The organism is Candidatus Ryanbacteria bacterium CG10_big_fil_rev_8_21_14_0_10_43_42 (assembly GCA_002793915.1).
GTDB lineage: Bacteria > Patescibacteriota > Minisyncoccia > Ryanbacterales > 2-02-FULL-48-12 > 1-14-0-10-43-42.
In genome coordinates this window covers 148,605-206,275 of sequence record PFEF01000006.1, presented here as the reverse complement: position 1 = coordinate 206,275, position 57,671 = coordinate 148,605, and the positions used below count along the sequence as shown (strand labels likewise).

The following is a 57,671-nucleotide window of genomic DNA, read 5'->3' as shown; positions in this document are numbered from 1 at the left end:
TTCGTCGAATGTCCAGTGACCAACGAGGCCGGATGTAATATCTTGAGCAGAAGCAGTGCCTGCGGCAAGAAAGATAAGTATTGTAAATACACAGGAATAGAAAATTTTGAGTTTAGAATTTGGCATAGGTACAGTGTCTTTTTTATGGAGATGTGAGAATATGTGGTAGGTGGGGATAATGATTATCGTCCCATATTATACAGCCGTCGAACCTCGGTAGGAGTAAGGGCTCGGTTGTATATTCGGACATCGTCTATAATACCATCGAACCATTCACCTCCGCCGCTCAATTGTGATTCTCCGACATAAATACTACCCGCATTTGTTTGTGGAGACACAGCAGGTGCACATGTTCCCGTCACAGCTTGAGATAGACTGTTTACATATATTGTTTGTGTATTACCATCATCATCAAAAACACCTACCAAGTGATACCATGCGGAGGTAACAATATTAGTAGCAGATGTCGCACACTCGTTCCAATTGGCTGGTACATCGGTAAAACCCATGGCTATTTCATCACTAGTTGTTGTAATGTAATAATTTGCATTATTCTGGTCTGGTGTTTTCATAAGAATCATGTCATAACCCGTGTTTGATCCTTTCAGTATCCACACCGAAATAGAAAAAGACGAGGATATATCAAGAACATTTGTATCTCCAACCTCCACATAATCGTTACTCCCGTCAAAGTCTAGCGCGCCGCCGAGTTGGCCGTCTGTCCAATCAGTATCCGCATCCATATTGGTGAGCGTACCGTGGTTGAGGTTGCCGCTTCGATCATACGCGGTAAGTCCTCCCCCTTCGTCAAAGTTCCAATAGCCGACGAGGCCATCGGAGAGGGCGGGTGTTGCTATCTTCGGTCCTGTCATTTGGTACAGCCGCCGGATTTCTATGGGCGTAAGCGCCCGATTATAGATGCGAACTTCGTCTATGAGCCCGTCGTGATTATCGATTTCACTTCCGGCTCCATCATCAGAACTGCTACCTATACCTATACCCGCTGTGCCATTAAGTATTGGCCCTGTCTCTCCTGTCGCCGTACTTACCAAATTCCCATCCACGTAAAGCTCTAAAAGATTATTATTATCGGTATCATATGTTCCTACGATATGGTGCCATTTGCGTAATGTAAGATTAGATACCGCATACCGTATTTCTGCAGTATCCGGATCATTTCCATCATTACTGATATGCCATACAAGGTTTGTCCCATCCTCCACCCTTATTCGCCATTCTCTTTGAGAAGACCAGTTGCTTTTTCCGACAGTAAATTTATGATTACTACCACCACCAAAACTTTCCCAATTGACCCAATGTGATACGGTAATAGCTCTTAATCCTGAATATACTCCTGAATCCGGTGCCGTTATATAATCATTACTCCCGTCAAAGTCCAGCGCGCCGCCGAGTTGGCCGTCTGTCCAATCGGTATCCGCATCCATATTGGTGAGCGTACCGTGGTTGAGGTTGCCGCTTCGATCATACGCGGTAAGTCCTCCCCCTTCGTCCATGGACCAATAGCCGACGAGGCCTTGGTTGTGGATGGGGCGGATTATCACCGAAGCGGAAGCCTGAAAAGCAAATAACAACGTAAGAGCACTTACAGATAATGCAAAAAAGGTTAAGTTTAGATATGAATTATAAAGCATAAACTATGGGAATTCTTTATAGAACTATGTGTGTTTATTGTAGGCTTTTTGAGGAATTACGAACATAGGCGTAATTGGGGATAAGAATGCTTGATGTTTACCTTCTATGCCGTGTAGCATGGGGATATGGTTTCGCGTATTGGCGAGTTTCTTTCATTGGTGCAAAATCGGATCCCCTCATGGGATGTTCTGATTGTTTTTTTCTTGATTACGGCAGGTTTTTTTTACGGTATTCTTATCGGGCGACTACGTCTTTTGGCATCTCTTTTAGGACTTTATATTTCTATCCTTATTCATCCTTATATTATCGGTATGGCGTTTTTTCCCGTGTTTGAGGATGTACGTATAAGGTTTGGTGTTTCTGTTGGTGTTTTTATTACTTTTTTATTTTTGGTTTCGCTTCTGTTATTACGTTCCCTCTTTAAAGGACAGAGGCGTATCGGGGAAGAATGGTGGCATGCTCTTATTTTGGGGGTATTTGGTGTTGGACTTTTCGTTAGTTTCGTGGTACGTTTGGTACCATCCGAATACGGAATATATATCTCCCCCCTTACACATACGCTATTTAGAACTGATATGGCATTTCTTATATGGCTTTCCGTGCCACTCGTCGGAATGCTTATAACCCGCAAGCGGTTGGGAGATTAGGCAGTGCGATGTAATGCGTTTTACTGTCCATCCCTAGTCTGGTTGTACGGAGTTAAAAGTAAAAACATTTGTTTTTAATGGTTTTTTACAATAATATATAGTTTTGAACTACGTCCGCCTGTAGCTCAGTTGGTAGAGCAGCGGCCTTTTAAGCCGACGGTCGGAGGTTCGAGCCCTCCCGGGCGGACATAGTTCAAAACATGCAGTAAAAGTTATTCCACTAAAAAACTGATTATATTCTTGGATATAATCAGTTTTTTAATATTATAGTCCTTCTTCTTTCAGTTCTTCGAGGAGGTTTTTTGCTTTACGGGAAAGCTTTTTGGGTGTTTTTGCAATTACCTTAATAAGAAGATCTCCCCTACTACTTCTTGCTCGAGGAACGCCTTTTCCTCGAATGCGAAGGACGGTTCCGGAATCGGTTCCGGCCGGTATCTGGACTTGCACGGTGCCGTCTAGTGTTTCGATTGTTTCCGTTGTTCCCAGTGCTACATCGGTAAATGGGACATCAAGGGATAAGGTTATGTCGTTTCCTGTTCGGGAGAATTTCTTATGAGGAGCTATGTGAATTTTTACATACAAATCTCCCGCAATACCTTTTTGTACGGCCTCCCCTTTGCCTACGAGTTTTATCATCTCTCCGTTATCAATACCGGAAGGAATAGAAATTGTTACCTCTTCCGACCCCTGTTTTATGCCTTCTCCTCGGCATTCTTTGCATATTTTTTCCGGCACTTGCCCCGATCCATGACATGCTGTACAAGCACGTTTTGTTGTAAACGTGCCGAATACGGATCGGCGTGTTTCGTGAACTTGCCCGGAGCCATTACAGCTGGAGCATGTCTTAAGAGGTGTTCCCGGTTCATTTCCTCCACCGGAACATACGGAACATGCGGATATTTTTTGAAGCAAGACGGAACGTTCGGTACCAAATACCGCTTCCTTAAAGGAAAGTTCAATGTCTATTGATATATCTCGTCCGCGTGGAGTTCGTGTTTTTCCTGTGTTAAAGCCAAAAATATCTCCGAAAATATCTCCCAAATCGACACCTTCAAATCCATTTGCGTAAGCGTTTCCGCCGTCCCAGCCGCCTCCACCTGAAGGGTTAAAACCAGCATTTCCAAAGCGGTCATATTGGGCGCGTTTTTGCTCGTCTCCCAGTACCTGGTATGCTTCGTTAATTTCCTTAAAACGAACATCATCGCCGCCGCTTTTATCGGGGTGATGTTGGTGGGCAAGTTTTCGGTATGCCTTTTTTATATCTTCCGCAGAAGCGTTACGGGCGATACCAAGGACATCATAATAATCTTTCATGGTTGAATATAATATAGAGCGTGTAAGCAATATAATTGCAGGACAGAATGATTATACAACACATCGTGCGACACATCAAGCAGAGGAATTACCTGTTTTATCGGCAACAAAGTTATATTATCAGCTCCAACGAACGATCTCTTTTGTCGCCTGAACATCCTCATGTGCAATAATGGCGTGCGACTTAAAGAACGTTACGATAAGGAGGGCGATGAAGGACACTAACCAACCAAAAGGAAGAGCGATGGTTCTAAGGAAAAGAAAAAATCCTATGGCAAATGCAAGAGGAAGAAATTGACGGTATGGCTCAAACAATGCAGTGCTTTTTTCCGTGATGATAATATAAAGAGTGTCTCCTAATGTTTCCTGTCCCGATAATGGAGGTGAATTTTCCGGAAGACCCACACGACTTATAAGTTGTCTGCGCGCTTCAATGAGAAGAGATTGGGATTCATCGTCGGTAAGTGCCGAGATATTAATACCTGACGATTTAAGATTTTCCATAATATATTCGTCCACCATAAGGTTTTGATTGAATCCGGGGAGAATATTTTCACCAATATAAGGCTGTGTTGTGCGTAAAAGACGCGTAAATGTTTTTTTCGGAATGATATCTTTGAACGTAATTTCCGAGGGGGCATTTTTTGTCTCGATAAAATATGCCGTTGCGAGAATAAACGCAAAGAGTGTAAGGAATAGCGGAAGTCCCTGGTGAAGGAGAATAGGCACCTTGAATGTAAGGCGATTGCGCCGTTCTTGCTGTACGCGCGTAAGAGCATGCATGGACCCCAGAAAAAATATAAACGCTGATCCTCCGGTAAGCGCGGTTGTGCCGAAGAAAAAGAAAAATGGAACAGTGCTGAATAGGATGGTCCCCATAAATACGCGCCAGTAATCATTGAATAGAAAAAGAATGCTTATACTTACAAAATAGAGTATAAGAAACCCCAGCGCGTAAAGTGTCGGCGTGCCGTCGAGAGACCCGAAATCGATACCTTGTTTGTAGAAGAACCAGAACGGTACCGAGAACATAACAGCGAGTATGCCGGTACCGAGTGATTTTGTATGCGGTGAGGACATTTATTCTTTCTTTTCTTCGTTTGATACATCTTTATAATCGGCATCTTGTACGGGTTCTTCCGGTGAGGGTTTCGTTGTCTGTGATTGTTCCGTATTTGTTTGTTGTGACGAGAGATGTTCTCCTATTTTTTGCATTGCCGCAGATAATGCTTTTGCGGCAGTTTCTATTGCGGGTTTATCATTTCCATCTTTTGCTTTTTTAAGATCGGCGATGCGGGACTCGACGTCTGTTTTGATATCCGCCGGTACTTTTTCTCCTCCGTCGGCAAGCGCTTTTTCTGCGGTATGGATAAGTGTGTCCGCCGTATTTTTTTCTTCGATTAATTCTTTGATTTTTTTATCTTCTTCGGCGTGTGTTTCGGCATCACGTTTCATGCGTTCGATTTCTTCGGTTGAAAGACCCGATGATGCCTCAATGCGGATAGATTGTTCTTTGCCGCTCGTTTTATCTTTTGCTTTTACGTTTAGAATACCATTTGCATCAATATCAAATGATACTTCTATTTGCGGCATGCCGCGTGATGCCGGCGGAATGCCATCAAGCATAAAATGACCGAGTGTTTTATTGTCCTTCGCAAGTTCACGCTCTCCCTGAAGTACGTGTACTTCAACGGATGTCTGATTGTCCGCCGCAGTTGAAAATACCTGACTATGCGATGTCGGGACTGTCGTATTTTTTTCGATAAGGCGCGTAAATACGCCGCCTAATGTTTCAATCCCGAATGAAAGCGGTGTTACGTCAAGAAGAAGAACGTCCTTTACATCTCCCTGCATAATACCTCCCTGGATGGCAGCTCCCAAAGCAACTACTTCATCGGGATTGATGGATTTATTCGGTTCTTTCCCGAATAGTTCTTTTACCGCTTTTATAATGGCAGGCATACGTGTCTGTCCACCGACAAGAATGACCTCATCAATGTCAGAGAGGGCAAACTTGGAATCAGTAACAACCTGTTTTGTGGTTTCAATAGATTTTTTTATGAGATCTTCCACAAGGGACTCCAGTTTTGCGCGTGAGAGCTTTATAAGCAAGTGTTGGGGACCTTCGGCGCCGGACGTGATGAACGGAATATTAACCTCTGTTTCCATGGTTGTGGAAAGTTCATGCTTTGCCTTTTCAGCCGCTTCCTTTAGGCGTTGGAGTGCAAGATGATCGTTCCCTATATCGATGCCGGATACCTTTTTAAACTCGTTTACGAGCCAGTCCATAATGCGCTGATCGAAATCGTCTCCGCCCAAGTGCGTGTCTCCGCCGGTGGAACGTACTTCTATGGTATCGTTTGAAACTTCCAGTACCGATACGTCGAATGTACCGCCGCCAAAATCATATACAGCAATTTGTTCGTCCTTCTTTTTCTCAAACCCATATGCTAAAGCGGCCGCCGTCGGTTCGTTTATGATACGCTTTACGTCCAGGCCGGCAATTTCTCCGGCATGCTTGGTGGCTTGACGCTGGGCGTCATCAAAATATGCGGGTACGGTGATAATTGCCTCGGTTATTTTTTCTCCCAGTTGCTCTTCAGCATCCTGTTTTAATTTTTGCAGGACCATGGCGGAAATCTCTTCCGGACGGTATTGTTTTTCGCCCATGGTAATTTCAATGCCATTATTTTTTGATTCTTGTATGGCATACGGGAGAAGTTTTTTATCACGTACTATTTCTTCATCCGAATACGTACGTCCAATGAGACGCTTTGCAGAAAAAATGGTATTTTTAGGATTCGTAACCGCCTGACGTTTTGCTAAAAGGCCTACTAAGCGCTCGTTTGTTTTGGAAACAGCAACCATAGAGGGCATGGTGCGATTTCCTTCTTTATTTTCTATAATTTTGGGTTGACCGGCTTCTACAACCGCCATAGCGGAATTTGTGGTGCCGAGGTCGATGCCGAGTATTTTTGCCATGGTAATATAATGTTATGTTATAAGTGTATCATGATATGTCGTGTATAACGAAATGAAATATGTGTATTTAAGAAGATTTTTTATAAATACCCACCTTTACCTTACTTGCCTGAATAACTTTATCCCGAAGCATGTATCCTTTTGAAAGCTCTTCCGTGATAATGTTATCCTTTTGTTCGTCATTCACCGGAACGGATTCTATCGCTTCATGACGAGAGACGTCCAGGGGCAGTCCTTCAGCTTCAATGGGCGTCACACCGTGCGTCGTAAGAAGATGCATGAGTCCCGTATGAATGTGGCGAAATCCCTGTACATAAGGATTTTGAATATCTTGTCCGGCAAATGCGCGGTCAAATATATCAACAATAGGAAGCAGTTCGCGGATAATGCCTTCTTCGGCGAAAAGGATATATTCGGTCCTTTTGCGATCATCATCTTTTTTTGCATTTGCGGCATCCGCCTGACATCGTTTCCATCCGGCAAGATATTCATCAGCCATTTTTTTATAATTCTCACAATCCTTTGAGGAGGATCGTTTTTTGGGAACCTCTTCCCCGGGAGTATTTTTTTTCATAAAAAATTATTATAGTGCTCGTAAAATAGCAACGGTGGCTTCATAATTCATACGCGTGGGTCCGATGGTGAGAATGGTGCCATTGTTAACCGATCGGGAGACAATACTTGCAAATTGAGCTTCCGGTAATGGATTTTCTTCTTCGATAAAGACCAAGGGATATGCGGTACGATTGGATGTATATGTTTGGTATGCGGTACGATTGTATAAAAAGGAATCCATGAGGTAGCCTAATTTACGGGTTAAATATGGATCATTAAATTCGGGAGCTTCCAATACTCCCCCCATACCGAAATAAAGGATGGTGGGAGGATCTCCATATGTTGCGATGGTTAGGAGTTGCGTCGCTTCTGAAATTGTCTGAAGAAGAGTGTGCCACTGACGTATGTTCCTAAGACGCCGTTTAAGTGATTCCGGCACAAAATGTTTTTGAATACAATTATCCACAAAAAAGCGATACGCCTTTCCGGTTGGTATGCGCCCCGCTGATGTGTGTGGTTGGCGCAGATACTCTTTTTGTTCGAGAGTATTCATGATTATGCGGATGGTAGCGGAACTTACATGGCTTTGAATATGAGAGGATGCTATGGGAGACGCCTCCGCTATATACGCACGCACAATCGCTTCCAATACAGATTGTTCCTTATCGGTGAGCGTGTCCATAGTGCCAGTATAAAAAAATTAGCACTCTCTTGTCAAGATTGCTAATTTTTATACATAAAAAGGTTTATTTTCCCGATTTAATACCCACTTTTGTTCCTATGTGATTTATCGTTTACTCCATTGTGGGGCACGGCGAGCACTGCGAAGGCCGAATTTCTTTCGTTCTTTCATACGGGAATCACGTGTAAGAAATCCAAGGTCACGCAAGGGTTTTTTTAAATCTTCATGCAGTAATACCAATGCCCGTGCCAAGCCATGACGTATGGCTTCCGCTTGGGCGTAAAGTCCGCCACCGGAGACGTGCACGGAAACCTTCTTCTGCTGATGTAAGTCTGTTTTTTTCAATGCTTCCTCTACAATATGATGCAGAGATGCTCCGGGAAAATAATCATGATAATCTTTATCATTTACCGTAATACCGGTTCCCCTTTCGTAGATACGCACCCGGGCAACAGATGTTTTCCGTCTTCCTATGCCTTCCGTGTATGGTTCCGTGGAAGATTGTTTTTTAGTTGCTGTTGCCATTGTGGATAGTTAAATTACTAATCATGTGTTTTCGCAGTTTATTTTTGGGAAGCATGCCCATAATAGCTTTTTTGATAACCCATCCCGGATCACGATCAAATGCTTTTTTGTAAGGGGTATAATTAAGACCACTTGGATAGCCGGAGTATCGTTTATATGTTTTTACCTCTTCTTTATTGCCGCTTAATGTTATTTTTTTAGCATTTACTATTACAACGCAATCTTCCGGTTTTTCGTGGGGGCGAAATGAAGGACTCGCTTTTCCGCGTAAAAAGTGAGCGGCCTCTGTCGCCACACGCCCAAGCACCTTGCCCGATGCATCAATTGTATGTACTTTTTTTGTTACCGTATTCATAGTAAACGTACCTATTTTACAAATTCAATAAAGGCTATTTTACTGGCATCATGCTTGCGAAGCCCCGCTTTTGTGATGCGCGTGTAGCCGCCGGGGCGTTCCTTATATTCCGGTACCAGTTCCGTTAGAGTCTTTACGACCTCTTTTGGCAGATATCGTGCTACATATCTTCGTGAAGCTACGGTATCTTTTCGAGCAATAGAAATTAGCCGTTCTACAAAGGGACGTACATTCTTCGCCTTGGAAAGCGTTGTTTTTATTTTTTTATGCGTTATTAAATTAGCCGCCAGACTCTTTAAGAGTGCGCGTCGCTGATTTCGGTTGCGTTTCAGTTTTTTCCCTTGTACGGTGTATGACATATTATTTAAGCGTTAGTCCCATACTTCCAATTGCGCGTCTTATTTCCTGGATGGCCTTATCTCCAATGCCGGGAATTTCGGATAATGTTTCGGTATCTTTTCGAAGAAGGCCGCCGATGGTGCGAATGCCGTTTTCATGCAGTGCATTGATGGTACGTGACGGTAAGTGTAAGTCTTCTATCTTTACTTTATTTACGTCAACGCCATCATCATCGGAGTCGGTATCTTCTATAGTGCTTAACTCCCCTGCTATCAGAGAAAGTTCCGCCGGTGTGCTTTCTTCCACGGGTGTGTCGCTAATGGCTCCCGCAAGTGCCGTAAATTGCTCAAGAGCGATTGCTATAGCGCGCATGAGGGCTTCTCGGGGCGTAATAGTACCGTCAGTTTCAATGTGGAGACGAAGACGATTATAATCGGTGCGATCTCCTACACGCATGTCTTCGACTTCGTGCGTTGCCTTTTGAATGGGGCTAAATAATGCATCCAATGTCATCATGCCAACATCAACCTTATCTTTATGAAGTGAGGCGCGCGTGGCGTATCCTAATCCTTTTTCCACGGTAAATTCCATCGTAATGGACGTATTTTTATCAGTTACCGTCATAATATGCGCATCGGGGTTAATAATTTCAATAGTTGAAGGTGTTTTTATATCTTTGCCGGTGAGTGTTTTAACCCCTTTTATAGATACTTCAACCGTTTGAGATTCGTCACCCTGCATGATAAACCGGAGTTTTTTAAGGTTAAGAAGAATGGTTATAACATCTTCTTGCACGCCATCAATAGTTGAAAATTCGTGTTGCACGCCATCAATTTTTACTTGAGTAATAGCGGCGCCGGGCAAGGAGGAAAGAAGAATACGGCGGATAACATTACCCACCGTGATGCCGTAGCCCGGATAAAAGCCGTCTATCTCAAAAATCCCGGCATTCCCCTCTTCCGAGATTGTTTTTGGCTTTGATGGCAAAATAATATCGTGTTTCATAAATGTCTATGCATTATACCCCAATAATGAATTTTTTTTGGAATAAACCATATTAACGAGCATAGTACTCAATAATAAGTTTCGTGTTGTGCGAAGAAGGTTCTGCATCAGGCATTTTTGTTACCGTTGCTTGAAGTTTTTCCGCATCCATCGTTATCCATAACGGCGGTTTGCTGTCCTTGATGGATTGTTCGATTATTTCTTTAAACGCGCTTTCTTTAATGCGGGAAGAGAGCGATATGACATCACCCGGTTTTATAATGGTGGATGAAATACTGGCTTTTTTATCATTTATCCGAATATGACCATGACTGATAAGCTGACGGGCAATACTGCGTGATACGGTAAACCCCGACATAAACACTACGGTATCAAGACGCCGCGTAAGTGTTTCCATAAGTTTTTCACCCGCATCAGCTCCTTTTATCGTCATGGCATGCCGAACATAGTTGCCGAACTGGGTTTCGTCTATGTGATGCATATGACGAACTTTTTGTTTTTCACGCAATTGTGTGCCGTATTCTGAAATATTTCTCCGGCGACGCGTTGTCTTACCGCCTTGTATGCCGGGGGCGTAGGGCTTTCGTACGATAGCACATTTGGAAGTAAAACAACGCTCCCCTTTTAGGAAGAGTTTTTCTCCGGCACGGCGACATGTTTTACATTTTGGATCTTTCATAGTTTTAATATTTCAAATCTTTTTACTATGCTATGGGTGGCGAACTTTTCGTGCTCGAGGACCATTAAAGGGGACGGGAGTCATGTCTTTTATAAATGTAATGGCAAGTCCTCCCGATGCGATTGATCGAATGGCAGACTCACGTCCGGCACCAACACCGCGTACAAAAATATTAACATTTTCAAGACCAATTGCTTTTGCGCGTTCCGTTAGTAGTGTTGCAACTTTAGAAGCGGCATAGGGAGTGCTTTTCTTGGCACCCGAAAATCCAAGTGATCCGGCACTTCCCCAAAAAATAACAGCGCCGTGTTCATCAGTGAATGTGATGATGGTGTTATTGTATGTGGAATTAATATATACGTGCCCTGCGGAAATGCGTCGCTTAATTTTTTTCTTCAAAGCGGCGATCGTCAAATGTTCTGACGAAGTTGTATCTCCTTTTTTAATTATGCGTTTCTTACCCATGCCAGAACATTAAAAAATTATAATTATGCCATTCATACTATTTCTTATCTACCGACCGCCGTCCGCTCCCCATTGTTTTGCGCGTATTTCCACGACGCGTGCGGGAATTCGTTTTGGTGCGCTGTCCATGGGAGGGTAGTCCGCGTAAGTGGCGCGTGCCTCGATAAGAATTAATATCACGGAGACGTTTTATATTTCCCGCAATTTCACGCCGCAAATCCCCCTCCACTTTATGGCTTTTCTCTATTATCTCGCGGATGCGGGATAATTCCTGTGGAGAAAGGTCGGAAGTTCTTTTTGCGGGATCAACTTTTGCAGATGAAAGAATACCGTTTGCGGATTGCCGACCGATGCCATACACATAGGTAAGAGCAATATCAATTTTCTTATTGTCCGGTATATCAATGCCTGAAATACGTGCCATTCTAAATTTTTACTGAATATTAATAAAGATTATTCCGGATATACAGCCTGTGGCATATAACACACCCTGTTTGTGTTATATGTTGCAAGTTGCATACCTGTTATTAATCTATCCCTGACGCTGTTTATGCTTCGGAACGGTGCACGTAACATAGAGCCGTCCCTTGCGACGGATTATTTTACATTTATTACAGATCTTTTTCACCGAAGCTCGAACTTTCATGTAACACATTAAGGAGTGATAATATGACTATGGCGTGTATTTATAGTCTATGCACAATGCGTCCTTTAGACATATCATAGGGGCTCATTTCTATACGCACGCGATCGCCGAGTAAAACGCGAATATAATGAAGTCTCATTTTACCCCCCAGATGGGCAAGAATCTCCCCACCATCGTCTAACGTAACGCGAAACGTTGTATTTGGCAAGGTTTCTGTAACAGAACCCTCTTTTATGATCTTATCGGAATTATGTGCCATAAAAATATAAAACCCGCATTTCTGCGGTATGGAGAATGTCTTCAAAAACAGGGATGTCTTTTTTAAGAGTATTTCCCTAAGGAAATTCCCTAAAAAGTGGTTTTTTAGCAAACTCCAGAGCCATCTTGTACCCCTTTTAGCTAAATACAGGGTTTTTAAGAAGCATACTTTGTAGAAGAATCATACCGTACAGGATATGCAAAGTCAAGGATTTATGGGAGAAAACAGGTGTTATAGCTGTGTATCCGTAATTTCCTTTGTTAGAACAATATTTTTCCTGTCCGGCGGTATTAATCGAACCCACTTTGGCGAAAAGCGAACTTCGGCATGATCGATAGCGGCGTAGGTTGCAAAAATATCATGCAATACATCAGGCGAAGGCGCGCCAAGAACATCAGTTACAAGAGCATCCTCCGAAAAATTCCAAAGAAATTGAACGGGGCCTGTAACTTCCAATACCAATGTTCCGGCATCAAGACTTCGTCTCACTACCGATAAGGAAATATCGTCGGTGTTGGCGAGATGAACACGATCGGACGGTAGACCTAATGCATTTGCTAAATAGGCACCAAGATCTTCCGTTCGAAAAATAAGGGCTCGTCCTTCCATGACAACTGATCCGGTAAACTGTTCCGCCGGGTCTCCGGCTTCGGGAGAGAATGTGTTTTCTTCGGTAAGGATTTCATATGCGTCATCAAGCAGTATAAACTCTTCAGGAACAGCCTCTTTTAGGTTGTTATACGCCTCTTCTCGCGCCATATTTTTTAAAAGCTCCTCGGCGGCATCCCGATCTTTTTCCGTAATAATATTGGTTTCCCCGATGAATCCGCCGGTAAGAGATGTTTTGGTGCGAGCATAAAATCCTTCAAAGCGAGGAGATCCTTTAAATCCCGGTATGGTGAAATCGGCGGAATCTTTGTTATATTCTTCCCCGCTTGTATCGGCGTATACCGTTACATCGATGGAATTAGGAACAATTTTTCCATCTTTAATACCGGCTCCGGGAACTGTTATGGGTTTTTGAATACGATAAATTTTTCCATCGGGAGCTTCGAAGCGCGTATTTGCCACAAGAACCTGTTCTTGCGAACTAAATGCATTATAAATCGTTATGGTGCCGTGAGCTTTTGTTTCAACGGTATCATGTCCGGTAGCGGGAAATGATTCTTGTTTTGGATGAGATATGGTTATTACTTCACCGGAGATGCTTCCTTCCCGGCCATCAGTTGCGATAATGATTTCTTTTTGCACGACATGCGTTTCTGATTTAAGTCCCAGTGTTATGTGCATTTTGGCAAATGTTTGGCCAAATGCGTAGATGCCACCACCGGTAAGAGCAGTAAGGATAAAAACAATGCCAAGTACGCGTTTCCATGAGGAAGGTGTCTGTCGGAATACAGTTTGGTCGGAAGGAGGCGGTGCGGGAACATCGAATGATTTTTTACGTTTCTGAAACCACATATCAAGAGATTCCTTTTTTGTAGAAGATAAAAAGGGATTTTTTTCGGAAGGCGTTTCCGCAGAGACTTTTTTAGCAGATGATTTTTTAGCAGAGGGTTTTTTTACGGCCCTTTTTTTTATTTGTTCCGGCATGGCGGTAAGGCGTACGTCCGGCTTGCGAGGTGGTAAAATATCGGCCACAATAAAACGCCCCGAAGAGGGATCGCGCGGAATGGCGGAAGGTGTTCCTTCCGGATATGTGCCTTCCCCGGGATGGTTTTTAAATACATCACCCATAAACATATCTGTTAATCATATCTCTATGTTATAAAATATTTCGTGAACAAAGCAACGCAAGACAAGTTACGCCAAAATCACGCGGACCGGTAAGTGTGCTCATTGCACTGAACTCATTTTGAAAAAGTTTTGGATCGGCAATGGTAATATGAGGTGTTTCAGATGTATGCGTTTTATGTAACAGTTCAGACGAAAAAGATTGTCTATACGCTTTTAAAAATGCGCCACCGCCGGAAAGAACGATATTTGAAGGAATATCATTTTCCTTTGCATACGTTGTCAGGGCCGCGGAAAGTGCCACGCACCATTCGCGTACATGATGATTAGTTATAGCGGCTATGTTTTCGCTTTTTTTGGAATCAAGAACTTCTTTAGAAAATTGCCGTAAAAGAGACTCCCCTTCTTTGAATGAAACATTAAAATATTCGCTTACTTTCCGTGCTAATGAAGCATTTCCAAGAGGAATTGTAATAATTTTTTCAAGAACGTCATCGTAAATGATTGATATTTCAGATATTTCACCCCCGATATCCACATGCACCAATCCTTCCTTGAAAGGAATAGCGGATCCTATGGCATAAAAACATGCGGTAGGAAGAGATGTTATATGTAATTTTTTCTCCGAAACAAGAGGCGCAAAAAGATCATATAGTTCATTAATATATTTTTTTGCCGTCGTTTCGTATCGTACAAATAATGTAAGGGTTTTTCCCGTGGCACCGACTATTTCGGGTATTCGATAGCCATTGATTATTGTTTTTAAAAGGGTACTTCCGAACAAATGTAATTTAAGGTTTTCTTTTGGGGATATGTATTCCTCTGTGAAGGATTTCTCCCCTTTTTTAATAAGAGTGAGAATCTCTTCTTTTGTAATAGGAGCCGACGCCTTGGGTCGCGTTGATGTGAGTGTTATAAGACGGGAAATATAAAAGGGAGCGGAAAGACCAACGTACGCAAAGTCAGGATTTTTTTTCAAAGATGCCCGAATTGTTTTAAGAAGGTCCCGTAATTGCGTTGTGATCTGGCGCTCCAATGTTTCTGCTCGCGGTTTTCGGGGCATATCAAGGGACGCACGATATACATTTTTTATGCAGGGCTTTGATGTCGGAAGACAATTCGGCGCAGTAAACACGACCGCGGTAATGGACGATGTTCCAATATCAACGGCAAGTCCCATAATTTCTTTTTTCCCTAAAGAAAACATGTTTTTAGTATATCATGTCGCCTTTGCCTCTCCAATATTTATAGTATGTATCGTGTGAATTTTATTCTAACACAGCGCGAATTCTGCGTATTCCGGCGGATGATGCTTCTTCCTTTTTAATTTTGAACACACCAATAATGTCTCCGGTGTTTTTTACATGAGGGCCGCCGCATAACTCTTTGGAGTATACGGTGTCGTCGCTACATATGATGCTGTATACCGTTACATCGTCAGGATATTTTTCCCAAAAACTTCCTTCGACACCGGTTTGCCGAGCTTCTTCTTTCGGAACTATTTTTGTTGTCATGGGACATTTTTTTTGTATGGCGGAATTAACGTAGTCTTCCACCTTATCAAGAATATCGCGTTCTACCTTTTTCGGATATGTAAAATCAAATCGTGCGCGTTCTTCATTGATATTTGATCCTGCCTGATGAACGTCCGGCCCTAAGTAGGCGCGGAGTGCCGCAAGCATAAGATGAGTTGCCGTATGAAGCATGGTTGTTTTCTCATTCATATTGGCAAGTCCTCCCTTAAATTTACCGGTTGAACTTGTACGGGAGATATGCTGATGATGTTTCATTTCTTCATAAAATCCTTTTTTATCAACCGTAATTTCTTTTTCCTTTGCTATTTCCTCAATAAGTTCCAGGGGAAATCCATACGTGGAAAACAAGGTGAATGCGTCCGATCCCGATATGGTATGCTTTTTATATTTTTCAAATTCCTTCAGGCCTCTTTCCAATGTCTGCCTAAATTTTGTTTCTTCTTCCCGCACTCCCTTTTCTATGTCGTGTTCTTTCATCTTCAAGGCAGGATATGCATCATTATATTTTTGTAGAATTACCGGAATAAGGGAAGAAAGAGTATATGGAGGTATGCCCAGTATGTCGGCACGGCGAATACTGCGCCGCAAAAGCCGTCTTAAGATGTATCCTCTGTCGGTATTTGAGGGCGCAACTCCGTCTCCCATGATAAAAACGCTTGCTCGCATGTGGTCTGCGATAATACGTTCATGTGTCGTATCGGAATGAAGAGCATGGTTTTTTATGTGCGTAATGACGGGTAGAAACAGATCAGTATCGTACACATGGTGTTTTTTCTGTACCACAGCAACAACGCGCTCAAATCCGGATCCGGTATCAACATTTTTATTTTTTAATTTGCCAACGATAGCGCCATCCTTTTTTTCATACTCCATAAATACGTCATTCCATATCTCCACTAATTCTTGCTTTGCATCAGCGGCAATAAATTCTTTTTTGGAAAGACCCCCGGTAAGATTTCCTGTAAGATCATAGAACATTTCACTATCCGGACCACACGGGCCTTGTTCTCCCGGACTCCACCAATTTGATTTTGCGTCCATATAAAATATTCTTTTTTTGGGGTCAAGATTTTCTCGTTCAAAAATATTTTCCCATATAGCATATGCTTCTGTGTCTGCGGGTGCTGTCTCGTTTCCCTCAAAAACGGTTACATAGAGACGTTTTGGATCAAGTGCCAGGCCGTCATCTTTGGATGTCAGAAATTCATAACTCCATTCAATCGCTTCTTTTTTAAAATAATCCCCTAGCGACCAATTACCGAGCATCTCAAAAAATGTAAGATGGGTATTATCACCCACTTCTTCAATATCAACGGTACGGATACATTTTTGCGTATTGGCAATTCTTCTACTGCCGGTAGGATGCGGTAATCCCATAAGGTATGGCACGAGTGGTTGCATACCGGCGGTATTAAAAAGAACGGAAGGATCATTTTCCGGCACTAAAGGCGCCGACGGCACAATAGTGTGTCCTCGTTTCTCAAAAAAGTCCAAGAACCGTTTTCGAATTTCATCGGAAGTCATAAAAACAGTATACGGTATAATGTTTTAAGTATAAAGTGTTTACAGGCCGGCAATAATACCGCCACCAATCATCTCTCCTCCGTTTGCGTAGAATACGATTGATTGACCGGGAGTTACGGCTTTTTGCGGTTTTTTAAATGTTACATAATAGCTTTCAATTTTCTGCCCCGTATTATCTTTATGTAATACTTGTAGAGTTGCGTCCTGCAAGGGTTGCCGGTAGCGAATACGCGCAAGACATGAAAGCGGAAGTTTGGGATGCTTTTCCGTTATCCAGTTTATATTGGATACGGTAAGTTCTTTTTTTGCAAGCAATGAATTATGGTTTTCAACGACGGTTATGGTGTTGCGTTTCATATCTTTTGTCGAAACATATAATGGTTTTTTATCCATGCCTCCTTCTTCGACTGAAATATTAAAACCATGTCTTTGACCGATGGTATAAAACGCAGTACCGTCATGCGTGCCAATAATATTTCCGGTTTCATTTAACACATCTCCTTGTTTTTGCGGTATACGCATGCGTAAAAATTCCGCGAAATCAAATTGTCCTACAAAACATACGCCTTGGGAATCTTTTTTGTCCCATGAAGGCAATTTTGCTTTTTTCGCCAGTGCGCGTACGGTGTTTTTCGTGTATTCCCCAATAGGAAAAAGACTATGCATAAGTTCTTTTTGCGTAAGAGTCCAGAGGAAATATGTTTGATCTTTATTTTTATCCTCCGCTTCAAAAAGACTATAGATGGAATTTTGTAATTCTTTATCCTCTGTTCTCCGTTTTTTAATGTAATGTCCGGTTGCTATGAAATCCGCCCCTTCTTTAAGGGCGCGATTAAGAAACATTTTAAATTTTATCTCTTTATTGCACATAATATCAGGGTTTGGCGTGCGTCCTTTTTTATATTCGAGAAGCATATAATGCGCCACCTTTTTTTCATACGCATCGCTAAAATCCCATACGGTAAAGGGTATGCCTAAAAAAGCCGCTACGCGGGATGCCATAATGCGATCATCGGCGGATGTACAGACTATATCGGGTGGTATCCATTCTTTCATGAATACTCCGTAGACATCGTATCCTTGCTTTTTAAGCAGTAAAGCCGCTACGGAAGAATCAACGCCGCCGCTCATGGCTACATATACTTTTTTTGATTTTTTACCATAATGCATCGTCGACAGTCTATCACGTGAGAAATATATTTCCAAGGAGGGATACTTGAGAATCAGGGAATATATAAAGCTTTTTTTTGTTTATGTTCCTCAAAAGTTCGACTGTAATGTATGGTAAGATTGTTGTCCGAAAGGTAGTAAAAATAAGGTGTTTCTTCAGGGTGTAGAGCGGCTTTAATGGAGGCGATGCCCGGATTTGCTATGGGACCTGCCGGAAGACCTTTTATTACATAGGTATTATAGGGAGATTTAAGGGCAAGATCGTCTTTTGTAAGAAGACTGCTCCCTCTTCCGGTAACGTACATGAGGGATGCATCAAGCTGAAGCGGAATATTTGCCTGTAAGCGGTTGTTAATGATTCCCGCAATAATGCGTTTGTCTTCATAGGTAATGGCTTCTTTTTCAAGAAGAGATGCGAACGTAAGAACCTCATGAAGCGTGCGTCCTTGTGCTTCTATCTCTTCAAATAAACCTTCTTCGCGGAGACGTGTTTCAAAATTTTGAAGCATTTTAAATGTTATTTCCGGTGGTGTGGCATCATCAAAAAAATCGTACGTATCGGGAAATAAATATCCTTCAAGAGTTGCTTGCAGGGGTTTTGTGTTCAAAAAGGAAAACTGCTTTACAAGATCGGAAACATGCGAAAGAGAAGTATAGGTATCCGCCAGCATGTTATCTTCCGGTGGTCTGCCTGCCGTGCGCCAAAATTCTTCCCGGGAAAACAAACCGGCTTCCTCCAAGCTAAGAGCAATACCGCGCAGTGTGGAGCTTTCCGGGACACGTACGGTTAAAATACGCCGAAACGGAGGACTTACCAGCACACGGGAAACCGACAATGAAGACCGTGGTTTTTCGAAAAGATACACGCCCGCCTGAATACGGCTCAAATCCCCCCGGAAGAAAAGATGCAAGAGGAATACGTTTTCGAAACGCACGATATGCTTTTCTGTCAGTATGCGCGAAACCTGACGGGCGGTAGAACCACCGGGGATGGTAATTTCTTGCGGATAGGGGGCGGAGGGAGGAGAAATACCATACACGAATAAGACAAGCACTGCCATAAGAAGAGCGGCGATTGTGTTTAAAAATATATTTCCCGTAGGTAATGTGCGAATGGTTTTTTCTGTTACGAGAGGAACGAATGCAAATCCGGGATATTCCTCCTTTTTAAATGATCCGTCTTTCTTTTTTGTAAATACCCAAAGAGAATGATCAATGGGCATGACGATTTTTCCTCCAACGGCGAGTTGTTTTTCCCAGTTATGCGGAACGGAAGGAGCGGCGGCGGCGGCGATGATTTTATCAAATCCGCCGTATCGTTTTGCCTCCAGAGGAAGTCCGTCTTTTGCATCTCTGCAGTGCAGATGTACGGTCTGTTTTCCCCAATGAGAAGAATAATTTTCCAGATTTTTTTTGCCGAATATGCAAAGATTTTTTATGCGTTCAATAGCGTGTACCTTCCCCTCCTTTCCCACACAATGAGCAAGAAGCGCTGTTTGCCATCCGGAACCGTACCCCACATCCATGATAATTTCACCGGGTCTTGGGTCTAAAAGTTCAAGCATGAGAGTTACGGTATAGGGTTGTGAGATGGTTTGATCATTTCCTATGGGAAAAGCTTCATCTATACCGGCAAGAGGACGCAAATCATTCGGCATAAAATCCCGCCGTTTTATGGTACGGAATGCATCGATAATACGAGGTGTTTTTAAAACACCTTTTTCTATAAGATCATCGGCAAGTTGCATGGGATAATATACATACTACATTATAACCATATTGTTTTCCATATGGTTATTGTCGTATATTTCCATTATATATGTAAAATAAAAATCACCGCGCATAATAATTACGCGGCGATGTATGGTATTTTTAATAACGATTTATGAAGCTTCTCCGCGTACGTACGAAGAAACAATATGGGTTTATAGCGTGAAATTCTTACCCACGGTGTTTCAATTGTCGTCCCTCCGTACTTTTTCTTATATTCACCGCCACCACCCATATTATAAATTCGCATGCCGTGCGTCTTCCAGTACATCATAGCGTACCAATGCATGGATTCATTTGGCCGTAGATAATTATATGCGGGAATACTGGCGCCACCCCAAAAGTATGCAATGGAATTCCATGCCGGAAATATACCGGTTGCAATACATACCCTATCCCTATTATATATCCTAAGCAATAGAAGTAATTCGAAACTACCTAGAGTATCAATCAAGGCTTTAACACGCTTTTCATCGTATGTGGGGGTGCTGTGCTGTTTTTTGAAAACAGCTATAAGGTTATCGTGATAATCCCGGACAAAACTCGTGTCCATAGGTGCTTCTTCTATGGTTATGCCGTTTTTTTTAGCCGCTTTCAAGTTGCGCCGGCGATTCTGATTCATTTTTCCAAGAAGAATATCCGGCGATTGAGTAAGGTCGATCTCAAACGTCCCAAATATCCTGTGAGATAAAGGATACTTTTTGGAAATAGCGTAAAATTGCGAGAGGTTTATGTCCTTGTCCATAATCTCTATATGCATACACCCAAGTTTATGGAATGCATAATCCGTAACAGCAAATAGAGCTTTTTCCGGCGATATGGCATTTGATAGGCAAAATCCCATATAACCGGTTGTCCAGCCCGGAAAAGGACTTCCAAGAATACGTATGCCAAATTTTTTTACCATACACCCTATAAAGTATCCGGCAATGCACCCGTCCTGCATAAGAGCGATTATAACGGGATCTGCTCCTTGAGTATTTTTTATGAATTTCAGCCACACCGGTGTTTGAAATAATGTTAAATACTCTCTGAATGCCTCGTTAACCTCACTCACCCGTTCACATGTGATCATTAGACATCTCCCCATAATCTCGTTAACTTGTCCCGCGGGTACGAAGTATTTTATCGAGCAACCATACCCATTCCATTTTTCTTTGTTCTTTTGGTGTTATTATGGAAACAGGCTGTTGTGCCAGAAGATGGTCGAGTAGTTCATGTACCGGCACAAACCACCCGTTCATTTTTGAAAGACGCGTCATGCGTTTCTTAAACTGCGCATGTAATTTTCCGTTTTCCATAAAACCGCCCGCAAAATGCGTATACATGATACATACACCGCGTTCTTCCGCTAAACGATCTTGATTGGCTTCACTTATCATTTTGTTAAATGAGTTAACATTTGCGCCCTCTGATGACGGAAACCAATACGGTATACTTGTCCTTAGAGGATCTTTATAGGGAATTTTTCGGCATACACTTGCGAGATTAATACTGGAAAACACAAAGCTTCGCACATACGTTATTTTTTCATAGCAATAATCACCCCAAAAGTAAGGACTCATATTCATGTGACCCTGAAATTTGCGATGATTTTTGTTTAATGTGAGAAGTCGGTAAATAATCTTACGCATGCCTGCAATGCGGGCATCTCCCCAATACAGAGAATCCCGACACCCGCTGTGATTAGCCATACTATACGGATAGTGACCAAACAGGGAATGAAATTCTTCAAGTCCACGAATTACCTTTTCACGAAGAGATGATACGCACGCAACGTTGTGAAGAGCAATTTCAAATCCCTCATTTTGAAGTTGAAGGGCGTGATTAAGATACGCGGTATTTTGACAACTGCTTCCCCACCGAGTCTGTATTTCAGCATCATCAGCACTAAGAGGCCAGATACCTTTAGTGGTTCGCATGCCTATGTCAGTGAGAAATGTATATACATCTTTATGTTCCAGTGTTTGATTGTCGGGATCATCAAAAATCGTAAAAACGAAATCTTTATTTTCCGGCAATTGCATAAGAACACCTCCCTTTTTAAAGGTTGTATCGAATGCACCGTAAGCTAAATTAAAAGAAAAGTCAATATAAGAATTGCACGTCTTTGTGCGGGGGTACTTGGATTCGAACCAAGATCGCTGGTTTTGGAGACCAGAATTCTGCCATTGAACTATACCCCCATTACATTAAGCTACGTTACTATATAAAGTATATAGGAATTTTTGTAATTTTAAAGGGAGCAGGTATGCTCCCTTTAAAATTATTTCTTAATTTCTTTGTGAGGTGTGCGTGCGCGATCCCATTTGCAAAATTTCGAAAGATCAAGTTTTCGCTCTACCTTTTTCTTATTTTTGCGAGTCCAGTAGTTGATTCGTTTGCACGTTGTGCATTGAAGTTTGATAAGATTTGGCTGTGGCATAGTGATGTGTTAGTTTGTGGACGATTTATAACACAGATATAATACTTTTACAATATCTCTCTGGAGCCGTCGATCGGGATTGAACCGATGACCTTCGCCTTACCATGGCGACGCTCTACCAACTGAGCTACGACGGCGTATTGTGTGGGCCGGGCAGGATTCGAACCTGCGTAGGCATATAGCCGCTAGATTTACAGTCTAGTGCGATTGACCGCTCCGCCACCGACCCAATTTATTATGAGATACTTCGTAGGCAATACCGCTAGAGTAAGACATGCCGGGAGCATGTCGAACGGCTAGGCATTGACCGCTCCGCCACCGACCCATGATAACTTATATATTGCCGTATACAACATAGCTAATTGTAATATAGGGCTATGTTGATTTTTAACGTGAGTATATTGTACACAAAAATCCCGCCGGTGTATAGGGCGGGATTTTTGTGTTCGGTAAAAATAACGACTTTGCTACGCTGAAGCGGAAAGGGATTTCTTAGTTGTCACACGGGATCGTTTTTTTGGCTTTACCGTTGATTCAAGTATGAGCTTATTGTCTTTTACGTCCACATGGATAGTTGATCCCTTTTCCACTTTTCGCGCCACAATAAGTTCGGCGAGCGGATTTAGTATCTGACTCTCAATCAGTCGCTTTAAGGGACGCGCTCCGTAATTTGGATCATATCCCTCTCGAGCCAAGAATTTGCGCGCTTCCGTACTTACCTTTAATGCAATCTGCTTGTCTTCCAATCGTTTTACGACACGGATTAACTGAATTTTTACAATTTCACTTAGAACATCCTGGGATAAACTGTCAAAGATGATAATTTCATCCAGACGATTAAGAAATTCCGGACGAAAATTACGTTCCAGAGATTCTCGGATTTTTCCTTTTAGGTCATCTTCCCTGCGTTCGTTGGTATCTTCTCCGTCAGCGGAGAATCCCAAGCGCTCCATTTCCCGTACAAACTCTGATCCGATGTTTGATGTCATAATGATAACGGTATTTTTGAAATTTACATGACGCCCCTTGGCATCGGTAAGACGGCCGTTGTCCAAAATTTGAAGCATGATGTTAAATACTTCCGGATGCGCCTTTTCAATTTCATCGAATAAAACGACGGAATAAGGCCTATGACGAATGAGTTCCGTAAGCTGTCCACCCTCTTCATGACCCACATAACCGGGGGGAGAGCCGATAAATTTGGAAACCGTATGGCGTTCCATGTATTCCGACATATCCACTCGAATAAGTGCGCGTTCATCGTTAAACATAAATCCGGCAAGAGTGCGTGCGAGCTCTGTTTTCCCCACTCCGGTAGGACCTAAGAACATAAAAGATCCCACCGGACGATCTTCTTCTGCAATACCCGCTCGGGAACGGCGGATGGCCTGAGCTACTTTTATAATGGCATCATCTTGTCCCACTACACGATTTTTAAGAACACTTTCCATTTTAAGAAGCTTTTGCGCTTCCTCTTCGAGCATGCGTGTTACCGGAATGCCGGTCCAGCGAGAAATAACTTCGGCGATGTCTTCTTCGTCAACACGCTCTTTAAGAATTTTACGGGAGGATTGTAATTTACGAAGTTTTATTTCTTCTTGTTTGATATTTTTCTCAAGAGCCGGTATGCGGCCGTAGCGGATTTCAGCAACATGTGCTAAATTTCCTTCCCGTTCCGCCATATCCGATTCCTGTCGAAGATTGTCCAGATTTTTTTTCATACCGCGGATATTCGAAATAGCATCTTTTTCATTTTTCCATGCAAGCTCAAGACCTTCGGTTTTTTCCCGTACATCCTCAATCTGTTTTTGAATTTTACGGACTTTTTGCCGATTATTCCCCTCTGTTTCGCGATGTAATGCTTCTTTTTCGATTTCAAGCCGCATAATTTCTCTACGAGAACGATCAAGATCCTTCGGCATCGAATCGATTTCAAGCCGCAATGAAGAAGCTGCCTCATCCACCAGGTCGATAGCTTTATCGGGTAGAAAACGGTCGCTAAGATAACGCGCTGAAAGCTGTACGGCGGCAATAAGGGAGTCGTCCGAAATACGTACACCGTGATGAAGTTCGTATTTTTCTTTAAGACCACGCATAATAGCAACGGCATCTTCTACGGAAGGTTCTTCTACATACACCGGTTGAAAGCGGCGTGCTAAAGCGGCATCTTTTTCAATATATTTTTGATACTCCTTAATGGTAGTAGCACCAACGGCATGCAGTTCCCCTCGTGCAAGGGCCGGTTTTAGCATATTAGATGCATCAATGGCGCCTTCAGCGGCACCGGCACCGACAATAGTGTGAAGCTCATCGATAAACAAAAGGATATTTCCCGCCGCCCGATCAATTTCTTTCAGGACCGCCTTAAGACGTTCTTCGAATTCACCGCGATATTTTGTTCCGGCAACAAGAGCCCCTAAATCAAGCGATATAAGTTCCTTATCCTTTAGACTTTCCGGAACATCTCCCGCAACAATACGTTCAGCAAGTCCTTCTACGATGGCTGTTTTTCCGACACCGGGCTCACCGATAAGTACCGGGTTGTTCTTTGTGCGGCGCGACAAAATCTGCATAACGCGCCGAATCTCTTCTTCTCGCCCAATTACCGGATCAAGTTTTTCTTCGCGTGCAAGGCGCGTTAAGTTGCGGGCATATTTTTCAAGCGCCTGGTATTTCGCTTCCGGTTCCATGTCCGTTATTGTTTGTGATCCGCGTATTTCGGTAAGAATATGCATAACGGCATCCTTTTCGATGCGAAACTTGGCAAGAACATCGTGAGCACGTGATGGAACTTCGATAAGAGCCAAAAACAAATGCTCTGTTGATATAAATTCATCCTTCAGGCTGGCCGCCAGTTTGTGTGATTCTTCCAATATGCGTGCCAAATCCTGTGTCAGATAGATTTGAGGCGTTGGCGCGAGTACTTCAGCACGCATATTACCGTTTAATTTATCAAACACGGAATCAAGAAGAAGTTGAACGTCAATTTCCATACGATCCAGCATAGACATAACAATACCCTCTTCCTGAAGAAGAAGAGCTGTTAGAAGATGGAGCGCATCAATTTGGTTATGTCCACGTTCAATAGCGAGTTCGTGAGCCCGCTTTAATGCTTCCTGTGCTTTTACGGTGAAATTATGAAATGGAGTCATGGTGTATGATTATGTTATCAATATGGTTAGTCGGGTAATTCATCAAGCGTTACGGAAAATTGAAGATTTTGAGTTCCCCTTAATACTGAAAGCGTTATAGTTTCTCCTACGGTGCTTTCCTGGATGCGTTCAGCTAAATGGTGAGCTTGAGTAAGCGCAATACCGTTAATTTCCGTAATAATATCTCCCTCCCGAAGACCGGCATCCGCCGCGGGAGATCCGGAAACAATAGCTGGTTCAGATGTATTTCCCGATATAATGAGTGCGCCCTCCGTTGCCGGTAAGTTTTGTTCTTCCGCAAGAGCATCCGTTACAATACGATAACGGATACCGAGAAATGCATAGGTAATACGACCATATTTTTCTACTTGTGCAATATCACGCGTGATGAGATTTGATGGCACGGCGAAACTTATATTTTCGGCCCCTGTAATAATAGCAGTGTTAATACCGATTACTTCTCCGCGGAGATTGAGGAGGGGGCCGCCGGAATTTCCCGGATTTATGGCCGCATCCGTCTGAATAACACGCTGAAGATCGGAAGGACCGTTAATGCCGCCATTAGCGGTTACGGTTCGTCCGGTGCCGGAAATAACACCTACTGATACGGTATTTTGGAATTGCCCCAACGCATTACCAATCGCAATAATGCTTTGCCCAATTTTTATATCGGAAGAATTTCCCAAAGAAATAAACGGAAGATTTTGAGCGTCTATGTTAAGAATGGCGATATCATGGATTGGGTCACGTGCCATGACGGTAGCATGATAAGATGCTCCGTTGTTGAGAATTACCGTATAAGCTGCTTCCGTATCGGCGACAACGTGCCGGTTGGTAATAATGGTGCCATCGGAAGATGTAATAAACCCTGATCCACGACCTATTTCTTGTTCTTTTATTTCCGGATTAAAATTTGAAAATAAATCGCTAAACGGATCTATTAAAACATGCTCAAAGCTTGGAAGATCACGTGTAGCTATAATGCTTACGACGGCGGGAGACGCTTCCTCCACCACAGCTACTACACGATCCTCTTCGGAAACTACGACTATGGTATCTTTTTCGGAAGAAGCGTCGGTATGTTGGGTGGGTGTTGTAACTCGATCCACAACACGTTGAAGAATTGTTTGCGAAGAGGGTTTCGAAGGCATAGCCTCAAGAAGAGACACTGTAACTGTTACCGTGCTTAAAGATGTTACAAAGCTTACCAAAAGGACAAGCCAGATAAGTTGTGCTTTAGTTAAATCTTCCATATAAGCCTAATGTGACATGCGGTAATACGCGCATTGATATGTTTTATTTTACTGATGTTTATTAATTATGTCAATACTATTTTTCTTTTTATAGTCCTATCGGTTTATATGCCGTATTTCTCCAAAAGGCCGTTTACATGTTCCCAGTTAATATTTTTGAAGAATGATTCAATATATGTTTTTCGAGCCGTACCGTAGTCGATAAAGTAAGCATGCTCGTAAATATCCATAATCAGAAGAGCTACCATATTCCAGACCCCCCCATGATTATGAGCATCGCAGAGAACGGTACGAAGTTTTTTTTCATCAAGATCATATCCGAGAACTGCCCAACCGCGTCCGGCTATGCCAGTTGCTTTAAATTCTTTTTCCCATGCATCATATGATCCAAAATCTCTTTCAATAAGCGTTTTTATGGGTCCCGATATATTTGACCCATTTGGTATCATATTATCGAAATACCCCTCATGTAATTTAACGCCATTTACGGCAAAAGTTTCTTCTCGTTTCAGTTCCCCAAACTCACTATATACGCCATTCGCCGCTGATGTATCGGCTGTTTTTATTTTCTCTTCAATTTCAGTCGTTTTCTTTACATAACCGGCATATAAAACATTATGATGTTCCGCGAGTTGTTTTTCGGATATGCCGTCTAATTCTTTGTAAGCAAGCGGTTTTACTTCTCTCATAGTACTATAAGTTAATGTATAAGCGGTAAATAGTTATAGAGGCTGTAATTTAAGGATATATTTGTTCTCCATTTTCATCGTATACAAATATGGCACGCGTAGGGCATGATTTTGCCGCCAAAATAATGGTTTCGGTATCGGCACCCTTGGCGTTCTTTACTACCGCCTTATTCTCTTCGTCAAGTTCAAATACGTCCGGCGCCACTGCCACACAACTCGCGGCTCCGATGCAAAGCGCGCGATCAACAAACAATTTACCTATTTTTTTTTCGGGATTCATTTAATATTATTGCTGAATTATTTTTTATTTGACAAGCGTATCGGACGGCATTTTCTCAAGCAAAACAAGAATACGAGAAAGAGCGCGTAGCACGCAGTCTATATCTTTTTTTGTGGTATATTTTCCAAAAGAAAAGCGAATACTTTCCCGTGCCTCTTTTTCTGATCTTCCTAACCCAATCATAACATGAGACGGATGGTCTGTGGTAGTAGCACATGCTGACTGAGAAGATACGGCAATTCCTTCATTATCAAGATATATAGCCAATATTTCCCCGTTTCTATTCGGAAACATTACATGCACTATGTGCGGCAATTTCCCCCCTTTTTCTATAGAAGACAGCGTTATGCGTGCCTCGGGGATTTTTTGTGTAATTGTTTTTATAAAATAATCTTGAAGTATGGAAAGACGGCGTACCTCTTTTTCCTTATTTTTTTCAATCTCCGTAAGAGCATGAGCAATACCGACAATGCCGGCTACGTTTTCAGTTCCGCTTCGCAAGGTGTTTTCTTGTCCGCCACCCTTCCAGAACGGATTAAATGACACTTCCCTGCTTTTATATAAAACACCAACACCCTTCGGTCCGTATATCTTTGATCCGTTAAGAGTAAAAAGATCGGTATGCAAGCGCAGTATATTTATATCGAGATATCCTGCGGCCTGACAAGCGTCGGTATGAAGCCATACGGGGAGTGTTTCATTGTTATTAAGCCGGCGCATACGTTCGTTTTTTACTATTTTTGCGATGTCTTTTATGGGTTGAACACTGCCAATTTCGTTATTAGCATACATTATGGATATAAAAACAGTTTCGGGACGTATACTTTTTTTAATATCTTCCATATGTATCGTTCCTTCTTTGCTTACGGAAACATAAGAAACAGGATAGTTTTTTTGTTCAAACATACGAATATTCTCCAAAGCGGCGGGGTGTTCTATAGTACTTGTTATGATATGTTTTTTGGGGAACAGCGTAAGAATACCGTGTATAGCAAGAGCGACCGATTCCGTACCTGATCCGGTGAATATGATCTCATCATCATGCACATGCAATATGCGGGCAACATCTGCCCGCGCTTTCATGATGGCCTTTTTTGCAATGCGTCCTTCCTCATGAATAGAAGATGGATTTCCATATGCATTTTTTAAGAATGGCAACATTGATCTTAAGGTCGAGGGATTAAGCGGTGTTGCGGCGGCATAATCAAGATAGATTCTCCTTTTTTTCATAATACTTCATTGTTTATATTCGTATGGACGCCGAAAAAATACCGCAACTTCGGCAAGGATAATTATTATTATACGTATAGTAGATGTGTTTCCCTTCCTGTTTTTTCTCGACTATGCTGTTTTTAAACAAGACATCCAAATGATGTGACACCGTTGGTTGTGTTATTCCGAGCATGCGAGTGAGTTCCGTTACATTACGCGCCCCATGTTCTTGTAATTCCTTAAGAATACGAAGGCGTGTTCGTTCCGCAAGAGTTTTAAAACACGATACGCATGATTTTTTAACAGAGTTCATATCCGTATCATATAGATTAGTATCTATATGATACGGATATGAGAAAATAAGTCAATGTTCCCATTTTACTGCATCCTCCCCCAATTCCCATTCATCAGACTAAAGTCGTCAAGCATCTTATCATGTGTGGATAGTGAAAAAATTATAAATTCGGTATACTTAAGGAACATATGAATATTATATTTCGATTATTATATATTACTCTGGGATTAAGTATTTTGGGATCCTTTCCGATAAGACTTCTGGCGCAACCTGCGAGCGAGCTTGTTGAGGCACAGCGAAACGCTCTCAAAACAGAACTTAATGCATTAGAAAGTCAGATTAACGGGTTTAATATCCTTATTGACGGAAAACGAAGTGAAGCGGCTTCTTTGGAAAGAGATATAGCCATTATTGATGCTCAAGTCAAAAAAGCACAACTTGAGGTACGTAGGCGTGATTTGGCTATCGGGGAAATCTCTTCAACCATAGAGGAAAAAAATCGTTCCATAGAAGAAATGGGACGTAAAATAAATGCGGAACGAGATTCCCTTAAGGAGGCCATGCGTACGTTGTATGAGTATGATGATACATCGGTGGTGGAAATGCTGTTAGGATATGATGAACTTTCCGATTTTTTTGTGGAACTTGATACTATTGATTCTTTACAGTTTGCTATTCAAACATCCTTTCACGAACTGCGAACGAATATTATTACGGAAGAACAGGTAAAAGAAGATTTGCTGGGAGAAAAACAAGAGCAAACGGAACTTCGTGCGTTACAGGAAATTGAAAAGCGCATACAACAGCAAAAAGAGCAAGAAAAACAAAATATCCTTACTGTAACGCGGGGTGAGCAGTCAAATTATCAGAAACTCGCTGATGAAAAGAAACGTCGTGCCGCGGATATTCGCAGTCAGCTATTTTTACTGCAAGGGTCTCCCGCTATTCCCTTTGAGCAGGCACTTGCTCATGCAGAAGCGGCATCTGTCGGTACTGGTGTGCGAGCCGCATTTATCCTGGGAATTATTGCACAAGAATCAGAACTGGGAAGAAATATTGGGCAGTGTAATTTAGTCGATGATCCACCGAAATACAAATGGCAAAACGTCATGAAACCCGGACGAGACGACGGACCGTTTTTACAGGTTATAAACGAACTGGGACTTGATCCTAATCAAATGCCTGTTTCCTGTCCTATGCGTGATTCAAGCGGAAATCGTGTTGGTTGGGGAGGCGCTATGGGACCGGCTCAATTTATTCCATCTACTTGGGTATTATACAAAGATGCCGTATCTCGTATTACCGGAAACACACCCGCAAATCCTTGGAATCCCAAGGATGCCTTTACGGCATCCGCTCTTCTTCTTCGCGATAATGGCGCGGTTTCAAATGAATTTAAAGCGGCTGCCCGTTATTTTGCGGGAGGTAATTGGGATTCTTATTTAGGGCGATCGTATGCCAATCAAGTACTTGCCAAAGTAGAAACATATCAAGATCAAATAGATATTCTAAATAGTCTTACTCGCTAGCACAAAAAAACTTCCCTTAAGGGGAGTTTTTTTGTGCATTTATTGTATTATTATTTATTCTCCGTATCTTCTTCAGAAGACTCTTCCGGTTTTTTACCGGTAACTTCGATATCTTCAACGGATGTACCGGCCGGCATTTCATCAAGCGCCGCAAGATCTTCGTCAGAACGCGGTGCTTCTACCAGAGCAACAACTTGTTCGCCGTCGGTAAGGATTTCAACACCTGAAGGCATCGGTATATCTTTAATAAGTATCTGATCTTCGAATGTGCGGAGTGATTTGAGAGGAATTTCTATTTCGTGAGGTAAGTCTTTAGGTAAAGCACGTACCTCCACTTCCTGAATTACACGCACTAGGACACCTCCCAATGTTTTTAAGGCATCTGACTCACCCGTAAAAGAGAGTGCCACCATGGCGTCAATAGGTTTATTCATTTGAACGGCATAGAAGTCTATATGAATGGGGTTGTCGTGTATAGGGTGAAGTGCCACATCTTGGATAAGTACGTTATAAGATTTGTCGCCCTCTATCACAAGGGTAATAACGGAAGATTCACCCTCCCGGCGCCATGTCTTTTCAAATACATGACTTTCTACGGAAAGAGGCTGTGGTTTGGTACCATATCCATATAAAACAGCAGGAACAAACCCTGCCGCGCGTACACGACATGATTTTTTTCCTAATTCTTTTCGAGATGTTGCTATGAGTTCAGCCATGAGGAATATTGTAGCACAATGCGCAATGCGCGGCAAGTATCCTATTTTCCCGTAAACAGGGTAATTTTTTCTTTTACTATATTCTTTATCGCCTCTATGCCGGGAGGAAATAATTTATAAGGTGTTGTTTCTTCTTCATTTTCCGCAAAGGCTTTCCTAAGTGTTGTTATATATGCCACACGAAGCTCTGTGGAAACATGCACATTATTCATACCGAGCGCAATGGCTTCTTTAATATGTCCAAGCGGTATACCGGATCCGCCATGCAGAACAAGCGCTACGTCTTCCGGCAACGCATCTTTAATGGCTTTAATGCGTTCAAAATCAAGTTGCGGTTCATTAGCGGCAATGCCATGCAGATTTCCTATAGCGGCGGCAAAGCGATCGATACCTGTTTCTTTTACGAAAACAGCGGCTTCTTCCGGTTGTGTCAAACTTCCTTCCGGAATAGAAACTGTTTCGTCATATATTTTTGAAGAATCCGTTGGTAAATATCCCAATTCACCCTCTACAGATATAGCCGGATTTTTCGATTTGGCGTAATCAACAACTTCCTTTACACCGGCAAGATTTTTTTCATATGGTTCTTTTGAAAGATCTATATGTATGGAAGTATACCCGGCATCAATCGCTTCTTTTGCGGCCGCCACACTTTTATGATGGTCCGCATTCAGATATATTATAATACCGTACTCGTCTCGCATACTTTCCGTGAGTGCCAACGCCTGCCGACGCCCGATAAATGCGGCCTCCCCTTCTGATGTTCCAATCATGACAGCAGATGCATTTACCGCCTTCGCTCCTTCCATAATGCCGCGGAACATATCTAAATTTGAAATGTTAAAGTGGCCAATAGCGTGTTGTTCCGTTCGCGTATGACGTAAAATTTCCTGTAGTGTAAGCATGGTAAAAATAAAGAATAAAAACGTTATCAAATACTATAATTGTTTCGGTACATAATCACGAGGAGCATTTGCAAGAAACTCTTCCAAACGCTCCTTTGAAAGAAGTCCTTCCTGGGCACCGACATATTGCACCACCGACATGGAATTAATAGGTGCGCGCCGAAGCGCTTCATCGGTACTCATCCCCGTAGCAAGAAATGCCGCCAAAGTGGACGAAAATGCGTCCCCGGCTCCCGTGCGGTCTACCGGAGGCTTGGGATCCGGGTAGAGCGGCATACTCCACATCTCCGCTCCGTCATATGTATAAGCACCATTTTTTCCATCAGTGATAACAACAAGCCGCGGGCCCACTTTATGCATCATCTCCAACAGTTTTTTTATATCACGCTCTTCCGTTTCCAAAATGCGTTCCGCCTCCTCCTTATTGCAGACAAAAAAATCAGAACGCTTGTATATTTCCGACAAACGATCCTTTCCAAATTTCATTTGATAGGTACCGGGCTGGAATGCGAGTTTTACATTGGGATGTATGTTTAAATACTCCACTAAAGCATCATGAAAAGGAAGGGCATTTTCGCTCATGGAGGAAAAATATACCCATTTCGGTTCACCAAAACCAGGAAGCACGTAGTCGTATTTTTCATGCTTTACCAAAATAGTACGTTCATCGCCATACCACAAAACATAATGATAGTTTGTTTTTTCTCCTTCATGCGATGCCACAAATTGCGTATCAACCTTATTCTTTTTCAAAGTATCAAGACATTCTCTTCCCCAATCATCAGCTCCCACATCAGAAATAAAAGCGGTTTTAAGTCCTAAACGAGCCGCCGAAACAGCGGCATTAGCGGCATTTCCCACGGCTGGTACAATCGTTACGTCATGATACGGTATTTTATCCTTAAATTTCATGCAGAGAAGATTGCGCTCCTCATCAACGGAAGCTCCCGCATCTTCCAATTTAATAAATGCATCTGTCACAACGTCTCCTATGGCTATAAAATCAAATTGCTCCATGAATAAAATATAAGCTGTTATTCTAGAATTTCCGCGGCAAATCCTTCAAGGATAGTGGTGATTCTTGCGGAAATATTTTTACCGGCAGATATACCGCGCAGTTCAAAATAGTATGTTTCTCCCGCCGGAATTTTTGCCGGTGTACCTTCGCCGTTTGTTATCGTAATACGAACAGTCTTTCGTTCATCGTCAAGGGACGCCGTATATTTTCCGGCAGGATTTGTAGTAAATGCGCTTGTCGTAAATTCACTGTCGGCAAAGGCATATAACTCGAGACGTTTTAGGGAAATATCCTGTTTTTCTATAACAAAGGTAAACGTATCAATTACTTCCGGGCGGTCCGGCCCGGCAGTAACACTGAATTTATACAAAACAACAAGTCCCTCTTGAAGATTATGACTGACAAGAGGTATATAGTCTGTACGCACATTCACCGCAGGTTCTTCAATATCAGCAGGTGGAGCTACATATACTTCCACTTCGGGTTTTTGAGCTTTCAGAAAATCTAAATCTTTTTGCAATTGAAAAATTTTCTTGAGTATGATGGAAATTTCTTCCTGGATACCGATAAGCACCGACGCCGATGATGCTGAATTATTTGATAAAATCGGAACAACGGATGCCAGTGCTACGATTAAAAAAGCAATGAGAAAGAAAGTACGCATATGATTGTGTGACAACTCTTTATTATTTGCGTTTAAGGACTTTTTTAACGGCTTTTATGATATCATGCGTTCCCATACCAAAATGCTCTAATAGTTCATCCGGTTCTCCCGATTCTCCAAATCGATCACGAACACCGATAAACTCCATAGGAACCGGATAATGCGCCGCTAAACATTCCGCTACAGCTCCTCCCATTCCTCCCGCTATTTGATGTTCTTCTATGGTAACCACTGCGCCGGCATTTTTTGCGGCTTCTATTATAGTATCATTATCAAGAGGTTTGACTGTATGATTATTAACTACCGTAACACCGATTCCTTTCTGCTCCAACTCTTGTGCCACTAAAAGAGCATTATGGAGAAGGGGGCCGGCGGCAATAAGGGCTACATCCGGTTTTTCTTTTGCCGACTGCCATATATAATATGCTTTCCCGATTTCGAATGCCGTTTCCGGCATAGTCATTATCGGTGTTTTTTCACGAGCAAGACGAAGGTACACACCACCCGAAAGCCCGGCCACCGCCATAGTAGCTTTTCGTGCCTCATGGGCATCAGCAGGTACAATAACAGACATATTGGGAATAACACGAGTAATGGCGATATCTTCAATGGCCTGGTGCGTAGCGCCGTCAGGGCCTACCGATATGCCGGCATGAGAACCCACTAAAATGGCATGAACATCATTGTAGCAAATAGTAGTACGAATTTGCTCCCAATTACGTCCGGGAGAAAACATGGCATATGAAGAAAAATAAGGAATTTTTCCCATTTTTGCGAGTCCGGATGCTACCGTTGCCAAATTTTGTTCCGCAACACCTATTTGAATAAAACGCTCCGGATACTTTTTGGCAAATGCATCCATTTTAGTAGATCCAGTAAGATCGGCACATAAACCAACCACGTGAGGGTTTTCATCTGCTATCTGAATAAGTCCTTCACCAAATCCGGCACGGAGCGGTATGCGTTCAACTTTTTTGGGATCAAGTATATTGGGAGCTAATTGTACGGCTGTATTAAGGGGCATAAGAAATAATATTATTCGTGTTCACTTTTTATTTTACCTCCCAGCGTACGAAGTTCTTCTAAAAATCGTTTTCCCTGATCTTCCTTTGGGATAATATCATCCGGTCCTTTTCCGGGAGGATTACCGTGCCAGCGATAATCAAATTCAATTTCCGGAATACCGCGTCCGGGAATAGTATGCGCGATAATCATAACGGGACGCTCATAAATGGCACGCGCTTCTTCTACACTGCCCACAATAGCGGGAAAATTATGTCCATCAATATCAAGAACATGCCAATTAAATGCTTCATATTTTTCCCTAAGCGGTTCCATGGGCATTATGTCTTCCGTCATACCATCTATCTGAATGTTATTTCTGTCAGTAATAGCTGTAAGGTTATCCAGGTGAAGTTTTCCGGCAAGCATAAGAGCTTCCCATACATTCCCTTCCTGCTGTTCACCGTCACCAAGCAGACAGTATACTTGATTTTGCTTATTATCCATCTTAAGCGCCAAGGCGATACCAATGGCCTGTGAAAGTCCCGACCCTAACGGTCCGGATGTGGTTTCAATACCCGGCAATGTTCCCCGATGAGGATGTCCCTGCAAGCGCGTGCCGATTTTCCGAAGTGTCATCAGCTCCTCTTTTGGAAAATAACCGGCATGTGCCAACGTGGCATAATACACGGGACAAATATGACCGTTGGAAAGCACGAGAATATCGCGATCCTCCTTATCGGGATTTTTAGGATCATGGCGTAGAATATGAAAATATAATGCCGTAAAAATATCGGCCATACCTAAAGGCCCTGCCGTATGACCGCTTTCCGCACATATTAGCATTTCAATTACAGACTGACGAATCATGTTCGCCGTTATTTCAAGGTCTCGAATTTTATCATCGGATATATGCATGGGAAAATATTAAGAAACGGTAACACTATCGAATAAAAGGCTGGAAGGTATCCGAAAATCCGATAGGTATCGGAACTACGGCTGTAATTTCATTGCCAGTAAGCTCTACATTAAGTAGAAGTCCTTCTGATGTCTCTTCCGAAAAATTTTGATCGAATATAAAGTTTCCCAAACTGTATGCGATAACGCCATTTCGATATTCTTCAATGGACTGAACCGTATGAGGATGATGCCCTATAATAATACGTGCTCCCGCATCAATGGCTGTTCGAGCAAGTAACTGCTGTCTTTTTGTTGGTCGTGCTTCGTATTCATTTCCAAAATGGAACGATACCACTAGTATATCAACCTTTTTACTTGCTTGTCGAACGGTATCTTCCACATATGTCGCCGAAGCAATGGCAATACCAGAAAGAGCGTCATCCGCAGAAAGCCAATCGGGACCTACATCAGTAAACGCCAGAAAACCAATGCGTCTCCCCTTCACCATGCGTATCGTTGGTTCAAGCAGTTCAGTACTGTTCCATGCGGCTCCCGTATATGCAATTTGAGCCCTATGCAGACGACGCATAGTGTCTTCCAGTGCCTCTCTTCCAAAATCACCTATGTGATTATTTGCAAGAGATACAACATCAATACCCGCACCTAAAAGAGCATTCATGCTTGCCGGATTCATACGAAATGAATACAGATTTTTTCTATCCTGTCCCGCGTCAGATACCGGACCTTCCAAATTTACAAATGCAAGATCGGCACGTTGTGTTTCCTGAACCACCTGTTCAAAAGGATACATCCAGTTATATCTTTGATCTTCTATAATATTTTCAATGCCTCTGTCCAACATAACATCACCGCCGAAGAGAAGAGAAAGGGATTCGTTATTATGTGTGTCATCTACGGGCGTATATAAAACAAATTGATTATCCTGCGTATCATTTTCGTATGAATAAGAAAAATTGTTTTTAACCCATAAACGAAGTCGTTCAACGTCAGACCGAATATCGTCCGATCCCAGAAGAACAACCGCTACCGGACGTTCTTCAAATTCGCCAAAAGGAATTAAAAATGTGGCTATGATTGTTCGTTTTGCCTCGGGAATATATCCCGTTTTACCCCCAAGAAATGAATCCTTTGAAGCAAACGGATGAATATTGCGCCATGCACCGTGGTTTCTTTCTTGGGTCATAATAAGAAGAGATCGTTTATCTTCCCACAAATGCTTTGTCAGGCGAAACAGATCAATAACCGTTGATGTGTTTTCGGGACTTAGTCCGGACGGCTCTTCAAACGATGTATGAGTAAGACCCAGACTCTTTGCTTTTTCGTTCATAAGACTTACAAACCAATGTTCCCCCATAGTGCGCGCAATGGCGTAGGAAGCATCGTTAGACGATGCCAGTAAAAGAGGCCACAACAACTCTCCTGCCTCGAATATATCTCCTTCACTAAGTCCTCCGGCGGCACCATAAATTTCAACATCTTCATTGGTTATGGTTACCGTTTTAAATTGGTTTATTGCCTCAAGCGAAACAAGTGCCGTCATTAGTTTGGATAAAGAAGCAATAGCGCGAACCTCATCCGGATTTTTTTCAAAAAATACAAAATCATTTTCAAGATCGGCAACAAAAGCCGAGCGCGCGGAAAGAAACGGCGGCGGCATAAATGAATCCGTTCCGGTATAGGAAAAAACGGTATTTGTGTTCTCATTATGATCAGGCGCTATGCCAGTGCCGGTACCGCTTATAACAAGCACCGGAACGCCTATGTCCATCTCTTTGAACAACGCTTCAGCATCTTCTTTCGAGAGACGGATACATCCGCCGGAAAACCCTTCCGGCACCGGAGAACCATTCGCGTACTCCGGCCAACCGTGAATGAAAAAATTGCCGAAAAACTGCATACTGTGCGGCATCCAAACATTTCCTATTGTAGAGTAGTGATTTTCCTCCTTTGTTTTAATAGTATATGCGCCGGTGGGTGTTTCCCATAATGAGCCCGGACGTCCTTTTGAACGAATGGGATATTCGTGTATGGCGGTTCCGTCTTCAAAAACACGTATCATCATTTCGGAAAGATCGGCAACAACGGCCCGCCCCGCAGACGGCGGCACAAGGAGAGTTGGATCAAGCGTGCGTGTTGCGTATGTATTTTGTGACCGATCATCCATAAAAGATATATCGGCTATTTTGATGATATCTTCTTTCGAAGAAGCTACGCCGGTATCGTCATGCGCTTCGGCATCAAAAAGCACTGAAGCCGGTTTTACAACATATTGAATACCTATTACGGGAAGTGCCGCAATGCCAGCGCCTAATATAAGAACGCCCATGCTCCATAGTATGTATGTCCGTATATACATGTTTATATATTTTGCAGATCTTTGATATTTTTTTCTATATCCCCCCCGTTAAAAATTGCTGAAGCCGCTACAATATGCGTAGCTCCCGCCTGTATGGCACGTCCGGCGGTTTCTTTATTCATACCACCATCCACTTCAATGAGGCATGTTGAACACATTCGACGTAATCCTTCAATTTTTTTGATAATCTTCTTTTGGAACACTTGTCCGGCATGCCCCGGAACAACAGCAAGTGTTTGTATTATGTCTGCCTCTTTTACATACGGCAATAATTGCTCCCATGACGTATCCGGATGAACGGCAATACCCGCTTCTATATCGGCGGCATGACATACACGCACAATACTTCGGGGGTCTTTTGCAGTTTCCACATGAAAAATAACGCGACGAACGTTGGGCAAAAGCCATGAGGATATCTTTTTTTCAATGTCAGTAACCATAAGGTGTACTTCGATAAAAAGAGGCGTTTTAAGCATAAGAAGATCTTTTGCATTGTGCCACAATATATTTTTCGTAAATGTGCCGTCGGCAACATCAATATGTACCCACCGTACATAGGGCTCTACCCGTTTTATCTTCTCTGTTACATCACGAAAATTCTCGGCATTAATTGCCGGTATGATCTCTATCATATGCTTAGTATAAGGAATGTCATACAAAAAGAAAAAGGAAATAAAAAAGAAGCAGTGTTATTGCTTCTTAGTTTCGCCAGCTTTCGCCGTCCAAAGGATCATCTTCCTCCCTTTCTTGTCCACGCGGCATACCACGACGAACACGTTCTTCATAAATCATTGCTCCGTGCTCCTCACACCATAAGTTGCCGATACCACAGGGCTTATTGCACGAAGAAGCGTCCGAGGCCCAAAAACATCCTTCTGTTTTTTCTTTAGGCATATTAGGCATAACTCCTCCTATATATTTTTTAGAAAGCATCATTCTAGCTAGATTTTACCGGAAGTTACCTGTCTCTTTTTGAGAGAGAGATATGAAAATACCGGTAAAAATGGTGGTGTAAAAAACTCCCAAAAAGGTGAGTATTACAGTAACCATCCTTCCAAAATCGAAAAATCCGGCTATGTTGTACGCGAGAACGCCTCCAAGACATCCGAACAAAAACAAAAGAATTATTGGAAGTCTAACACCCATAAGCACACTCCTTTTGTTGATTTCTGGGTTTATTTTATAATATATTATCAATTTTGTCAATACGACGCTTATGGCGTTCGTCTCCGCTAAAAGGTGTTTCGAGCCATAATTCCACCGCGCGCACGGCTTCATCGTCATGCACAAAAAGTGCGCCAAGAGATAATATATTCGCATCATTATGTTCACGAGAAAGCGTGATAATGCGTTCGTTTTTTCCGTACCACACAGCGGCACGCACATGAGGAAACCGATTTGCCATCATGGCTTCTCCCTGACCGGAAGCTCCCAAGATAATGCCTCTTGCATGGATGGGATCTTCGGAAACTTTTTTAGCAACCGGCGCTATATAGTCCGGATAATCATCCCCCGGCGTAAGACGATTTGCGCCCATGTCAGCGGTAGCATATCCTTCGGAGACCAAAAACTGCCGTATACGTTCTTTAAGCGGAAAACCGGCATGATCAGCGCCCAAATAAATTTTTATGTCCGAGTGCTGATTCATATTACAGAAGATTTTTTAGCTGGTGAACATGCTTAAGAAGCATGGCGGCATATCCCCATTCATTATCATACCAGCTCATTATTTTTACCAAATTACCATCTACAACACGAGTAAGCGTCGTATCTACAAGAGAACCATAGGGCTCTCCGATAATATCACTCGATACAACAGGGTCCTCTAATACGCGAAGAATCCCCTGCCATTGCGGCATGCCAGCAGAGGCACGAAAAATATCATTAATTTCTTCGGCTGACGTATCACGCTTTGCTAAAAAAGTAAAATCGATAATGGATCCGCTTATTATCGGAACGCGCACGGCTATACCATCAAACTTTTCCTTAAAAAATGGGATTGCCCGTTCTACCGCTTTAGCCGCTCCTGTAGATGACGGTACAATATTTTGCGCCGCCGCGCGGCCACGGCGATAATCTTTTGCTTCCGGTCCATCTACCAATGATTGTGTAGATGTATAGCCGTGTATAGTGGAAAGAAGCGCTTTCTCAATACCCGGCTCTTTCATCATAATCGCTACCACCGGCGTAGTTGCGTTTGTTGTACACGATGCGTTTGAGGTAATACGCCCCTCAACAAGAGTATCAATGCCGACATTGGGGGTAGCGGTAGGAGTTTCCTCATCCTTTGCCGGCGCTGAAATAACCACACGTCCCGCTCCGGCGGTGATATGTCCCATCGCCTTCTCCGTTGTGGTAAAAAATCCCGTCGATTCCACAACCACATCAATATCCAAATCTTTCCAGGGAAGATGTGCCGGATCCTTTTCCTGAAAAAAAGCAACGTCTTTCCCATCCACAACCAATTTCCCCTTCTCTGCTTTTACTGATTTATGGTATCCGCGATAGGTGGTGTCATAACGCAAAAGATACGCAAGGTTTTCCTCATCTCCCAGGTCGTTAATGGCAACAATATCAATATCTTCCGTACCAAACGCTTGCCGAAAAAATACACGCCCGATACGACCAAATCCATTTATTGCAATTCTCATATTATGTATTGTTTAAAATGTACTGATAAGCTGAAAGTGCCGCCTTTACGCCGTCTCCGGCTGAAATATTGTTTTGTTTATACATCTCATCCGTCACATCTCCCGCCGCATAGATGCCCGGCAGGGACGTTCCCGCCGTTTTGTGGTCGATAACAATTTCACCATGCTCGTTCAATTCTACCAAATCTTTCACGAAACCAGAATTAGGGACGGATCCTACCTCTACAAATACTCCACCTACCGAAAGTGTTTTTTCTTCGCCGCTTTTTGTATCGTGATACACGAGACCCGTTACAAACTGCTCTCCCGTCACTTTTTTTGTCTCTGCGTTTAAGAGCAACATCACATTGTCTTTCTGAGCTATTTTTTCCTGCGTTGAAGGGTCTCCCTTTACCGAATCGGAATATTCAAGCAGGTAAATCGTTTTAGCGTACGGAAGAAGATCGACAACCGCCTCCAATCCTGCGTTTCCGCCACCCACTACCGCTACGTCTTGGCCGCTAAAAATGGGGGCGTCACACGTAGAGCAATATACCACGCCTTTGCCGTCAAATTCTTTTTCGCCGGGAATACCTAGTTTTTTTCTTGCAGCCCCTGATGCGACAACAATTGTTTTTGCTTGATAAGATCCATCTTTATCGGTTGTAACGGTAAAGACACCGCCTTCTTTTACAATGCCCGTAGCAAGTTCCGGCATGGTAATAGTTACATCGTCCGGAAAATTACGCACATGATCCTCCAAATTCTTTGCTAGCTGGATGCCGGAAATCGTTTTTGTGCCAATCCAGTTATAAATTTCGGCAGAAACAATGGATTGTCCACCGAAAGATTCTGTTATAAGGAGTGTTTTTAGTTTTTTTCGAGCCGTATATACAGCGGCTGCTATTGCTGCCGGCCCTCCACCAATTATTATAACGTCATAAATCATATATACATTATGCCGTATGTATGCGGTAGTATGCAAATCAAAAGAATCCTTGCATTAATGCAAGGATTCTTTTGAAACCAAAAATCGCCTAACGGCGGTTTTTTGGGAGTTCGTCCTATACCAAGATCCCACCCCAGTATTTCATCTTTAGCAAGCTTAGCTAAAAAAATTATCTTTCGTACAGATTAAGCTTATGTGCCGGGAGTGTTCAGACCAACTTTAAGTCCGGTCGTGGACTGTGGCACATCCGTACATTTAAGGACATAACTCAATTTTATTATTAACTCCATGCTTGTGAATTAACAATAAAAAACTACCGGTTGCATTGTATCATCATTAGAACACGTCGGTAAGAACTTCCAGATTTGAGTGCAGTTCGAGGCACAAGTGAAAGTTTGAAATGAGCGGTATCGGGCATACCGTGAATAAGAACTTTTGCTTGTAACGAAGAAATGCGCCAAATATGGAAGTTCGCTTAACGAAAGGCTTCTTTGGTGTATATATTCCGTGGATCCCAAAATATCCACGAATCGAGGCCGGCATCATATACGGCCTGTTTTTGCTGAAGAATCATGTCTTCTGTGTATATGGCTCCCAAATCAAAATCCTGTAGCCACGGACGTAGTTTTTTAGGATCTTCCCCTATAAGACGTAATCTATGGGAGGCCTGTGCCATAGCATCATTAATAACCGCATATGGATGATCTGCCGGGTTTACTAAACCCTGAAAGCCGGTGGGATAATGCGAAGGATATACCATGGGAGATATATAATCCGCATGCGGAGCCGCTTTTTCTAGCACTTGCCCAATATTCAAATCATCATAATTCACCGTCGTCATGCCAAATATATCAAGCGAGATAGGTATGCCTAAGTGTTCAAGACGTTTGTCCATGTAAGCAAAAAATGTCTCCAGAATATCCGATCGCGGCGTCACCTCATCCCATACGGGAAATGAAATATCCTGCATGTTTCCATCCGACGGAAACCGAATATAATCAAAGTTAAGTTCATCAAACCCAACCTGTTCCGTAGCTTCGGCAACGCGCGCTATGTAATTCCACATTTCGGTTGATGCCGGATCCACCCATGAAAGCCCCTTTCGATCTTTCCATATTTCACCTGCTTTTGTCTGAACCGCCAGATGAGGATATGCGGCTGAAAAAATGGGGTCCTGAAATACGCTAATGCGAGCTATGACATACACACCCTCTGCATGCAGGCGATCAATAAGATTTTTCATGTCCGGCACACGAATATCTTCCGATCCCAATTCATTAATCAAATCGTCATCCGTATCAAACGAAATTTGCCCGCTATAATCTTTTACATCGATAACAACCGCGTTAATTTCAGATGTTCGCATGAATGTTATGAGTGTATCCCGAAACGACGGCGTGCCGGCAACCCAACTTGTCATATAAACTCCCTTAAGCGGTACGGGGGTGTGCAGATGTTTTGGCGGCGGAGGTTTTGGCGGTAGTGAATCTTTTTGTTCGGAAACTGACAACTGTGCCGTTAAGGGATCTGCCACTTCCTTCGCATAATATGTGCTGGCGGGTACCGCGTCTATATTATTCCAAAAACTAAACGCCATAAAAGCGCCTATACCCGGGATAACCGTCAAGAAAAAAACATAATGTAGTGGCTTTCCGATCATACTATTATATATTAACCGATACTTTCCTTGAGCGATGCGCGCGGATTTGTAAGGTACGGACGGTAGGGCGTTACGGATACCTTATCCCGGATAAGGCGTTCGAGAACCGTTTTATCTTCAAATTTATTTATCATAATCGCTCCTGTCAAAAAATCATTCTTTATAAAAAACCGTTCATAGTATGTTTTGTCGTCTGTTCGCGTAATAATCTCTTTTTCATGCGCTTCATCATCAATATCACCCAAAAATGTCACATGCATTTTTTGAATATCAATAGCGTAAGATGCCACGTGCCGAAATTCTTTTTTCTTCTCCGTACCCGTAAGAGATGCCGCCATATTTATACCCGCTACATATCCTTGCATAAATGCATTATTCCAATTTCCAATAAGCATATACTTTTCAAGAATACCGTCGTAGTACTCGGCAATATCCCCGGCTACCCAGATATCCGGCACCGACGCTTCAAGATAGCTGTTTGTTTTTATACCGCGATTAACTTCAATGCCCAAACCGGTGAATAATGTAAGGTCGCGCATAATACCAATTCCTACGGCAACAAGTCCGGTAATAAATGCCTGCTCTCCACGCGCTTGTACGTTTATAGTCCCGTCTTCATTCCCGGCAAGCGATATGATTTCACGTTCATGATGAAATATAACTCCACGTTCCATCAAATAACGCTCGATAAACTGCGAGCCTGTTTCGTCCATATAAGGGTGCCAATATCCGCTTTCCTGTAAAAAACAGTGTACGGTAAATCCGTGAGGCAAAAGAGTGTTAATATATTCAAGCCCTATAAACCCGCCGCCCACAACAACCGCCTCCTTTAAGGGCGCATAGGATATCTGTTTTCGAAATGCATCGGCATCATTTATAGTCTGAAAACGAATTATTGGCAAAGAATCGCTCCCCGGAACATGCCATGGCTTTGGGGTACCGCCACTTGCCAGTAGAAGTTTTTTAAAATAAATAATCTTCCCTTTTTGCGTTTCCACTATTTTACGCACCACATCAATAACAATAGCCTCGTCACTCACAAAAAGATTTATACGATTTTTCGCATAATCTTCCGCTGTTCGGAGAAAAACGTTTTCACGATGAATGCGTCCTTCGATGTACTCCGGAAGCATTACGCGCGAATAAAGCACTTGGTCCTCTTTCGTAAGGATAGCAATAAGACCCTCCCCATCATGCTCACGAATAGTTTCGGCCGCCGTAGTACCGGCAATACCGCCACCAATAATAAGATAATCTGTATGAATATCAGCCATAGAATAATTCTTAGATGTTAGGGTGTATGACTTAGCGGATATGTTGTGGAGTATAACATGGAGAGGATGGTAAATAAAAAGCATACCACTAACAATGGCATACTGATTTGAGTTTTACCGTTCAAAGACTCCTTTTTCACTTACACAGAACTAATGCTCCGGTTTCGGATCCTCTTCCACTAAGACCCTTACTTCGTTAGTGCCTTTTACTTCCAAGAAACCAGAGCGGATAGGGATGTAATTATCGGTGCCATCCGTATTCTTGATAGACATCGTGCTTCCTGTTAGAACCGAAATAAGCGGCCGGTGATTATCTAAAACGGTAATATCGCCACTGACGGTAGAGCAGTTAAGAGAAACGGCGTCTCCCTGATACAGCACATTTTTAAGCGAGTATATGCGGAGCTTCATAGTAGTATTTAGTTTTCTAATGCGCCTTTCATATAAAATTCCTGCTCCGGCTTATCATCATGCACGCCATCCAAAATATCTTTGAAATCTTTAATGGTTTGCTCGCGCGATACAAACTGTCCGGCGGAACCGGTAAATATTTCCGCAACGAAAAACGGCTGGGAGAGGAAATTTTGAATTTTACGTGCTCGATCTACTGTTTTTTTATCTTCCTCGGAAAGTTCTTCAATACCTAAAATGGCGATAATGTCCTGGAGCTCTTTGTATCGCTGAAGTGTTTGCTGTACGCCCCGTGCTACATTATAATGTTCCTCGCCCACGATGGCGGGAGTGAGTGCCGTGGATGTGGAAGCAAGAGGATCTACCGCCGGATAAATACCAATTTCGGTAAGAGCCCTGTTAAGAACAAGGGTGGAATCAAGATGACTAAACGTCGCCGCCGGCGCCGGGTCCGTAATATCATCGGCCGGCACATAAATTGCCTGTACGGATGTAATGGATCCGTCTTTAGTACTTGCAATACGCTCCTGCAATTCTCCCATTTCTGTAGCAAGCGTCGGTTGATATCCGACAGCTGACGGCATGCGCCCCAAAAGCGTAGAAACTTCAAGCCCCGCCTGTGAGAAGCGGAAGATATTGTCGATAAATAAGAGAACATTCTTTTTTTCTTCATCACGAAAATACTCCGCCATCGTAAGTGCGGAAAGAGCCACCCGAAGACGCGCCCCCGGCACTTCATTCATCTGCCCAAATACAAGTGCCGTTTTATCAATAACACCGGATTCCTTCATTTCATTATAAAGGTCGTTTCCTTCCCGTGATCGTTCTCCTACGCCGGCAAAAACCGAAGCACCCCCCGATTCCTCTGCCACGTTACGAATTAGCTCCTGCAAAAGCACTGTTTTCCCCACACCAGCACCGCCAATAAGGCCTACCTTCCCTCCTTTAATAATAGGTGCCATAAGATCAATAACCTTGATACCTGTTTCAAAGATTTCTGTTTTTATGGACTGTTCCGTAAGCGGAGGAGAGGCGCGATGAATGGGCCAATATTTTTTAAAATCTTTTTTCTCGACATTAAGCGTATTTCCCAACACATCAAATATATTTCCCAACACATCTTCCCCCACCGGAACTTTAATCTGTTCACCCGTATCAGTAACATCCATACCGCGCCGAAGCCCGTCCGTTGATGCAAGCGAGACTGCTCGCACATATCCGGGCTCCAAATGCTTTACTGTCTCGAGTGTAATAACCTTGTCTTCATTTTTAACGGTGAGCGCGTTGAACAATGCCGGCATGGCATCCTTTGGAAAACGCACGTCCACCACGGGACCGATGATTTGACTTATTTCTCCTTTCATATTTTTTCTGTTAGCATATTATCTGTTCGAGTTTCTGACACTATATTATGATATGCATAATTATAGCGCTTCCGCTCCCGCCGTAATTTCGGTGAGTTCTCTTGTAATACCTGCTTGACGGGATTTATTATATTCAATGGAAAGCGTATCCAAAATATCATTTGCATTATCCGAGGCGTTCTTCATCGCCATCCGGCGGGATGCATGCTCTGATGCATTTGCTTCCAGTATAGTGTGGTATATCTGCATCATGACAAGATGAGGAATTAATGTTTCGAGTGCCTTTTCGGGAGACGGCTCAATAATATACTCCTGATCCTTTGCCGTGCGTTCATCTTGCGCAAAAAAAGAAAATCCTTTTTCATTAAATTCTTCCGTAAAACGTTTTGTTACGGGAATAATCTCCCGGGCTGTTTTTTCCAAACTCTCAAACGTTATCGGAAACACTTCTCGTGTTACAACATTCTGTGAAAGGGCACTTTTAAAATTAGTGGAAAGAATAACAACAGAATCCCATTTATGAGAAAGATATCCGTTTAAAAGCATGGTGGCAAGAGGACGCACTCCTTCTACCGTAGTAATATCACCATATTGCGTAAATGATGCCTCCGTCGGGTAACCCTTTCTTTGAAGAAATTGAGCGGACTTGGTCCCTACGGCAATATACACCGAGGATACATTCGTATGCTTAGTTTCCATGTATTTTTCACAAGCACGAAACACGGCACTATTAAAAGATCCCGTGAGCCCCTTATCGGACGCAATTACAACAACGGCGGTACGTTTTATTACCCGCTCCTTCAGCAAGGGAGGCGTATAGGGCATCTCTACGCGCGAAAGTTGGGCAAGGAGTTCAAGAACAGTATATACATACGGGCGAGATGCAAGCGCCACATCCTGACTCTTGCGCATTTTTGTCGCCGCAACAAGTTCCATGGCCTTTGTTATCTGGCCGATGTTTTTTACGGTCTTGAGACGACGTTTTATGTTTTGCAGGGATTCCACAGTTTAAAATTAGTTTTTGTAACCCTCTACGAACGTTTGAATAATATCCCTCAATGTTTTTTCCAATTCTTCATCAATCGTTTTCTTTTCTCGAATCGGTATCAAGATATCTTTTTCATGCAATCTTTCCATGTGCTCCATAAATGCTTTTTCAAACGCCGGGATAATATCGGGATCAAGTTTTGCAAGATAACCATTTATAGCGGCAAAAAACAAAACGGCCTGATATTCAAACGGAACGGGAGATAAGTCGGATTGCTTCAAAAGTTCCGTCATAATACGCCCCTCTTGAATACGGGAACGTGTCTGTTCATCTACATCAGACGCAAACTGTACGAACGACTGCAATTCCCGGAATTGTGCAAGTGTAAGACGCAATTTCCCTGCTACTTTTTTTATGGCTTTTGTTTGTGCCGCCGAACCCACGCGCGAAACGGAAAGACCCGCATTAATAGCCGGACGCATGCCTTTATTAAACAAATCGGATTCCAAATAAATTTGTCCGTCTGTAATGGAAATTACGTTTGTGGGCACATAGGCGGTAACATCGCCAAGTTGTGTTTCAATAATAGGAAGGGCGGTAAGAGATCCGCCGCCTTTTTCTTTTGATAGTTTCGCGGCACGCTCCAATAAGCGGGAATGCAGATAAAAAATATCTCCCGGATATGCTTCTCGTCCGGGCGGACGGCGCAGTAAAAGTGCTATTTGACGATAAGCGGATGCATGTTTGGAAAGATCGTCATAGATGATTACCGCATCCTTGCCGCTATCACGAAAATATTCTCCCACTGCCGCGCCCGCAAAAGGTGCCAGATACCAATGCGCCGCACCAGATGCCGCCGGCGCGGAAACAACAACCGTATAATCCATAGCGCCATGTTTTTTCAATGTTTCAATAGTACGGGCAATTTTAGATTCCTTTTGTCCGATAGCAACGTAGATACAAACAGGTGGCTCGCCGCCCTCTTTTTTCTGGTTGATAATAACATCAAGAGCAATAGCTGTTTTCCCCGTCTGCCGATCTCCAATAATAAGCTCGCGCTGTCCGCGCCCGATAGGAATCATGCTGTCGATAGCTTTTATACCCGTGTGAAGCGGAACATTAACCGACTCACGATCAATAACAGAGGGTGCGTTCTCCTCCAACAATTGGCGCTTTTTATTGCTCCCCTCTTTATATAGCGGTCCGGCCCCATCAAGAGGACGACCCAGAGGATCAATTACACGCCCCACAATATCCGGACCAACATCCAAGGAAAGTACGTTTCCGGTACTGCGAACAGTATTTCCCGCCTCGATGGATTCATACCCGCCGAGCACCAATACACCAATTGTTTCTTCCTCCAAATTAAGAGCAAGAGCAGAACATTCTCCCTGCCGTGTTTCAATTACGAGAAGCTCCTGACTCATTACATTCCGAAGCCCCGATACTTTTGCAATACCGTCCGCAACTTCAATAACAGAACCCACATCCCGCCATTCGGCAGAATCGGTAAAACCCGCTATCTCTTTTTTTAATTTTTCTACAATTTCGTAGCTCATTGTTTAGATTTTAGATACAGAGTCTATAACACTAGACGCCTAATAGTCGTTTTAATTTATACTGCAGTGAAGCATTGTATTCTCTCTCATCATCCACAACAACACGTATACCCGCCCCCAACTCAGGACGTATCTGCTCTTTTATTATATCTTCTTTTGTAAATGATTCGGTAATTTTCTTTTGTAGAATGTCGGATACGGTTCGCGCTGTCTGTACCGTAATAACATGTCCGCCGTTTTTTCGTGTAAGTTCGCGCTCGATAGCGTATATAATACGTTCCGCATGAGAAATATCTCCCGTACGCTTAAGTACGGTAAGCATATTTTTAACAAGATCATGCGCCATTTTCGGATATTCCTCCATGGCAGATGCAAATGCGCGTGCGTATAATACGGGGGCGTATTTCATGCTTATTTTATGCGCTGAAGCGCTTTTCCAATAAGCGCCTCGTCAATACTATCCGGAGATATGTCCGCGACGGCAAGTACAGCATCACGCACCAGCGTACGCGCCTCTTTTTCTACTTCCCCCCGCGTTTTTTGACGTTCGGCTTCTATAGATTGAACAGCTTCGCGAAGAAGTACCTCTCCCTTTTTACGAGAAGATTCCAAAAGAGCTTCCTCTGTTTCTTTTGCGCGAACATCAACAGCACGTAGAACCTCCATTGCCTCTTGTTCAGCCTTCCGCAATTTATTCTTGGCCATCTGCTGTACATCCTCCATACGCTTATCGGCGGCATCCGCTTTTGCAAGCCCTTCTTCAATACGCTCCCGCCGTGATTTAAGAATATGAGCCAGGGGCTTAAAGGCAAAAAACCGCAGTGCCGCAAGAACAATAGCAAAGTTTACCACCTGACTTAACAGAAAGCGGCCATCTATGCCAAATTGTCTTACAAATTCTTCCATGAAGTCCTTATTATACGAATTTGATGATAAGAGCAACTACCAATGCATAAATTGCGATAGCTTCGGCAAAAGCGATTGCCAGAATCATTGCCGTCTGCACTTTGGGGGCTGCTTCCGGATTGCGTCCAATAGCCTCGACTCCCTTAGCACCAATCCATCCAATAGCAATAGCCGGTGCAATTGCCCCAACAGCAATAGCTCCCATTGTTGCCCATAATTTAATTACTTCTGTTTCCATAGGATTATATATTAATTTAATAGTTATTTCATCACTCTCGCATCTTCGACCCTTTAAAACTCACTCATGTGACTTTACAGTAAGACACATGAGAAAGTTCTAATGATGCTCTATCGTCGCCATGGAAATAAAAACCAAGGCAAGCATTGCAAATACAAACGCCTGAATAAAACCCACAAAAATTTCAAGAAAGAAAAAGGGTACCGGAGCTATAAGCGGTACTAAAAAAGCAATTACGACAAGCAATACCTCGCCTGCAAAAACGTTTCCGAAAAGACGAAACGCAAACGATATCATTCTAGCAATTTCTGAAATAAGTTCAAGTATCCCTATAAAAAAACCTATGGGGCTTTTAAAGTTAAGGAACTTTCCGATATGCGCTTTTACTCCTATAGCCGCTATACCAAAAACATTCACCATAACAACGGTAAGTATGGCAAGCGCAAGAGTAAAATTAAGATCGCTGGAAGGTGCGCGTAATAAAGGAGTAAATGTCATATGATGCTCCCCATGCAAAGCGACCTCTTCATAAAACCCGATAGAACCAACGCCGGGCAAAATACCAAACCAGTTGGAAAAAAGAATAAAAAGAAATATCGTGGCAACAAACGGAAGATATTTTTCGGATTTACGGCGCTCACCCAAAACGGAGTCCATTAAAAAAAGTCCCTCTTCGTAAACAATCTCCGCCACGCTTTGAAATCCGCCCGGAACAAGCCGTATACGCCTCTGTAATAATATACTGCCAATCAGCAAAAAAAGAACCACAACCACGGAAAGAATAAGAGCGTTTGTTACGGAAAAAGTTCCCACAGAAAAAATAGGTTCGGCACTGAGAAAAATTTCATGCATAATGCTTATTTTCTACCATACTGCGGGGATATACGCAAGAAAAACCCTTATTATTCTACGTATTCCTTAGCTCCTTTACGCCCGCAAACGATTCAAGCGTTTTTCATAGGCTATAATTCCTCCCAAAGAAATAAGAAGAAATATAAGAAGAATACCCAAACCGCCAATCGCCATCCCGATAAAACCGGAAAAGAAAGATGCCTTCCGAGAAGGTGGGGATAAAATATGTTTCCCTGCGATGCCGGAATCTGTAGATTGCTCTTCGTATATATATTCATATGTTCCGGAGGATGTACTTATTGTGGAGGTAGACACCTTAAACGATGTGTCGTTTTGCTTTAATGTTGTTTGTCCTCCCGCAAGAATGGCGTACGGCTCATGTTCATCCACCGCAACTACATACATTAGTATGCGCGTTTCATGCGACTCCATGCGATTTATTGTCCATAGTACAGTCTTGTCTTTTTTGCTATATACACCCTTATCCGATATGGAAAGTATGGGAGGCGGCACGGAAAAGGCAAGCGTGTCTGTTATGACAATATCATGCAGTTCTTTTGGTCCTTTATTTGTAACGTGAATAGCATACGTAATAATGGAATTACCGGAAAGACGTATATCTTTTTCTATATCCCATTCCGACACTTTCTCCAAGGGCATGTCACTGCCGGAAAAATCGCACACACACGGATTATTATCAGGTTGAATAAATACCTCATCTTTTTCTTCCGACAGTACATATCCATAGTCGGTTGTTACTATACCGCCGCGAGAAATACCATTTTCATTATAAGCAACGGACCGATAATAAACGGGGATAATAATTGAGGTAATATTATAAGAATAACCCTGCCACGAAGAAGCCGCGTCCAGGGATATGCCGGGCGTTGCATTGGGAAGACTATCGGGAGATAATCCCCACTCAAACCACGCAATGGTGGATTTCCCCTCCGGACGCACCATTCCCCGCATGGTTACGTTTTGTTCGTTTCGTGTTCCGACATCACTAAAAACCACCGGTTCTCCCCTATGAGAAAGGCTTGCAGATTCGGCATATGCCGTAAAAACAAAAGAAAAAATGAAAAAAAGTATTCCTACCGAACATATGACCGTGAGATATTTCATGGTCATATTATAATATAAAATATATTATATGTCAATAATTTTACAGAGTAGTTTTTGAACTTTTGTACGATAAGAAACGCTACCTACTCCTGATACTACTAAGAAACAATTAGAGGAATTAGTTGCTTTAATCAGAATCCAATCTACTTCACACTTCATTCAGTGACATGCGATTAAAGAATTCCCACCCTAAGCTCAAACTTATGTCCCATTATATAAATTTTTTTATACGGACTTCGTTAAAATAAAAAGCCTTCCTAAATACAAGAAAGCTAAAAGATTTGATTATATAACAACAGGTTAAAAAGTAGACACATTAGTACATTCGGTTCCAATTCACCGGTACCCATCCGGAATAGGTACTGCTACTGGTGTCATAATGGCTGGTATACCGGATTAGTGGGTTAGTCTTGCTTGTCGCTTGATATACATATGCGGTATCGCCATTTGATAATTTAAACTCCATTTGATAAAGCTCAAAACTACTCATCCAGTTATAATCAACACTATACGTCTCCGTTTTTACCGAATCGTATCCATTATCATTCTCCACTGCATGAAGCATATCAAGTCGGGCACGGTCTTCCGTAAAGCCGTTTCCCGGAATAAGGATGTAGAAAACAGGGCCGGAAATAAGTGTTTTAATGGCATACCTTTTACCGTTTTCAAAGAAGTTATTGTCGACATCAATGTAATAGTACCATGTTCCATCCCTCTCATGGAGAATGGGCTTTGACGGTATCCATCCAGCCGCAATGGCATTTCTCAAACTCTTGCGCTCTCCATTATGCCAAATGTACATTGTAGATGATGGCGCATTACCCTGCATGGTGAATGTATACCAGTTACCCGGAGCAGGAGTGCTATGGCCGACGATATCGCGCCGATCATCAACAATCAGCGATGGAGCACGATATTTTAATGCGTGATCCACCGTGAGTGGATTTTGGTAGGTATTTTCGGTAAGCGAAATACTATCATCCCACAATGCCTCCCAATGAAGATGCGCAGGCCATCCCACTGTCCCACCAGTTCCACCAAGATATGCGACAACATCCCCTTTCGAAACAAAACTTCCCGTACCCGATCCGGAAAAAGAAACTTCACTCGGATTAATCCCGGTAATGTGTAAATACACGCTATCAAATGTTTGCACATCATTCGGTGCCAGTGCATACGGAAAAGAATACCGAATGTGAAGCTGTTTGCCTTTTGTGGAATTGCCCGTGTCATCCACATACACAACTTTTCCGAATGCAATTGCTCGTAGGGGGTAACCCTCATCCGTGTCGTCACCACACATTCCGTTCCAATCTTCGCCCATATGGTATTTACTGATAATACCATTCCATTGCATATGGTACTGATCGTAATCCAGTTTAAATCCACTCTGACTACAATATGGTCCTGAATAATCCTCATCTTGCGGTACATCAAACGTCCCAGTCGGAGAACTTACAGGATTAATTGATCCTGCGTATACAGATCCAATAAACGCACCGATAAAAACCGTGCCAGTCAAGAACAATCTAATCTTCATACATTTACCCTCCTCTAGTTGTGAAAGAACAAGGTCGGTTACCAATTAACCGACCGTAATATTTTACTAAATTAATACCCTCTTTGCAATATCCTCCGGAATCTACGGAGTAAGCTTGAAAGAGAGAAGGATTTGTTCTAGAACATCTAAATAATAATCGGGATCAGAAGGATTTTTCAGATCTGGTCCAATTATACGAAACGTATACGTCCTATTCCCTTTCGTGTTTCCAAATATTACATCTGATAATGCACTTGATGCTGAAAAGTTCTTTTGGGCTTCATCGGAAAGCGCGTACCCATAAACAGTACCTGCCTTAATTTTTCTATATTCTGAAGATTTCGTGCTTTCACTAACGTATTGCTCAATAGGTATTATTTCTACTACCATGTAGATACCGTTATCGGCTCCGTGACCTATTCTCTTATCGTAAAGAACCATAGTTGCATTTGGTCCGGCCTGTTTTTCCCCATGAGATTGGATTTTCCAGTTTCTTGGATATCTTATTTCAAATGCGATATTATTATCAAAACTGCTTGGCTTATACGTCTCCCAATCTGACGTATCAAGCGTGTTATCCGGAAATGCAAGTTCCTCGTATGTACTATCCGGGGTAGTGGCGGGCGGTTTCTCCATTCTGTCTTTAGGCATTATTCCATTTACCGGTTCTTCCATTGAATCCTCTGGCATAAGCCCGTTTTCCGATTTCAAAAACAGCGTCCCCGCTAAAGTAATGGTGACTATGATTAGTATAATTATATATTTTTTGTTCCAGTGCATGTATAGTATCAAAAATGTACTTGAATATAATCTTTACACCATAACACCTTTTTTATTTTTCTCAATACCCTCCAACGGCAGTTCGATAATAAACGCGCTCCCCCTATCAGCACCTCCCGGTTCGGCGCGAATGGTTCCGTGATGCACTTCTATCTAAATAAGGCGTGCGACATAAAGAACAAGGTCGGTTACCAATTAACCGACCTTGCGATGATAGTATACTATCATTTTTTTGCAATAAGTAATTTCTATGGATTACTTGATGAGTTTGAACGAAAGGAGCATTTGCTCCATTTCTGATTTATATTTATCTGCGTTCGGCTCGTTAAGTTCACCAAATTCGTAAGTTATGTTATTTTGCCCTTCTAAAATGTACCTTTCATACACATAAAATCCTGGGCCTTCAAAATCTTTTGTTTCAATACCAACAGTGTTATTCACTTTTATATATTCTTTTACACCAGCCATTGGAAACATTTCGCTGTTTTCTACATTCTCAATTTGATTTTCGAGCGAAATATTCCGAACACGCATAAATACCAAGTAATCGGAACTTGGAATACCATCAGGGAAAAACCGCAATTCGCCCCCATATCCACTTTCAGAAAAACTACTTACTGCTGTACCACGGTGTATCAAAGGTGCATTTATCTTCCACCCTCTCGGATACCGAATCTCAAACCCGAATTCTTCATTGCGGTACATCTCCCAATCCGACGTATCAAGGGTATTGTCCGGAAATGTAAGTTCTTCGTACTTGTCTTCTTCGCTAATTATGGGTTCGTCTGGAACATTGATAGGTTGATATTCCGACCTAAATACCAACGCACCCGTTACCGCAATGGCTATAAAAACGATTATCAGTACGGCTGTCTTTTTTATATTCATGGCGACATTGTATTATAAATGAGCCGTAAAGGCAATTTAAAACCACTCTTACGCGACACGTAAGTTACAGACGCTTTTTGAGATTTTTTTCAGCTTTTTCTATTTGTGCTTTTGAGAGATTATGCGTTCCCTTATTCTTTTTCAGCAGTTCGATGGTTTTTTTCAACTCATCTCCGTCAATTCCCTTATCATCATGTTTTTCATTAAGAGAACCGCTAAAAATATTTTTAAGATCATTAATATCCGAATCGTTAAGTCTCTCGTGACGAAGTGCATTTAGTGAATCACGAAATTCTTCGCGTGTTATTTTCTTTTTACCGGTAAAAAAGATTCCCATGTTTTTTGAAAATTAAAAATAAAGATTTATGTCCGAAGCATTTTTACATCTTTAAGGATCATATCCGCATGCTCATTAGGTTTTACATTTTCATATATTTTCGCAATATTGCCTTCCGGGTCTATGAGAAATGACGTACGGGAAATACCCATATACTCACGTCCCATGAATTTTTTTGTTCCCCACACATCATACGCCTTAAGAACAGTCAATCCTTCATCTGAAAGGAGCGTAAAGGGAAGATTATATTTTTCTTCAAACTTTTTATGTTTTTTTACGGGGTCTTTACTAATACCAAAAACTGTAATTTTTGCTTTTTTAAAGGCGGCGTAATTGTCTCTAATTCCGCACGCCTGCACGGTACATCCGGGCGTATCATCCTTTGGATAGAAATAAACAAGCACCCATACGCCTTTGTAATCCGCTAAACGGCATATGTTCCCGTTTTGATCGGGAAGTTTTATGGCAGGCGCCTTTTTTCCTTCTTTTAATTTCATGCATCTATTATACCACAGAGTCCACGTAAAAAAAGAACCCCTTACCTTAAAATGTAAGAGGCAAAAGAGTTTAAGGAAGGACATTAATTTGTACGGGAGCCGTTCCTTGAGTTAAAAAGCCCAATTTTTTTGCGGCGGCATAGGAAACGTCCAAAACTCTCCCATATCGAGCAAAGTTTCCCGTGTCGTCGATGGTAAGAACGGCACTTTTTCCATTACGCAGATTGGTTACGCGTATGCGCGTTCCACACGGAAATTTATCTCCCAAATCCATATGCGCGGCGGTTAATTGCCGGCCTGTGTAAATATTACCGCACGCAGTACGCTTCCCCCAAAAGCCCGGACCGTACCAAGAAGCAATTTTTTGCTGTCGGTATGTTGTTGCTATAAACATACCCTTCACGCGCGCACCAACCTCTACGACACACATCACATACGCAATAATAACCACTGCCATTATCCCAAGGACCTTCACCATTCCGTACTTCCTTTCCTTCAAAGAACTATATTTCAGCAAAAAAGCTGAAAGCGATTTTTGTTTTTACACAAAAACCCATTTCAGCTTTCTGCTCTTCACATATACTACCGTATATACTACAGCGTATGCAACGGTTCTATCAGCACCTGTGTTACGCCGGCACCCTGATACCCAAGTTCCTTGGCCGCCTGCTTTGAAAGATCAATACCGCGATTATATTTTTCAAAATTACCACGATCAGTAATGGGAATGACGAGAGATTTTCCGTTTTCCAAATTAGTTACCCGCACCTTCATATTAAGAGGTAAGTGCATATGCGCCGCAACTATATCATTCTGATCAAAAATCTTCGTATTTGCCATGGGACGCCCTTGAAATCCGGGTCCGTACCATGACGCCTCTACGATCTGCTTGTCCCATGAAAGTTTATTGATTTTGATAATTCGTCCCGGATCCAGATAATACCGCGGTCCATTCAGATTATTCCATTCAATAATCTGCTTTGGTGTTACCCATATGTTTTCCTTTTTAAGATCACGCGCAATGCTATGAATATTATCACCATCCTCTACCGTATAATCAAATGACTCTACAATAGTGTAATGCTCTCCTATGGGTTTAGGCGTACTTGATTCAATATAAGCAACAACGTTTTCTATTTCTTTTTGAAGATCCTCCGGTGCCGGAACAGGTAAAAGAATATTTTGTAAAAATGTGGATACTCCGAAAAATCCAGCGAGTACCTTTCTCGAGAATTGCGACTGTTTACTATATGTAATACACGTACCCCTACAATTACGTAAAATTGTTTTGTTTTCGTTCATAGACACCGAATCCTATTCGCAGACATAGGAGAAAATCTGTCTCCTATTCTTCCAAACGCCATATTCATCGATGGGAGCATTATACACAAAAAGGGTATAAAAGTCAATACAAGCA

The 57,671-nt window shown here is 42.5% G+C and carries 61 protein-coding genes, 4 tRNA genes and 2 pseudogenes (1 of these 67 only partly in view); 3 read left to right on the top strand and 64 right to left on the bottom strand.

Features of this window, described 5'->3' with window-relative positions; genetic code table 11:
* On the bottom strand, positions 1 to 126 hold part of the coding region annotated (locus tag COU90_03515) for a hypothetical protein (protein ID PJE64483.1) (this coding region is incomplete at its 3' end). Its footprint begins 653 nt before the window's first position; 126 of 779 annotated nt are visible.
* Positions 127 to 182: 56 nt separating this feature from the next.
* Positions 183 to 1,652, bottom strand: a complete 1,470-nt coding sequence (locus COU90_03510; protein PJE64482.1) for a hypothetical protein — start codon at positions 1,650 to 1,652, stop codon at positions 183 to 185.
* Positions 1,653 to 1,778: 126 nt separating this feature from the next.
* Here COU90_03510 and COU90_03505 point away from each other — a divergent pair, with 126 nt between their 5' ends.
* Complete coding sequence (locus COU90_03505) at positions 1,779 to 2,300, top strand: hypothetical protein (GenBank protein PJE64481.1); 522 nt, start codon at positions 1,779 to 1,781, stop codon at positions 2,298 to 2,300.
* A 114-nt stretch (positions 2,301 to 2,414) separates the two neighbouring features.
* Positions 2,415 to 2,487, top strand: a tRNA-Lys gene (locus COU90_03500).
* Positions 2,488 to 2,564: 77 nt separating this feature from the next.
* Here COU90_03500 and dnaJ read toward each other — a convergent pair.
* From dnaJ to COU90_03345, 31 genes and pseudogenes are all read right to left on the bottom strand, one after another.
* The gene (gene dnaJ / locus COU90_03495; GenBank protein ID PJE64480.1) at positions 2,565 to 3,614 is read right to left on the bottom strand and encodes a molecular chaperone DnaJ; all 1,050 of its coding nucleotides are present in this window, start codon (positions 3,612 to 3,614) and stop codon (positions 2,565 to 2,567) included.
* A gap of 120 nt (positions 3,615 to 3,734) precedes the next feature.
* Entirely contained in the window at positions 3,735 to 4,694 is a 960-nt protein-coding gene (locus COU90_03490) for a hypothetical protein (GenBank protein PJE64479.1), read from the bottom strand.
* Positions 4,695 to 6,596 (bottom strand): molecular chaperone DnaK, encoded by a 1,902-nt coding sequence (locus COU90_03485; protein ID PJE64478.1) that lies wholly within the window; start codon positions 6,594 to 6,596, stop codon positions 4,695 to 4,697.
* A 67-nt stretch (positions 6,597 to 6,663) separates the two neighbouring features.
* Positions 6,664 to 7,170 (bottom strand): nucleotide exchange factor GrpE, encoded by a 507-nt coding sequence (grpE, locus tag COU90_03480; GenBank protein ID PJE64477.1) that lies wholly within the window; start codon positions 7,168 to 7,170, stop codon positions 6,664 to 6,666.
* Positions 7,171 to 7,611: 441 nt separating this feature from the next.
* Positions 7,612 to 7,731 (bottom strand): annotated as a pseudogene (locus COU90_03475) (heat-inducible transcriptional repressor HrcA).
* 207 nt (positions 7,732 to 7,938) lie between these two features.
* The gene (locus tag COU90_03470; GenBank protein PJE64476.1) at positions 7,939 to 8,358 is read right to left on the bottom strand and encodes a 30S ribosomal protein S9; all 420 of its coding nucleotides are present in this window, start codon (positions 8,356 to 8,358) and stop codon (positions 7,939 to 7,941) included.
* Positions 8,342 to 8,713, bottom strand: coding sequence for a 50S ribosomal protein L13 (locus COU90_03465; GenBank protein ID PJE64475.1), 372 nt, complete (start codon positions 8,711 to 8,713; stop codon positions 8,342 to 8,344). Before COU90_03465 ends, COU90_03470 begins: the two co-directional genes overlap by 17 nt.
* An 11-nt stretch (positions 8,714 to 8,724) precedes the next feature.
* Positions 8,725 to 9,072: a 50S ribosomal protein L17 gene (locus tag COU90_03460; GenBank protein PJE64474.1), complete on the bottom strand. Its 348-nt coding sequence runs from the start codon at positions 9,070 to 9,072 to the stop codon at positions 8,725 to 8,727.
* Between the two features lies 1 nt (position 9,073).
* The gene (locus COU90_03455; GenBank protein ID PJE64473.1) at positions 9,074 to 10,057 is read right to left on the bottom strand and encodes a DNA-directed RNA polymerase subunit alpha; all 984 of its coding nucleotides are present in this window, start codon (positions 10,055 to 10,057) and stop codon (positions 9,074 to 9,076) included.
* Between the two features lie 52 nt (positions 10,058 to 10,109).
* The gene (locus COU90_03450) at positions 10,110 to 10,736 is read right to left on the bottom strand and encodes a 30S ribosomal protein S4 (protein ID PJE64472.1); all 627 of its coding nucleotides are present in this window, start codon (positions 10,734 to 10,736) and stop codon (positions 10,110 to 10,112) included.
* 30 nt (positions 10,737 to 10,766) lie between these two features.
* Positions 10,767 to 11,150, bottom strand: a complete 384-nt coding sequence (locus tag COU90_03445; protein ID PJE64489.1) for a 30S ribosomal protein S11 — start codon at positions 11,148 to 11,150, stop codon at positions 10,767 to 10,769.
* Between the two features lie 88 nt (positions 11,151 to 11,238).
* Positions 11,239 to 11,625 (bottom strand): 30S ribosomal protein S13, encoded by a 387-nt coding sequence (locus COU90_03440; protein PJE64471.1) that lies wholly within the window; start codon positions 11,623 to 11,625, stop codon positions 11,239 to 11,241.
* A 108-nt stretch (positions 11,626 to 11,733) separates the two neighbouring features.
* The gene (gene rpmJ, locus COU90_03435; protein ID PJE64470.1) at positions 11,734 to 11,847 is read right to left on the bottom strand and encodes a 50S ribosomal protein L36; all 114 of its coding nucleotides are present in this window, start codon (positions 11,845 to 11,847) and stop codon (positions 11,734 to 11,736) included.
* A gap of 40 nt (positions 11,848 to 11,887) precedes the next feature.
* Complete coding sequence (locus tag COU90_03430) at positions 11,888 to 12,106, bottom strand: translation initiation factor IF-1 (GenBank protein ID PJE64469.1); 219 nt, start codon at positions 12,104 to 12,106, stop codon at positions 11,888 to 11,890.
* Between the two features lie 231 nt (positions 12,107 to 12,337).
* Positions 12,338 to 13,849: a hypothetical protein gene (locus tag COU90_03425; GenBank protein PJE64468.1), complete on the bottom strand. Its 1,512-nt coding sequence runs from the start codon at positions 13,847 to 13,849 to the stop codon at positions 12,338 to 12,340.
* Positions 13,850 to 13,871: 22 nt separating this feature from the next.
* A complete protein-coding gene (locus tag COU90_03420) occupies positions 13,872 to 15,047 on the bottom strand; it encodes a hypothetical protein (GenBank protein ID PJE64467.1) in 1,176 nt (391 codons plus the stop codon).
* 61 nt (positions 15,048 to 15,108) lie between these two features.
* The gene (locus COU90_03415; GenBank protein PJE64466.1) at positions 15,109 to 16,899 is read right to left on the bottom strand and encodes an alanine--tRNA ligase; all 1,791 of its coding nucleotides are present in this window, start codon (positions 16,897 to 16,899) and stop codon (positions 15,109 to 15,111) included.
* Positions 16,900 to 16,938: 39 nt separating this feature from the next.
* Positions 16,939 to 18,069, bottom strand: a complete 1,131-nt coding sequence (locus COU90_03410; GenBank protein PJE64465.1) for a tRNA 2-thiouridine(34) synthase MnmA — start codon at positions 18,067 to 18,069, stop codon at positions 16,939 to 16,941.
* Between the two features lie 1,121 nt (positions 18,070 to 19,190).
* Positions 19,191 to 19,817 (bottom strand): annotated as a pseudogene (locus COU90_03405) (protein-L-isoaspartate O-methyltransferase).
* Positions 19,818 to 19,918: 101 nt separating this feature from the next.
* Entirely contained in the window at positions 19,919 to 20,929 is a 1,011-nt protein-coding gene (locus tag COU90_03400; GenBank protein PJE64464.1) for an amino-acid racemase, read from the bottom strand.
* Between the two features lie 7 nt (positions 20,930 to 20,936).
* A complete protein-coding gene (locus COU90_03395; GenBank protein PJE64463.1) occupies positions 20,937 to 21,866 on the bottom strand; it encodes a hypothetical protein in 930 nt (309 codons plus the stop codon).
* Between the two features lie 88 nt (positions 21,867 to 21,954).
* Positions 21,955 to 22,025, bottom strand: a tRNA-Trp gene (locus COU90_03390).
* A gap of 80 nt (positions 22,026 to 22,105) precedes the next feature.
* Complete coding sequence (gene rpmG / locus COU90_03385; GenBank protein ID PJE64462.1) at positions 22,106 to 22,264, bottom strand: 50S ribosomal protein L33; 159 nt, start codon at positions 22,262 to 22,264, stop codon at positions 22,106 to 22,108.
* Positions 22,265 to 22,325: 61 nt separating this feature from the next.
* Positions 22,326 to 22,401, bottom strand: a tRNA-Thr gene (locus COU90_03380).
* An 8-nt stretch (positions 22,402 to 22,409) separates the two neighbouring features.
* Positions 22,410 to 22,493 (bottom strand) — tRNA-Tyr (locus COU90_03375).
* Positions 22,494 to 22,731: 238 nt separating this feature from the next.
* A complete protein-coding gene (gene clpB / locus COU90_03370) occupies positions 22,732 to 25,416 on the bottom strand; it encodes an ATP-dependent chaperone ClpB (GenBank protein PJE64461.1) in 2,685 nt (894 codons plus the stop codon).
* Positions 25,417 to 25,442: 26 nt separating this feature from the next.
* Positions 25,443 to 26,669 carry a hypothetical protein gene (locus COU90_03365; GenBank protein ID PJE64460.1) on the bottom strand — a complete coding sequence of 409 codons (1,227 nt, stop codon included), beginning with the start codon at positions 26,667 to 26,669 and terminating at the stop codon, positions 25,443 to 25,445.
* A 104-nt stretch (positions 26,670 to 26,773) separates the two neighbouring features.
* The gene (locus tag COU90_03360) at positions 26,774 to 27,358 is read right to left on the bottom strand and encodes a superoxide dismutase (GenBank protein PJE64459.1); all 585 of its coding nucleotides are present in this window, start codon (positions 27,356 to 27,358) and stop codon (positions 26,774 to 26,776) included.
* Between the two features lie 49 nt (positions 27,359 to 27,407).
* Entirely contained in the window at positions 27,408 to 27,638 is a 231-nt protein-coding gene (locus COU90_03355) for a ferredoxin (protein ID PJE64458.1), read from the bottom strand.
* 24 nt (positions 27,639 to 27,662) lie between these two features.
* Positions 27,663 to 28,868 carry a cysteine desulfurase NifS gene (locus COU90_03350; GenBank protein ID PJE64457.1) on the bottom strand — a complete coding sequence of 402 codons (1,206 nt, stop codon included), beginning with the start codon at positions 28,866 to 28,868 and terminating at the stop codon, positions 27,663 to 27,665.
* Positions 28,869 to 28,881: 13 nt separating this feature from the next.
* Positions 28,882 to 29,163, bottom strand: a complete 282-nt coding sequence (locus COU90_03345) for a hypothetical protein (protein ID PJE64456.1) — start codon at positions 29,161 to 29,163, stop codon at positions 28,882 to 28,884.
* A gap of 170 nt (positions 29,164 to 29,333) precedes the next feature.
* On the opposite strand from COU90_03345, the gene COU90_03340 reads away from it, so the two are divergent.
* Positions 29,334 to 30,674 (top strand): hypothetical protein, encoded by a 1,341-nt coding sequence (locus COU90_03340; protein PJE64455.1) that lies wholly within the window; start codon positions 29,334 to 29,336, stop codon positions 30,672 to 30,674.
* A gap of 50 nt (positions 30,675 to 30,724) precedes the next feature.
* On the opposite strand, the gene COU90_03335 is transcribed toward COU90_03340, so the two are convergent.
* The 31 genes from COU90_03335 to COU90_03185 all read right to left on the bottom strand — a co-directional run bounded on the left by COU90_03335 (position 30,725) and on the right by COU90_03185 (position 57,556).
* On the bottom strand, positions 30,725 to 31,390 hold the full coding sequence (locus COU90_03335; GenBank protein ID PJE64454.1) for a 50S ribosomal protein L25: 666 nt from the start codon (positions 31,388 to 31,390) through the stop codon (positions 30,725 to 30,727).
* A gap of 41 nt (positions 31,391 to 31,431) precedes the next feature.
* Positions 31,432 to 32,295 carry a tagatose-bisphosphate aldolase gene (locus COU90_03330; GenBank protein PJE64453.1) on the bottom strand — a complete coding sequence of 288 codons (864 nt, stop codon included), beginning with the start codon at positions 32,293 to 32,295 and terminating at the stop codon, positions 31,432 to 31,434.
* A 33-nt stretch (positions 32,296 to 32,328) separates the two neighbouring features.
* Positions 32,329 to 33,312: a hypothetical protein gene (locus tag COU90_03325; protein ID PJE64452.1), complete on the bottom strand. Its 984-nt coding sequence runs from the start codon at positions 33,310 to 33,312 to the stop codon at positions 32,329 to 32,331.
* Positions 33,313 to 33,329: 17 nt separating this feature from the next.
* Positions 33,330 to 33,977 (bottom strand): hypothetical protein, encoded by a 648-nt coding sequence (locus tag COU90_03320; GenBank protein ID PJE64451.1) that lies wholly within the window; start codon positions 33,975 to 33,977, stop codon positions 33,330 to 33,332.
* Positions 33,978 to 33,999: 22 nt separating this feature from the next.
* Positions 34,000 to 35,001 carry a transketolase gene (locus COU90_03315; GenBank protein PJE64450.1) on the bottom strand — a complete coding sequence of 334 codons (1,002 nt, stop codon included), beginning with the start codon at positions 34,999 to 35,001 and terminating at the stop codon, positions 34,000 to 34,002.
* Positions 35,002 to 35,012: 11 nt separating this feature from the next.
* Positions 35,013 to 35,897 (bottom strand): transketolase, encoded by an 885-nt coding sequence (locus tag COU90_03310; GenBank protein ID PJE64449.1) that lies wholly within the window; start codon positions 35,895 to 35,897, stop codon positions 35,013 to 35,015.
* A gap of 25 nt (positions 35,898 to 35,922) precedes the next feature.
* Complete coding sequence (locus COU90_03305; protein PJE64448.1) at positions 35,923 to 38,256, bottom strand: hypothetical protein; 2,334 nt, start codon at positions 38,254 to 38,256, stop codon at positions 35,923 to 35,925.
* Positions 38,257 to 38,258: 2 nt separating this feature from the next.
* On the bottom strand, positions 38,259 to 38,888 hold the full coding sequence (locus COU90_03300; protein PJE64447.1) for a hypothetical protein: 630 nt from the start codon (positions 38,886 to 38,888) through the stop codon (positions 38,259 to 38,261).
* Between the two features lie 67 nt (positions 38,889 to 38,955).
* Positions 38,956 to 39,192 carry a hypothetical protein gene (locus COU90_03295; protein ID PJE64446.1) on the bottom strand — a complete coding sequence of 79 codons (237 nt, stop codon included), beginning with the start codon at positions 39,190 to 39,192 and terminating at the stop codon, positions 38,956 to 38,958.
* Positions 39,193 to 39,204: 12 nt separating this feature from the next.
* Positions 39,205 to 39,402, bottom strand: coding sequence for a hypothetical protein (locus COU90_03290; protein PJE64445.1), 198 nt, complete (start codon positions 39,400 to 39,402; stop codon positions 39,205 to 39,207).
* A 34-nt stretch (positions 39,403 to 39,436) separates the two neighbouring features.
* Positions 39,437 to 39,886: a ribose-5-phosphate isomerase gene (locus COU90_03285; protein PJE64488.1), complete on the bottom strand. Its 450-nt coding sequence runs from the start codon at positions 39,884 to 39,886 to the stop codon at positions 39,437 to 39,439.
* Positions 39,887 to 39,905: 19 nt separating this feature from the next.
* Positions 39,906 to 40,907 (bottom strand): type I glyceraldehyde-3-phosphate dehydrogenase, encoded by a 1,002-nt coding sequence (gap, locus tag COU90_03280; GenBank protein PJE64444.1) that lies wholly within the window; start codon positions 40,905 to 40,907, stop codon positions 39,906 to 39,908.
* A gap of 1 nt (position 40,908) precedes the next feature.
* Positions 40,909 to 41,835 (bottom strand): pyridine nucleotide-disulfide oxidoreductase, encoded by a 927-nt coding sequence (locus COU90_03275; protein PJE64443.1) that lies wholly within the window; start codon positions 41,833 to 41,835, stop codon positions 40,909 to 40,911.
* A 475-nt stretch (positions 41,836 to 42,310) separates the two neighbouring features.
* Positions 42,311 to 43,495: a GTP-binding protein gene (locus COU90_03270; protein ID PJE64442.1), complete on the bottom strand. Its 1,185-nt coding sequence runs from the start codon at positions 43,493 to 43,495 to the stop codon at positions 42,311 to 42,313.
* Between the two features lie 11 nt (positions 43,496 to 43,506).
* Positions 43,507 to 44,853 (bottom strand): hypothetical protein, encoded by a 1,347-nt coding sequence (locus COU90_03265; protein ID PJE64441.1) that lies wholly within the window; start codon positions 44,851 to 44,853, stop codon positions 43,507 to 43,509.
* Between the two features lie 66 nt (positions 44,854 to 44,919).
* Entirely contained in the window at positions 44,920 to 45,180 is a 261-nt protein-coding gene (locus tag COU90_03260) for a hypothetical protein (protein PJE64440.1), read from the bottom strand.
* An 8-nt stretch (positions 45,181 to 45,188) separates the two neighbouring features.
* Positions 45,189 to 46,544, bottom strand: coding sequence for a F0F1 ATP synthase subunit beta (atpD, locus tag COU90_03255; protein PJE64439.1), 1,356 nt, complete (start codon positions 46,542 to 46,544; stop codon positions 45,189 to 45,191).
* A 60-nt stretch (positions 46,545 to 46,604) separates the two neighbouring features.
* Positions 46,605 to 47,549: an ATP synthase F1 subunit gamma gene (gene atpG / locus COU90_03250; protein ID PJE64438.1), complete on the bottom strand. Its 945-nt coding sequence runs from the start codon at positions 47,547 to 47,549 to the stop codon at positions 46,605 to 46,607.
* 9 nt (positions 47,550 to 47,558) lie between these two features.
* On the bottom strand, positions 47,559 to 49,091 hold the full coding sequence (gene atpA, locus COU90_03245; GenBank protein ID PJE64437.1) for a F0F1 ATP synthase subunit alpha: 1,533 nt from the start codon (positions 49,089 to 49,091) through the stop codon (positions 47,559 to 47,561).
* A gap of 31 nt (positions 49,092 to 49,122) precedes the next feature.
* Positions 49,123 to 49,500 (bottom strand): hypothetical protein, encoded by a 378-nt coding sequence (locus tag COU90_03240; protein PJE64436.1) that lies wholly within the window; start codon positions 49,498 to 49,500, stop codon positions 49,123 to 49,125.
* A 2-nt stretch (positions 49,501 to 49,502) separates the two neighbouring features.
* The gene (locus tag COU90_03235; GenBank protein ID PJE64435.1) at positions 49,503 to 49,997 is read right to left on the bottom strand and encodes a hypothetical protein; all 495 of its coding nucleotides are present in this window, start codon (positions 49,995 to 49,997) and stop codon (positions 49,503 to 49,505) included.
* Between the two features lie 10 nt (positions 49,998 to 50,007).
* Entirely contained in the window at positions 50,008 to 50,235 is a 228-nt protein-coding gene (atpE, locus tag COU90_03230; GenBank protein PJE64434.1) for an ATP synthase F0 subunit C, read from the bottom strand.
* Positions 50,236 to 50,334: 99 nt separating this feature from the next.
* On the bottom strand, positions 50,335 to 51,087 hold the full coding sequence (gene atpB, locus COU90_03225) for an ATP synthase F0 subunit A (GenBank protein ID PJE64433.1): 753 nt from the start codon (positions 51,085 to 51,087) through the stop codon (positions 50,335 to 50,337).
* Positions 51,088 to 51,162: 75 nt separating this feature from the next.
* Positions 51,163 to 52,212 (bottom strand): hypothetical protein, encoded by a 1,050-nt coding sequence (locus COU90_03220; GenBank protein PJE64432.1) that lies wholly within the window; start codon positions 52,210 to 52,212, stop codon positions 51,163 to 51,165.
* A gap of 316 nt (positions 52,213 to 52,528) precedes the next feature.
* On the bottom strand, positions 52,529 to 53,734 hold the full coding sequence (locus COU90_03215) for a hypothetical protein (protein PJE64431.1): 1,206 nt from the start codon (positions 53,732 to 53,734) through the stop codon (positions 52,529 to 52,531).
* 120 nt (positions 53,735 to 53,854) lie between these two features.
* Entirely contained in the window at positions 53,855 to 54,532 is a 678-nt protein-coding gene (locus COU90_03210; GenBank protein PJE64430.1) for a hypothetical protein, read from the bottom strand.
* A gap of 255 nt (positions 54,533 to 54,787) precedes the next feature.
* Positions 54,788 to 55,420 (bottom strand): hypothetical protein, encoded by a 633-nt coding sequence (locus COU90_03205; protein PJE64429.1) that lies wholly within the window; start codon positions 55,418 to 55,420, stop codon positions 54,788 to 54,790.
* Positions 55,421 to 55,484: 64 nt separating this feature from the next.
* Positions 55,485 to 55,757, bottom strand: a complete 273-nt coding sequence (locus tag COU90_03200; protein PJE64428.1) for a hypothetical protein — start codon at positions 55,755 to 55,757, stop codon at positions 55,485 to 55,487.
* A gap of 26 nt (positions 55,758 to 55,783) precedes the next feature.
* Entirely contained in the window at positions 55,784 to 56,254 is a 471-nt protein-coding gene (locus COU90_03195) for a thioredoxin-dependent thiol peroxidase (protein PJE64427.1), read from the bottom strand.
* A 70-nt stretch (positions 56,255 to 56,324) separates the two neighbouring features.
* Complete coding sequence (locus COU90_03190) at positions 56,325 to 56,732, bottom strand: hypothetical protein (protein PJE64426.1); 408 nt, start codon at positions 56,730 to 56,732, stop codon at positions 56,325 to 56,327.
* Between the two features lie 116 nt (positions 56,733 to 56,848).
* Positions 56,849 to 57,556: a hypothetical protein gene (locus tag COU90_03185; GenBank protein PJE64425.1), complete on the bottom strand. Its 708-nt coding sequence runs from the start codon at positions 57,554 to 57,556 to the stop codon at positions 56,849 to 56,851.
* Positions 57,557 to 57,671: the final 115 nt, after the last annotated feature.

Excerpts from the sequence above, each read along its gene's own strand:
- COU90_03510 (PJE64482.1), bottom strand. The coding sequence starts at position 1,652 with ATGCTTTATAATTCATATCTAAACTTAACCTTTTTTGCATTATCTGTA.
- COU90_03505 (PJE64481.1), top strand. The coding sequence starts at position 1,779 with ATGGTTTCGCGTATTGGCGAGTTTCTTTCATTGGTGCAAAATCGGATC.
- dnaJ (PJE64480.1), bottom strand. The coding sequence starts at position 3,614 with ATGAAAGATTATTATGATGTCCTTGGTATCGCCCGTAACGCTTCTGCG.
- COU90_03490 (PJE64479.1), bottom strand. The coding sequence starts at position 4,694 with ATGTCCTCACCGCATACAAAATCACTCGGTACCGGCATACTCGCTGTT.
- COU90_03485 (PJE64478.1), bottom strand. The coding sequence starts at position 6,596 with ATGGCAAAAATACTCGGCATCGACCTCGGCACCACAAATTCCGCTATG.
- grpE (PJE64477.1), bottom strand. The coding sequence starts at position 7,170 with ATGAAAAAAAATACTCCCGGGGAAGAGGTTCCCAAAAAACGATCCTCC.
- COU90_03470 (PJE64476.1), bottom strand. The coding sequence starts at position 8,358 with ATGGCAACAGCAACTAAAAAACAATCTTCCACGGAACCATACACGGAA.
- COU90_03465 (PJE64475.1), bottom strand. The coding sequence starts at position 8,713 with ATGAATACGGTAACAAAAAAAGTACATACAATTGATGCATCGGGCAAG.
- COU90_03460 (PJE64474.1), bottom strand. The coding sequence starts at position 9,072 with ATGTCATACACCGTACAAGGGAAAAAACTGAAACGCAACCGAAATCAG.
- COU90_03455 (PJE64473.1), bottom strand. The coding sequence starts at position 10,057 with ATGAAACACGATATTATTTTGCCATCAAAGCCAAAAACAATCTCGGAA.
- COU90_03450 (PJE64472.1), bottom strand. The coding sequence starts at position 10,736 with ATGAAAGATCCAAAATGTAAAACATGTCGCCGTGCCGGAGAAAAACTC.
- COU90_03440 (PJE64471.1), bottom strand. The coding sequence starts at position 11,625 with ATGGCACGTATTTCAGGCATTGATATACCGGACAATAAGAAAATTGAT.
- rpmJ (PJE64470.1), bottom strand. The coding sequence starts at position 11,847 with ATGAAAGTTCGAGCTTCGGTGAAAAAGATCTGTAATAAATGTAAAATA.
- COU90_03430 (PJE64469.1), bottom strand. The coding sequence starts at position 12,106 with ATGGCACATAATTCCGATAAGATCATAAAAGAGGGTTCTGTTACAGAA.
- COU90_03425 (PJE64468.1), bottom strand. The coding sequence starts at position 13,849 with ATGTTTATGGGTGATGTATTTAAAAACCATCCCGGGGAAGGCACATAT.
- COU90_03420 (PJE64467.1), bottom strand. The coding sequence starts at position 15,047 with ATGTTTTCTTTAGGGAAAAAAGAAATTATGGGACTTGCCGTTGATATT.
- COU90_03415 (PJE64466.1), bottom strand. The coding sequence starts at position 16,899 with ATGACTTCCGATGAAATTCGAAAACGGTTCTTGGACTTTTTTGAGAAA.
- COU90_03410 (PJE64465.1), bottom strand. The coding sequence starts at position 18,069 with ATGCATTATGGTAAAAAATCAAAAAAAGTATATGTAGCCATGAGCGGC.
- COU90_03400 (PJE64464.1), bottom strand. The coding sequence starts at position 20,929 with ATGGGGAGATGTCTAATGATCACATGTGAACGGGTGAGTGAGGTTAAC.
- COU90_03395 (PJE64463.1), bottom strand. The coding sequence starts at position 21,866 with ATGCAATTGCCGGAAAATAAAGATTTCGTTTTTACGATTTTTGATGAT.
- rpmG (PJE64462.1), bottom strand. The coding sequence starts at position 22,264 with ATGCCACAGCCAAATCTTATCAAACTTCAATGCACAACGTGCAAACGA.
- clpB (PJE64461.1), bottom strand. The coding sequence starts at position 25,416 with ATGACTCCATTTCATAATTTCACCGTAAAAGCACAGGAAGCATTAAAG.
- COU90_03365 (PJE64460.1), bottom strand. The coding sequence starts at position 26,669 with ATGGAAGATTTAACTAAAGCACAACTTATCTGGCTTGTCCTTTTGGTA.
- COU90_03360 (PJE64459.1), bottom strand. The coding sequence starts at position 27,358 with ATGAGAGAAGTAAAACCGCTTGCTTACAAAGAATTAGACGGCATATCC.
- COU90_03355 (PJE64458.1), bottom strand. The coding sequence starts at position 27,638 with ATGAATCCCGAAAAAAAAATAGGTAAATTGTTTGTTGATCGCGCGCTT.
- COU90_03350 (PJE64457.1), bottom strand. The coding sequence starts at position 28,868 with ATGAAAAAAAGGAGAATCTATCTTGATTATGCCGCCGCAACACCGCTT.
- COU90_03345 (PJE64456.1), bottom strand. The coding sequence starts at position 29,163 with ATGAACTCTGTTAAAAAATCATGCGTATCGTGTTTTAAAACTCTTGCG.
- COU90_03340 (PJE64455.1), top strand. The coding sequence starts at position 29,334 with ATGAATATTATATTTCGATTATTATATATTACTCTGGGATTAAGTATT.
- COU90_03335 (PJE64454.1), bottom strand. The coding sequence starts at position 31,390 with ATGGCTGAACTCATAGCAACATCTCGAAAAGAATTAGGAAAAAAATCA.
- COU90_03330 (PJE64453.1), bottom strand. The coding sequence starts at position 32,295 with ATGCTTACACTACAGGAAATTTTACGTCATACGCGAACGGAACAACAC.
- COU90_03325 (PJE64452.1), bottom strand. The coding sequence starts at position 33,312 with ATGGAGCAATTTGATTTTATAGCCATAGGAGACGTTGTGACAGATGCA.
- COU90_03320 (PJE64451.1), bottom strand. The coding sequence starts at position 33,977 with ATGCGTACTTTCTTTCTCATTGCTTTTTTAATCGTAGCACTGGCATCC.
- COU90_03315 (PJE64450.1), bottom strand. The coding sequence starts at position 35,001 with ATGCCCCTTAATACAGCCGTACAATTAGCTCCCAATATACTTGATCCC.
- COU90_03310 (PJE64449.1), bottom strand. The coding sequence starts at position 35,897 with ATGCATATATCCGATGATAAAATTCGAGACCTTGAAATAACGGCGAAC.
- COU90_03305 (PJE64448.1), bottom strand. The coding sequence starts at position 38,256 with ATGTATATACGGACATACATACTATGGAGCATGGGCGTTCTTATATTA.
- COU90_03300 (PJE64447.1), bottom strand. The coding sequence starts at position 38,888 with ATGATAGAGATCATACCGGCAATTAATGCCGAGAATTTTCGTGATGTA.
- COU90_03295 (PJE64446.1), bottom strand. The coding sequence starts at position 39,192 with ATGATGCTTTCTAAAAAATATATAGGAGGAGTTATGCCTAATATGCCT.
- COU90_03290 (PJE64445.1), bottom strand. The coding sequence starts at position 39,402 with ATGGGTGTTAGACTTCCAATAATTCTTTTGTTTTTGTTCGGATGTCTT.
- gap (PJE64444.1), bottom strand. The coding sequence starts at position 40,907 with ATGAGAATTGCAATAAATGGATTTGGTCGTATCGGGCGTGTATTTTTT.
- COU90_03275 (PJE64443.1), bottom strand. The coding sequence starts at position 41,835 with ATGATTTATGACGTTATAATAATTGGTGGAGGGCCGGCAGCAATAGCA.
- COU90_03270 (PJE64442.1), bottom strand. The coding sequence starts at position 43,495 with ATGATCGGAAAGCCACTACATTATGTTTTTTTCTTGACGGTTATCCCG.
- COU90_03265 (PJE64441.1), bottom strand. The coding sequence starts at position 44,853 with ATGCTTTTTATTTACCATCCTCTCCATGTTATACTCCACAACATATCC.
- COU90_03260 (PJE64440.1), bottom strand. The coding sequence starts at position 45,180 with ATGAAGCTCCGCATATACTCGCTTAAAAATGTGCTGTATCAGGGAGAC.
- atpD (PJE64439.1), bottom strand. The coding sequence starts at position 46,544 with ATGAAAGGAGAAATAAGTCAAATCATCGGTCCCGTGGTGGACGTGCGT.
- atpA (PJE64437.1), bottom strand. The coding sequence starts at position 49,091 with ATGAGCTACGAAATTGTAGAAAAATTAAAAAAAGAGATAGCGGGTTTT.
- COU90_03240 (PJE64436.1), bottom strand. The coding sequence starts at position 49,500 with ATGAAATACGCCCCCGTATTATACGCACGCGCATTTGCATCTGCCATG.
- COU90_03235 (PJE64435.1), bottom strand. The coding sequence starts at position 49,997 with ATGGAAGAATTTGTAAGACAATTTGGCATAGATGGCCGCTTTCTGTTA.
- atpE (PJE64434.1), bottom strand. The coding sequence starts at position 50,235 with ATGGAAACAGAAGTAATTAAATTATGGGCAACAATGGGAGCTATTGCT.
- atpB (PJE64433.1), bottom strand. The coding sequence starts at position 51,087 with ATGCATGAAATTTTTCTCAGTGCCGAACCTATTTTTTCTGTGGGAACT.
- COU90_03220 (PJE64432.1), bottom strand. The coding sequence starts at position 52,212 with ATGAAATATCTCACGGTCATATGTTCGGTAGGAATACTTTTTTTCATT.
- COU90_03210 (PJE64430.1), bottom strand. The coding sequence starts at position 54,532 with ATGCACTGGAACAAAAAATATATAATTATACTAATCATAGTCACCATT.
- COU90_03205 (PJE64429.1), bottom strand. The coding sequence starts at position 55,420 with ATGAATATAAAAAAGACAGCCGTACTGATAATCGTTTTTATAGCCATT.
- COU90_03200 (PJE64428.1), bottom strand. The coding sequence starts at position 55,757 with ATGGGAATCTTTTTTACCGGTAAAAAGAAAATAACACGCGAAGAATTT.
- COU90_03195 (PJE64427.1), bottom strand. The coding sequence starts at position 56,254 with ATGAAATTAAAAGAAGGAAAAAAGGCGCCTGCCATAAAACTTCCCGAT.
- COU90_03190 (PJE64426.1), bottom strand. The coding sequence starts at position 56,732 with ATGGTGAAGGTCCTTGGGATAATGGCAGTGGTTATTATTGCGTATGTG.
- COU90_03185 (PJE64425.1), bottom strand. The coding sequence starts at position 57,556 with ATGAACGAAAACAAAACAATTTTACGTAATTGTAGGGGTACGTGTATT.